Annotated in this window: 52 protein-coding genes, 1 pseudogene and 1 riboswitch (2 of these 54 running past the window's edge); of the genes and pseudogenes, 27 read left to right on the top strand and 26 right to left on the bottom strand. The window is 66.4% G+C overall.

Annotation, left to right across the window (positions count from 1 at the left end):
* A protein-coding gene (gene tam, locus LQK81_RS02415) for a trans-aconitate 2-methyltransferase (protein ID WP_230803072.1) crosses the window boundary here: on the top strand, positions 1-76 show its final stretch. It extends 695 nt beyond the left edge of the window; only the last 76 of its 771 coding nucleotides appear in the window; its start codon lies off the left edge, out of view; it ends in the stop codon at positions 74-76.
* 46 nt (positions 77-122) lie between these two features.
* Here tam and LQK81_RS02410 read toward each other — a convergent pair whose 3' ends face one another.
* Entirely contained in the window at positions 123-872 is a 750-nt protein-coding gene (locus LQK81_RS02410; RefSeq protein ID WP_230803071.1) for a pentapeptide repeat-containing protein, read from the bottom strand.
* Positions 873-1,060: 188 nt separating this feature from the next.
* A complete protein-coding gene (locus LQK81_RS02405) occupies positions 1,061-2,158 on the bottom strand; it encodes a helix-turn-helix transcriptional regulator (RefSeq protein WP_230803070.1) in 1,098 nt (365 codons plus the stop codon).
* A 264-nt stretch (positions 2,159-2,422) separates the two neighbouring features.
* Between LQK81_RS02405 and LQK81_RS02400 the strand changes: the two genes are divergently transcribed.
* Entirely contained in the window at positions 2,423-3,235 is an 813-nt protein-coding gene (locus tag LQK81_RS02400) for a DUF1194 domain-containing protein (protein ID WP_230803069.1), read from the top strand.
* 13 nt (positions 3,236-3,248) lie between these two features.
* On the opposite strand, the gene LQK81_RS02395 is transcribed toward LQK81_RS02400, so the two are convergent.
* Positions 3,249-4,148 carry a LysR family transcriptional regulator gene (locus LQK81_RS02395; RefSeq protein WP_230803068.1) on the bottom strand — a complete coding sequence of 300 codons (900 nt, stop codon included), beginning with the start codon at positions 4,146-4,148 and terminating at the stop codon, positions 3,249-3,251.
* Between the two features lie 159 nt (positions 4,149-4,307).
* Here LQK81_RS02395 and LQK81_RS02390 point away from each other — a divergent pair, with 159 nt between their 5' ends.
* Both LQK81_RS02390 and LQK81_RS02385 read left to right on the top strand, forming a co-directional pair.
* On the top strand, positions 4,308-5,510 hold the full coding sequence (locus LQK81_RS02390; RefSeq protein ID WP_230803067.1) for an MFS transporter: 1,203 nt from the start codon (positions 4,308-4,310) through the stop codon (positions 5,508-5,510).
* Between the two features lie 599 nt (positions 5,511-6,109).
* Complete coding sequence (locus LQK81_RS02385) at positions 6,110-7,276, top strand: MFS transporter (RefSeq protein ID WP_230803066.1); 1,167 nt, start codon at positions 6,110-6,112, stop codon at positions 7,274-7,276.
* A gap of 175 nt (positions 7,277-7,451) precedes the next feature.
* On the opposite strand, the gene LQK81_RS02380 is transcribed toward LQK81_RS02385, so the two are convergent.
* A complete protein-coding gene (locus LQK81_RS02380) occupies positions 7,452-7,844 on the bottom strand; it encodes a hypothetical protein (RefSeq protein WP_230803065.1) in 393 nt (130 codons plus the stop codon).
* A 244-nt stretch (positions 7,845-8,088) separates the two neighbouring features.
* Between LQK81_RS02380 and LQK81_RS02375 the strand changes: the two genes are divergently transcribed.
* The 3 genes from LQK81_RS02375 to LQK81_RS02365 all read left to right on the top strand — a co-directional run bounded on the left by LQK81_RS02375 (position 8,089) and on the right by LQK81_RS02365 (position 13,089).
* Positions 8,089-9,648 carry a helicase HerA-like C-terminal domain-containing protein gene (locus tag LQK81_RS02375; RefSeq protein ID WP_230804386.1) on the top strand — a complete coding sequence of 520 codons (1,560 nt, stop codon included), beginning with the start codon at positions 8,089-8,091 and terminating at the stop codon, positions 9,646-9,648.
* 655 nt (positions 9,649-10,303) lie between these two features.
* Positions 10,304-10,978, top strand: a complete 675-nt coding sequence (locus LQK81_RS02370) for a YoaK family protein (RefSeq protein ID WP_230803064.1) — start codon at positions 10,304-10,306, stop codon at positions 10,976-10,978.
* Between the two features lie 593 nt (positions 10,979-11,571).
* Positions 11,572-13,089 (top strand): ABC-F family ATP-binding cassette domain-containing protein, encoded by a 1,518-nt coding sequence (locus LQK81_RS02365; RefSeq protein ID WP_230803063.1) that lies wholly within the window; start codon positions 11,572-11,574, stop codon positions 13,087-13,089.
* Between the two features lie 207 nt (positions 13,090-13,296).
* Here the strand turns inward: LQK81_RS02365 and LQK81_RS02360 are convergent, their stop codons facing one another.
* Positions 13,297-13,791 carry a MarR family winged helix-turn-helix transcriptional regulator gene (locus LQK81_RS02360; protein WP_230803062.1) on the bottom strand — a complete coding sequence of 165 codons (495 nt, stop codon included), beginning with the start codon at positions 13,789-13,791 and terminating at the stop codon, positions 13,297-13,299.
* A gap of 142 nt (positions 13,792-13,933) precedes the next feature.
* On the opposite strand from LQK81_RS02360, the gene LQK81_RS02355 reads away from it, so the two are divergent.
* Positions 13,934-14,329 carry an Ohr family peroxiredoxin gene (locus LQK81_RS02355; protein WP_230803061.1) on the top strand — a complete coding sequence of 132 codons (396 nt, stop codon included), beginning with the start codon at positions 13,934-13,936 and terminating at the stop codon, positions 14,327-14,329.
* Positions 14,330-14,384: 55 nt separating this feature from the next.
* Complete coding sequence (locus LQK81_RS02350; RefSeq protein WP_230803060.1) at positions 14,385-14,603, top strand: hypothetical protein; 219 nt, start codon at positions 14,385-14,387, stop codon at positions 14,601-14,603.
* Positions 14,604-14,663: 60 nt separating this feature from the next.
* On the opposite strand, the gene LQK81_RS02345 is transcribed toward LQK81_RS02350, so the two are convergent.
* Positions 14,664-15,086, bottom strand: a complete 423-nt coding sequence (locus tag LQK81_RS02345; RefSeq protein ID WP_230803059.1) for an organic hydroperoxide resistance protein — start codon at positions 15,084-15,086, stop codon at positions 14,664-14,666.
* A gap of 152 nt (positions 15,087-15,238) precedes the next feature.
* Between LQK81_RS02345 and LQK81_RS02340 the strand changes: the two genes are divergently transcribed.
* The 3 genes from LQK81_RS02340 to LQK81_RS02330 are packed head-to-tail and all read left to right on the top strand — an operon-like array spanning position 15,239 to position 18,111.
* A complete protein-coding gene (locus LQK81_RS02340) occupies positions 15,239-15,757 on the top strand; it encodes a MarR family winged helix-turn-helix transcriptional regulator (protein ID WP_230804383.1) in 519 nt (172 codons plus the stop codon).
* Positions 15,758-15,815: 58 nt separating this feature from the next.
* Positions 15,816-17,765 carry a sensor histidine kinase gene (locus tag LQK81_RS02335; protein ID WP_230803058.1) on the top strand — a complete coding sequence of 650 codons (1,950 nt, stop codon included), beginning with the start codon at positions 15,816-15,818 and terminating at the stop codon, positions 17,763-17,765.
* Complete coding sequence (locus LQK81_RS02330) at positions 17,734-18,111, top strand: response regulator (protein ID WP_230803057.1); 378 nt, start codon at positions 17,734-17,736, stop codon at positions 18,109-18,111. Before LQK81_RS02335 ends, LQK81_RS02330 begins: the two co-directional genes overlap by 32 nt.
* A gap of 165 nt (positions 18,112-18,276) precedes the next feature.
* Here LQK81_RS02330 and LQK81_RS02325 read toward each other — a convergent pair whose 3' ends face one another.
* Positions 18,277-19,065 carry a L,D-transpeptidase family protein gene (locus tag LQK81_RS02325; RefSeq protein WP_230803056.1) on the bottom strand — a complete coding sequence of 263 codons (789 nt, stop codon included), beginning with the start codon at positions 19,063-19,065 and terminating at the stop codon, positions 18,277-18,279.
* A 231-nt stretch (positions 19,066-19,296) separates the two neighbouring features.
* On the opposite strand from LQK81_RS02325, the gene LQK81_RS02320 reads away from it, so the two are divergent.
* Positions 19,297-20,136, top strand: coding sequence for a protein-L-isoaspartate O-methyltransferase family protein (locus tag LQK81_RS02320; RefSeq protein WP_230803055.1), 840 nt, complete (start codon positions 19,297-19,299; stop codon positions 20,134-20,136).
* An 82-nt stretch (positions 20,137-20,218) separates the two neighbouring features.
* Here the strand turns inward: LQK81_RS02320 and LQK81_RS02315 are convergent, their stop codons facing one another.
* The 7 genes from LQK81_RS02315 to LQK81_RS02285 form a co-directional block, all read right to left on the bottom strand.
* Complete coding sequence (locus LQK81_RS02315) at positions 20,219-21,658, bottom strand: metal-dependent hydrolase family protein (protein ID WP_230803054.1); 1,440 nt, start codon at positions 21,656-21,658, stop codon at positions 20,219-20,221.
* Between the two features lie 130 nt (positions 21,659-21,788).
* Positions 21,789-22,601, bottom strand: coding sequence for a nickel-binding protein (locus tag LQK81_RS02310; RefSeq protein ID WP_230803053.1), 813 nt, complete (start codon positions 22,599-22,601; stop codon positions 21,789-21,791).
* Between the two features lie 146 nt (positions 22,602-22,747).
* Positions 22,748-24,331: an alkyl/aryl-sulfatase gene (locus LQK81_RS02305; protein WP_230803052.1), complete on the bottom strand. Its 1,584-nt coding sequence runs from the start codon at positions 24,329-24,331 to the stop codon at positions 22,748-22,750.
* Positions 24,332-24,399: 68 nt separating this feature from the next.
* Positions 24,400-24,711, bottom strand: a complete 312-nt coding sequence (locus LQK81_RS02300) for a hypothetical protein (protein WP_230803051.1) — start codon at positions 24,709-24,711, stop codon at positions 24,400-24,402.
* Positions 24,712-24,959: 248 nt separating this feature from the next.
* Positions 24,960-26,600, bottom strand: coding sequence for a cisplatin damage response ATP-dependent DNA ligase (locus tag LQK81_RS02295; protein WP_230803050.1), 1,641 nt, complete (start codon positions 26,598-26,600; stop codon positions 24,960-24,962).
* Between the two features lie 328 nt (positions 26,601-26,928).
* The gene (locus tag LQK81_RS02290; RefSeq protein WP_230803049.1) at positions 26,929-27,939 is read right to left on the bottom strand and encodes a ligase-associated DNA damage response exonuclease; all 1,011 of its coding nucleotides are present in this window, start codon (positions 27,937-27,939) and stop codon (positions 26,929-26,931) included.
* 125 nt (positions 27,940-28,064) lie between these two features.
* The gene (locus LQK81_RS02285; RefSeq protein ID WP_230803048.1) at positions 28,065-28,520 is read right to left on the bottom strand and encodes a MarR family winged helix-turn-helix transcriptional regulator; all 456 of its coding nucleotides are present in this window, start codon (positions 28,518-28,520) and stop codon (positions 28,065-28,067) included.
* Positions 28,521-28,648: 128 nt separating this feature from the next.
* Here LQK81_RS02285 and LQK81_RS02280 point away from each other — a divergent pair, with 128 nt between their 5' ends.
* A complete protein-coding gene (locus LQK81_RS02280; protein ID WP_230803047.1) occupies positions 28,649-29,119 on the top strand; it encodes a DUF1579 domain-containing protein in 471 nt (156 codons plus the stop codon).
* A gap of 260 nt (positions 29,120-29,379) precedes the next feature.
* On the top strand, positions 29,380-30,246 hold the full coding sequence (locus LQK81_RS02275; protein ID WP_230803046.1) for an amino acid ABC transporter substrate-binding protein: 867 nt from the start codon (positions 29,380-29,382) through the stop codon (positions 30,244-30,246).
* Positions 30,247-30,918: 672 nt separating this feature from the next.
* Here the strand turns inward: LQK81_RS02275 and LQK81_RS02270 are convergent.
* Both LQK81_RS02270 and LQK81_RS02265 read right to left on the bottom strand, forming a co-directional pair.
* Positions 30,919-32,463, bottom strand: coding sequence for a DUF1254 domain-containing protein (locus LQK81_RS02270; RefSeq protein ID WP_230803045.1), 1,545 nt, complete (start codon positions 32,461-32,463; stop codon positions 30,919-30,921).
* Positions 32,464-32,736: 273 nt separating this feature from the next.
* The gene (locus LQK81_RS02265) at positions 32,737-35,037 is read right to left on the bottom strand and encodes a sensor domain-containing protein (RefSeq protein WP_230803044.1); all 2,301 of its coding nucleotides are present in this window, start codon (positions 35,035-35,037) and stop codon (positions 32,737-32,739) included.
* 294 nt (positions 35,038-35,331) lie between these two features.
* Between LQK81_RS02265 and LQK81_RS02260 the strand changes: the two genes are divergently transcribed.
* The 3 genes from LQK81_RS02260 (at position 35,332) to LQK81_RS02250 (ending at position 38,356) form a co-directional block, all read left to right on the top strand.
* Positions 35,332-36,699, top strand: coding sequence for a TIGR03808 family TAT-translocated repetitive protein (locus LQK81_RS02260; RefSeq protein ID WP_230803043.1), 1,368 nt, complete (start codon positions 35,332-35,334; stop codon positions 36,697-36,699).
* A 303-nt stretch (positions 36,700-37,002) separates the two neighbouring features.
* Positions 37,003-37,305 (top strand): ArsR/SmtB family transcription factor, encoded by a 303-nt coding sequence (locus LQK81_RS02255; RefSeq protein WP_230803042.1) that lies wholly within the window; start codon positions 37,003-37,005, stop codon positions 37,303-37,305.
* Between the two features lie 61 nt (positions 37,306-37,366).
* Positions 37,367-38,356, top strand: coding sequence for a zinc-dependent alcohol dehydrogenase family protein (locus tag LQK81_RS02250; RefSeq protein WP_230804381.1), 990 nt, complete (start codon positions 37,367-37,369; stop codon positions 38,354-38,356).
* Between the two features lie 120 nt (positions 38,357-38,476).
* On the opposite strand, the gene LQK81_RS02245 is transcribed toward LQK81_RS02250, so the two are convergent.
* Positions 38,477-38,980, bottom strand: a complete 504-nt coding sequence (locus tag LQK81_RS02245) for a copper chaperone PCu(A)C (RefSeq protein WP_230803041.1) — start codon at positions 38,978-38,980, stop codon at positions 38,477-38,479.
* A 268-nt stretch (positions 38,981-39,248) separates the two neighbouring features.
* Between LQK81_RS02245 and LQK81_RS02240 the strand changes: the two genes are divergently transcribed.
* A complete protein-coding gene (locus LQK81_RS02240; protein WP_230803040.1) occupies positions 39,249-39,908 on the top strand; it encodes a glutathione S-transferase family protein in 660 nt (219 codons plus the stop codon).
* On the opposite strand, the gene LQK81_RS02235 is transcribed toward LQK81_RS02240, so the two are convergent.
* Entirely contained in the window at positions 39,868-40,812 is a 945-nt protein-coding gene (locus LQK81_RS02235; RefSeq protein ID WP_230803039.1) for a LysR substrate-binding domain-containing protein, read from the bottom strand. The genes LQK81_RS02240 and LQK81_RS02235 overlap by 41 nt on opposite strands.
* Before the next feature lie 137 nt (positions 40,813-40,949).
* Between LQK81_RS02235 and LQK81_RS02230 the strand changes: the two genes are divergently transcribed.
* Positions 40,950-41,150: a hypothetical protein gene (locus tag LQK81_RS02230; protein ID WP_230803038.1), complete on the top strand. Its 201-nt coding sequence runs from the start codon at positions 40,950-40,952 to the stop codon at positions 41,148-41,150.
* A 67-nt stretch (positions 41,151-41,217) separates the two neighbouring features.
* Positions 41,218-41,577: an MmcQ/YjbR family DNA-binding protein gene (locus LQK81_RS02225; protein ID WP_230803037.1), complete on the top strand. Its 360-nt coding sequence runs from the start codon at positions 41,218-41,220 to the stop codon at positions 41,575-41,577.
* Positions 41,578-41,682: 105 nt separating this feature from the next.
* Here the strand turns inward: LQK81_RS02225 and LQK81_RS02220 are convergent, their stop codons facing one another.
* Complete coding sequence (locus LQK81_RS02220; protein ID WP_230803036.1) at positions 41,683-42,303, bottom strand: glutathione S-transferase family protein; 621 nt, start codon at positions 42,301-42,303, stop codon at positions 41,683-41,685.
* A gap of 216 nt (positions 42,304-42,519) precedes the next feature.
* Entirely contained in the window at positions 42,520-42,909 is a 390-nt protein-coding gene (locus LQK81_RS02215) for a VOC family protein (protein WP_230803035.1), read from the bottom strand.
* Positions 42,910-43,410: 501 nt separating this feature from the next.
* Between LQK81_RS02215 and LQK81_RS02210 the strand changes: the two are divergent.
* A pseudogene (locus tag LQK81_RS02210) lies at positions 43,411-44,576 on the top strand (IS481 family transposase); the annotation flags it as partial.
* A gap of 186 nt (positions 44,577-44,762) precedes the next feature.
* On the opposite strand, the gene LQK81_RS02205 reads toward LQK81_RS02210, so the two are convergent.
* Positions 44,763-45,770, bottom strand: coding sequence for an asparaginase (locus LQK81_RS02205; RefSeq protein ID WP_230803034.1), 1,008 nt, complete (start codon positions 45,768-45,770; stop codon positions 44,763-44,765).
* 85 nt (positions 45,771-45,855) lie between these two features.
* Between LQK81_RS02205 and LQK81_RS02200 the strand changes: the two genes are divergently transcribed.
* Together LQK81_RS02200 and LQK81_RS02195 are read left to right on the top strand one after the other, a co-directional pair.
* A complete protein-coding gene (locus LQK81_RS02200) occupies positions 45,856-46,593 on the top strand; it encodes a DUF3750 domain-containing protein (RefSeq protein ID WP_230803033.1) in 738 nt (245 codons plus the stop codon).
* Between the two features lie 271 nt (positions 46,594-46,864).
* On the top strand, positions 46,865-48,283 hold the full coding sequence (locus tag LQK81_RS02195; protein ID WP_442967052.1) for an MFS transporter: 1,419 nt from the start codon (positions 46,865-46,867) through the stop codon (positions 48,281-48,283).
* A 14-nt stretch (positions 48,284-48,297) separates the two neighbouring features.
* Here LQK81_RS02195 and LQK81_RS02190 read toward each other — a convergent pair whose 3' ends face one another.
* A complete protein-coding gene (locus tag LQK81_RS02190; RefSeq protein WP_230803032.1) occupies positions 48,298-49,314 on the bottom strand; it encodes an NAD(P)H-quinone oxidoreductase in 1,017 nt (338 codons plus the stop codon).
* 340 nt (positions 49,315-49,654) lie between these two features.
* Here LQK81_RS02190 and LQK81_RS02185 point away from each other — a divergent pair, with 340 nt between their 5' ends.
* Positions 49,655-49,912: a DUF1344 domain-containing protein gene (locus LQK81_RS02185; RefSeq protein WP_230803031.1), complete on the top strand. Its 258-nt coding sequence runs from the start codon at positions 49,655-49,657 to the stop codon at positions 49,910-49,912.
* Between the two features lie 191 nt (positions 49,913-50,103).
* Here LQK81_RS02185 and LQK81_RS02180 read toward each other — a convergent pair whose 3' ends face one another.
* From LQK81_RS02180 to LQK81_RS02165, 4 genes are all read right to left on the bottom strand, one after another.
* Positions 50,104-51,897, bottom strand: a complete 1,794-nt coding sequence (locus LQK81_RS02180) for a GGDEF domain-containing protein (RefSeq protein ID WP_230803030.1) — start codon at positions 51,895-51,897, stop codon at positions 50,104-50,106.
* A gap of 126 nt (positions 51,898-52,023) precedes the next feature.
* Positions 52,024-52,461 (bottom strand): EamA family transporter, encoded by a 438-nt coding sequence (locus tag LQK81_RS02175; RefSeq protein ID WP_230803029.1) that lies wholly within the window; start codon positions 52,459-52,461, stop codon positions 52,024-52,026.
* A complete protein-coding gene (crcB, locus tag LQK81_RS02170; protein ID WP_230803028.1) occupies positions 52,458-52,844 on the bottom strand; it encodes a fluoride efflux transporter CrcB in 387 nt (128 codons plus the stop codon). Before crcB ends, LQK81_RS02175 begins: the two co-directional genes overlap by 4 nt.
* 89 nt (positions 52,845-52,933) lie before the next feature.
* Positions 52,934-52,995, bottom strand: a riboswitch (Fluoride riboswitch).
* A gap of 55 nt (positions 52,996-53,050) precedes the next feature.
* On the bottom strand, positions 53,051-53,602 hold the full coding sequence (locus tag LQK81_RS02165) for an HdeD family acid-resistance protein (protein WP_230803027.1): 552 nt from the start codon (positions 53,600-53,602) through the stop codon (positions 53,051-53,053).
* A gap of 150 nt (positions 53,603-53,752) precedes the next feature.
* On the opposite strand from LQK81_RS02165, the gene betI reads away from it, so the two are divergent.
* Positions 53,753-54,460, top strand: coding sequence for a transcriptional regulator BetI (gene betI / locus LQK81_RS02160; RefSeq protein ID WP_230803026.1), 708 nt, complete (start codon positions 53,753-53,755; stop codon positions 54,458-54,460).
* Positions 54,461-54,517: 57 nt separating this feature from the next.
* Positions 54,518-55,206: the 5' end (the start) of a choline-sulfatase gene (betC, locus tag LQK81_RS02155; RefSeq protein ID WP_230803025.1), read on the top strand. Its footprint extends 841 nt past the window's final position; only the first 689 of its 1,530 coding nucleotides appear in the window; it begins with the start codon at positions 54,518-54,520; the stop codon falls past the right edge of the window.

Genomic DNA, 55,206 nt, shown 5'->3' with positions numbered 1-55,206 from the left:
GGATTATCCCAGGGCGGCCGACGGGCGCGTGCTGCTGCGCTTTCCGCGCCTGTTCCTGGTGGCGGTCAGGGCCTGAGCAGTCAGGGATTGGGTCCGTCAGGATCGAGGCGGGCGCTCTCCCCTCAGTCGAAGGGGCAGGGCCAGCTCGACGGGACGGTGAAGCCGGGCGGCAGCTTGGTTCCGGCGTCGCCGCAGGCGAGATCGACCTGTTCCTGCTCCAGCCCGGTCGAGGACGAAAGATCGAGGCCCTCGATCCGGGTCAGGAACAGGAAGGCATGGGAGAAATCGAGGCCGCCCTCGAATTTCGCCTTGCTCAGATCGGCGCGGGACAGATTGGTGTAGCGGAAGCGGGTGCCGGTGAGCTCGGCGCCGGAGAAATCGGCACGGCCGAGTTCGGCCTTGTCGAACACCGCATTGGTCAGCACCGCTTCCTTGAAGCTCGCCCGCTGCAATTCGGCGGCGGCAAAGGTGGCCCCGGTGGCGTTGACCCTGTCGAAGCCGGTGCGGTAGCCCTCGACGCGGTTGAAATTGGTCTTTTCGGCGCTCGCCCCCGTCAGCCAGGCGCGGGCCATGACGGCTTCCTCGAGATTGGCGCCGTCGAGATTGGTCTTGCTGAGGTCGGTCAGGGTGAAGTCGGCCTCGACGAGGACGGCGCCGCTGAAGTCGTTGCCCTGCAGCATGATCATCTTCTTGGCGCAGTTGCTCCAGTCGACGCCCGGTGCGGGTGCGTTCGAACACTCGGCGGCCGCGGCAGGCCGGGCCGGACCGAAGGCGAGCGAGACGAGGACGGCGCCTGCAGCCAGCAGGCAGAGACCCGGGCGGTGGCCGGCCGTTGCGGCCGGACGATCACGAAGCGCGGCAAGAACGCTCATTCCAGACTTCATTTCGATGCACGCTCCTGCAATCCCTGTCGAGCCTCATTTCTCGCATATGGTGGCGGAAATGGGAAGGACAAGTCGCGCGCCGGCAAGGCCCGGCAGATCAGGGCATCGGGGCTGTCCGTCCAGGTGCGATTGCCCTGCCTGCAAAGGAGATGCGTGGGGGCTGCCTGCGGAGGACGTCACCGCCTCCCCAGCGAGGCCAAAAGCGCCACCAGAGCGGCCTGTCGATGGGTGTCGGTCTTCTGAAAGATGGCCTTGATCCTGCTGCGGGCGGTCTCCTTGGTGACACCGAGCGCGTCCGCCGCATTTTCGAGGGTCTCGCCGGTCGCCAGAAGGGCTGCGAGACGCGCTTCCGCCGGCGTGAGCCTGAATGCGCGGCTGAACGCCTGCCAGTCGGACCTGGCCGGCCGGACGACCTCTTCGAGAAGCAGCAATGCCCGCGCGCACAGAAACGGGGACTTCGCCGCGCCATCGACGGGCAACGTCCTGATCACCAGCGGGGCGGCGTTCTCCCGCCGGACGACGATCGGAGGCGCCAGCAGGGTCTTGCCCTCGCGCAGTCCCCGCAGCCGGTCGACGACTTTGCCGTATTCGGCCGCCGCGTGACGGTCGCGGAACATCAGCCGTTCGCCGACGACAAGGATGGACGCCCGCATCAGTTGCCGTGCGGCGGCATTGGCATGGATGAACCTGCCGGTCTCGTCGATCGCCACCACCGCCTTTCCAATCTGGTCGAACGAATCGGCCACGGACGACAAGGCGACGCGGCCGGCGAGATGGGCAAGACTGCCGACTTCGTTCAGCCGCAGGGAGAATTGCCGGAAGACGGCCCTGTCGCTCTGTTCGAATGCGCCCTGGCGCAGGGACCGATGCAGTGTCAGGGACCAGAAATCGGGGCCGCCCCGAACGCCGATGCCCGCCCACCACCTGCCGTCGAAGCGGGGCATGAACTCCTCGAAGAACGGCGCGCGCCGGTCGTCGGCGCCGACCAGGTCACGATCGAAGGCAACCTCGCCTCGCATGTTCAGAACCCGGGCGCGCCGGTGGCTGTCTGCGTCCTGCTCGGGCCAGCTCTCGCGGACATAGGTTTCCAGGCATTCCACGAGGTGCGCGGTCGCCAGCGCCCCTGTCGATCCCGTCTGCGGGATCAGGGCAGCCCCCATGGCGCCGGTGGCCACCGCCACCTCCGCCAGGAGCTCCGTCCAGCGCGAGGGATCGGCAACGATGTCCGACACATGCATGGACGCGTGCTGCAACCGCTCGATGTCGATGGACATCCCTCTCCCCCGTCTTCTCCCCTGCGTGCTCTCCCCTGTGTGATCGCCAGACACAAACGGCGCGCACAACCTGAAGCAGAACCTAGTGCAATATGGGCCGGCTGACTACAGGACGGCTCGGCGCCCCCATTTGCACAGTTTTGCGCGATCTGCCCGAGTGCCGATCAACCCCCAAAAGGGGGTCGAATGTCTTCCCCGCCAATGCTTCCGTCCCCGCCCGGGGATCATGCCCCGCAGGACGAGCGGCAAGAGGGGCTGACGAGTATGGACACTTCCTGGAAACTGGCGGCGGCGTTTGCAGCCGCGCTGACGTTTTCGGCGCCGGCACGCGCCGCCGACGGCGACGGAGCGCACACATTCGACGTCGATGTCGCCATCGTCTTCGCGGTCGATTTCTCGTCCTCGATCGATCCGGACATCGCCGATCTGCAGAGGAACGGGCATGTTGCAGCCCTCACCTCGCCGGAGATCATCAAGGTCATTTCCGGCAAGCCCCGCGGCTGCATCGGCGTGACCTATTTCGAATGGGCGAGCCCGGCGCACATCAGGATCGTCCTGCCGTGGACGCGGATCTGCGGAGCGGCAGACGCCGAAAAGGCTGCCGGGGTGATCAGCCGGAAAGGCGATACCGGCTTCAGCCGGCGGAGCAGAGGCGGGACATCCATCTCGTCGGCGATCGAAGCCGGAAGACTGCTTCTCGACGAGTTTCCGGGACACGCCGACAGAAAGGTCATCGACATCTCCGGCAATGGCGAAAACAACGACGGCCTGCCTGTTCAGCACTCCAGGACGAAGGCCGTCGAGAAAGGGTACACGATCAACGCGATCGCCATCCCGGGTGGAAGGGACGAGAGCCCCGGCCGTTCGCTGGCGTCCTATTTTGCCGACAACGTCATCGGCGGCTTCGAAGCCTTCGTCATGGTGCCGCGGGCGACGGGCGACTACACTCTGGCCCTGCGCCGGAAGCTGGCAAGGGAGATTGCCCTCGACATCGACCTGCCCGTGGATCCGCATATGCAGAGTGCGGAGGCCCGCATCGGCTGGCCGCCCGCCGTCACCATAGCGGACGCGCGATAGGCCGGCCCATCGCTCAGCCGCCAATCCGCGCCGACAGGAAATCGACGAAGGCGCGGATGCGGGCGGCGAGGTGTTCGTGGCCGGCGAAAACGGCGTAGACAGCCTCGATCTCGCCGGAATGGAACTCCTCCAGCAGCGGCACCAGCCGGCCGGCTGCGATATCCAGCTCGACGTGGAAGCGGCCGACGCGACCGATGCCGACGCCGTCGAGGCAGAGCTGGCGGACGATGGAGCCGCTCGAGGCCATGACGTTGCCGGACACCGTATGGAGGACCGGCGAGGATCGGTCCGGCAGCCGGAACGACCACTCATCGACGCTGCGGCGGAAGTTGAAGCGGATGCAGTTGTGGGTCGCGAGATCGTCGGGCGTCCCCGGTATACCGTGGCGCTCGAGATAGGCAGGTGCCGCCATGACGACCGGCGTGCTCTCCATCAGCTTGCGCGCCAGCAGCGACGAATCGCGCAAGGGGCCCGTGCGGATCGCCACGTCGGTGCGCTCGCCGACCACGTCGATGACGCTGTCGGTCAGGGTCAGGTCGATCCGGATCTCGGGATAGAGCGCCAGGAAATCGGGAAGCAGTGGCAGGATGATGCTTTCGCCGATGGCGACGGCGGCATTGACGCGGATCGAGCCGCGCGGCGAGGCGCGGGCGCCGTCGGCGACCGCCTGCTCGGTCTCCTCGATCTCCGAGAGGATCCGGCGCGCCCGCTCCAGATAGACCTCGCCTTCCGGGGTCGGCTCCAGCCTGCGGGTGGTGCGCACCAGAAGCCTTGTCGACAGCCTGTCCTCCAGCCGGCTGACGAGCTTGCTGACAGCGGACGGAGACAGGCCCAGCCTGCGGCCGGCGGCCGAAAAGCTCTTCATGTCCACGGCCGTCACGAAGACTTCCATTTCGCCTGCGCGGTTGTCCATTGCGGTGGTCACCTGTGAATTGGCTTCAAAGATACTTATCCCATCACACGGATTATCGAACAAGGGCGCGCGGGCCATATTGGCGGCGACCAAACCGTTCACCCGTTTTGCCGCCCGGCCCGGGCCCTGCCCCGGCGCCTGCTGCGGAAGGAGAAGTCCATGCCCCTTGCGCTCTTTGCCCTGACGATCGCGGCCTATGCGATCGGCACCACCGAATTCGTCATCGTCGGGCTCTTGCCGACCGTCGCCTCCGACCTCGGCATCACCCTGCCGCTCGCCGGCCTCATCGTTTCCATCTATGCGCTGGGGGTCACCTTCGGCGCGCCGGTGCTGACGGCCCTGACCGGCCGGGCGGCCCGCAAGCCGCTGCTGCTCGGCCTGATGGCCCTGTTCGTCGCCGGCAACACGCTGGCGGCGCTGTCGCCCTCCTACGAGATCCTGCTCGTCGCCCGCGTGCTGTCGGCGTTTGCCCATGGCGTTTTCTTCTCCGTCGGCGCGACGATCGCGGCCGAACTCGTTCCCGAGGACCGGCGGGCGTCGGCGATCGCGATGATGTTCATGGGGCTGACGGTCGCGATCGTCACCGGTGTGCCGCTCGGCACGGTGATCGGCCAGACCTTCGGCTGGCGCGCCACCTTCTGGGCGGTCGCAGCCCTCGGCGTCATCGCCTTTGCCGGCATCGCCGCACTGCTGCCGAACAACCTGCAGCGCCAGAAGGCGGCGAAGCTTTCCGAGCAGGTGCGCGTGCTCGGTTCCGGCCGGCTGCTGCTCGTCTTCGCGATGACGGCGCTCGGCTATGGCGGCACCTTCGTCACCTTCACCTATCTCGCTCCCGTCTTGCAGGAGATCACCGGCTTCTCGGCCTCCTCGGTCAGCCTGGTGCTGGTGCTCTACGGGCTTGCGATCGCCGCGGGCAACATCGCCGGCGGACGGATCGCCGACCGCGACCCGGTCAAGGCGCTGACGGTGCTGTTCGCAGCGCAGGCTGCCGTGCTCGTGCTCTTCACCTTCACGGCACCGTCACCGGTGCTGGCGCTCGTCACGCTGACGGCGCTGGGCTTCCTGTCGTTCGCCAACGTGCCGGGCCTGCAGCTCTACGTGGTGCAACTCGCCAAGCGTCACCGCCCCGCCGCCGTCGACGTCGCCTCGGCACTGAACATCGCCGCCTTCAACCTCGGCATCGCGGCCGGCGCCTGGATCGGCGGGCTGGTCGTCGCCTCCCCGCTCGGCCTCGGCGCCACACCCTGGGTCGGCGCCATCCTGGTCGCCGCCGCCCTCGGCTTCACGCTCGTCAGCGGCGCGCTGGACCGGCGCAGCCATGCGGGCTCCGTCGAGGCCGGCGCCGATCCGGCCCGGGCCTAGGTGCCGGCCGGCGCTGAGGGGCTGCGGGCTTTCCTTTGCGCCGGGCCTCGCCTGCCCCTCATCCGCCTGCCGGCACCTTCTCCCCGCGAGCGGGGAGAAGGACATATGCCGCACCGGTTCCCGCCCCCTCTCCCCGCCCGCGGGGAGAGCATTGGGGCGAGGGGCGGCCCCTCGCACAATTCGCCCAAGTCGACGTTGCGGCGCCCCCCTCATCCGGCGCTTCGCGCCACCTTCTCCCCGGCGGGGAGAAGAGGGGAGCTTGCGGCACTCCCGAACGTCCCTGTCGAGACGCCGCCTCCTGTGCGCCTTCCGAGGCGATCCGGCCCCCCATCCGCCTATCGGCCCTTCTCCTCGCAGTCCGGGGGAAGAGCGCCCGCCACGCCCTCCCTCTTCTCCCCGCCGGGGAGAAGTGCCGAGCATAGCGAGGCGATGAGGGGGCTGCCGCGAACTCAGCGGGTGCCGCTCCCCTCATCCGGCGCTCCGCGCCACCTTCTCCCCGGCGGGGAGAAGACGGGAGGTTCCTGCGCCCCATTTCCTTCCGTCGCGGCCTCGGCTATGACGGTTGCGGGCCGTCACGGTGCCGCCCGGGGAACATTTCCATGCAGACCAACGAGAACCTTTCGGCACAGGCGATGCCGGACTGGCCGGCGATTGCCGCCGTCGTGCTCGGCGTCACCGCCTTTTCGGTGGCGCAGGGCGTCACCTATCCGCTGATCTCGCTGGTGCTGGAGGCGCGCGGTGTGTCGCCGACGCTGATCGGCGTCAACGCCTTCGGCTTCGCGCTCGGGCTCGCCGCGGCGACGCTGATGATCGGGCGGCTGACGCAGCGCTTCCGTGCCCAGCACCTGATCGTCGCGGGCCTCGTCGGCTGCTCGGTCTGCCTCGCCACCTTCGCCGCCTTCTCGTCGATGCCGGTGTGGTTTCTCGCCCGCTTCGTGCTCGGCTTCTGCGCCAGCCTGATCTTCATGCTGAGCGAGGCCTGGCTGAACGTCGCCTGCCCCGACCGGCTGCGCGGGCGCGTCTCGGGGATCTATGGTGCGGCCGTCTGCGCCGGCTTTGCCGCCGGGCCGCTGGCGATCCCGCTGTTCGGCACCGCCGGCGGCTTCGGCTTCGCGCTGACAGCGGTCTATCTCGCGCTCGTCGCGTTCGCCACCGGGCTTTTGATGGTCCAGACCCGCACCGTGCCGGAACCGTCGTCGACGAAGGACGTGTTTTCCTTCTTCCGCCATGCGCCGATGCTGGTGCTGATGGTGTTCGCCTTCGGCTTTGCCGACATCGCGGCGATCTCGGCGATGCCGGTCTATTTCGTCAAGAGCGGGCACTCGGAAGCCTTCGCGGCGCTGAGCGTCACCGTGCTGGCGCTGCCGACGGCGCTGGCGCAGCCCTTCATCGGCTATGCGCTGGACCGGCTCTCCCGGCACGCGGTCGCGGTCGGGACGGCGGCGGTCGCGGCGGCCGGCTATGTCGCGCTCCCCTTCCTCGACCGGCCGGCGCTGATCCTCGTCGCCTTCGGCCTGATCGGGGCGGCCAGCTTCTCGCTCTATACCTGCGCGCTGACCATGCTCGGCGAGCGCTTCCGCGGCAGCATGCTGGTGGCGGGAAGTGCGGCCTACGCCTTGACCTACGCGGTCGGCAGCGGCGCCGGCTCCAGCCTCACCGGGCTGGTGATGGGCGTGGTCGGGCTCGATGCCGGCCCGCTGATGGTGGGAGCGGCCCTTGCCGTCTTCACGGGATACTTTGCCCTTTCGGGACGGCGGCAGACCTGATTTCAGGGTTGATTTCGGGGCTAGCGGGCGCGTCCCGGCGCGGCGGTCGCCGTCACCGGCGGCATTTCGGCGACGGCGATCTCCAGGAAGAAACAGGCGCCGCCCCGGAGCAGCGCCGGAAGGCCGAAAAGAGCGACCGGACCCTGCGCGGGCGCGCCTTCCGCCGTCTTCGTGCTCAGACGAACTGGCCAAGGCCGGGGACGGAGCCTACGACCGCGTCGACAACGTCGTCACCGGCATGTTCGCGGGCGACGGCGATCGTCTCCTTGGCAAGCCCGGTGATCTCGCCCATGCCGAGACCCTCGCTCATCAGCTGCTGGCCGAGCGCCATGACGCCGCCACCGCCCACGGCGTTCATCAGCCCGCCGAGCAGGCCGCCGCCGCCGGCGCCCTCGCCGTTGTAGCGGGCGACCAGATCGGAGGCGCCGGGAATGGCCTCGATCATCTGCGCCACCGGCCCTTCCGCCGCCTCGCGCTGCAGGAAGCCCAGCATCATGCCGATCGCCTTTTCGGCCGTGGCCGGGTCGATGCCGACGCTTTCCGCCACGCGGTTGACGAGATCGTTCATGGAAATCCTCCGATGTTTTCTTTGACGTTAACGTCAACGTTATTGGAATCGTGCAGCAAACTCAAGCGCCGTCCAACGGCAATCCGCAACGGCGCTGCGGCTTACGAGAGGTGTTGAAGTTCCGCATCCACCTTATAAAGTCGCAAATACGATTCAATGATGAATTCGGGATGAAATCGGGGACGCGGCGGAACACGCCCTGCCCCGCCCGGCACGACAAGGGAGTGACACGGTGAGCGAGACGATACTTCAGGACGGCAAGCTCTACATCGGCACCAGCCGCAAGCCGGACAATGCGATCAACAAGCCCGAATACCTCGAACTGAAATTCGGCAACCGCCACGGGCTCGTCACCGGCGCCACCGGCACCGGCAAGACGATCACCCTGCAGATCCTCGCCGAAGGCTTTTCCAATGCCGGCGTGCCGGTGTTCTGCGCCGACGTGAAGGGCGACCTCTCCGGCATCGGCGCGATGGGCGAGGCCAAGGACTTCCTGCTCAAGCGCGCCGAGGAGATCGGGCTCGAGCCCTACGACTTCCAGGAGTTCCCGGTGATCTTCTGGGACCTCTACGGCGAGAAGGGCCATCGCGTCCGCACCACCATGACGGAGATGGGGCCGCTTTTGCTGTCGCGGCTGATGAACGCCACGGATGCGCAGGAAGGCGTGCTCAACATCGCCTTCAAGATCGCCGACCAGGGCGGCCTGCCGCTGCTCGACCTGAAGGACCTGCAGGCGCTCCTGAACTATATGGGCGAGAATGCCACCGAGCTTTCCAACAAGTTCGGCTTCATCTCCAAGGCCTCGGTCGGCTCGATCCAGCGCGAACTCCTGATCCTCGAACAGCAGGGCGCCGAGCACTTCTTCGGCGAACCGGCGCTGAAGATCTCCGACATCATGCGCACCACCAATGACGGGCGCGGCGCGATCTCGGTGCTGGCCGCCGACAAGCTGATGATGAACCCGCGCCTCTACGGCACCTTCCTGCTGTGGCTGCTCTCCGAACTGTTCGAGGAACTGCCGGAAGTGGGCGACCCGGACAAGCCGAAGCTCGTCTTCTTCTTCGACGAGGCGCACCTTCTGTTCAAGGACGCTCCGAAGGTGCTGATCGAGCGCGTCGAGCAGGTGGTCCGCCTGATCCGCTCCAAGGGCGTGGGCGTCTATTTCGTCACGCAGAACCCGCTGGACGTGCCCGAGACCGTGCTCGCCCAGCTCGGCAACCGCGTGCAGCACGCGCTGCGCGCCTATACGCCGCGCGAGCAGAAGGCGGTGAAGACGGCGGCCGACACCTTCCGCCCCAATCCCGATTTCGACTGCGCCACCGTGATCACCGAACTCGGCACCGGCGAGGCGCTGATCTCGACGCTGGAGGGCAAGGGCATCCCCTCGATGGTGGAGCGCACGCTGGTTCGCCCGCCGGCCTCGCGCGTCGGCCCGCTCACCGATGCCGAGCGGGCAAATGTGATGAAAGTCAGCCCCGTCGCCGGCCTCTACGACGAGGATTTCGACCGGGAATCGGCCTACGAGATGCTGGCAGGACGGGCGAAGAAGCTGGAGGAGGCGCAGCAGGCCGAGCAACAGGCCGAGCAGGCGCCGGAACCGGAAGGGGAGAACGGCGGCCGCTGGACGCTGCCGGGATTCGGCGACGAGCCGACCCAGGCCTCGACGACCGGAAAGACCAAGGCGCGCTCCGGCTACCAGCGCGAGACGGTGGTGGAAGCGGCGATGAAATCCGCAGCCCGCAGCGTCGCCAATTCTCTCGGGCGCGCGATCGTGCGGGGGATCCTGGGAAGCCTGCGGCGGTAGGCCGATCCGGCCTCCCCGCATCCTGCGACCGCGGCTCCAGCGCGAAATCGCGGGGCACAGCGCCAGACACGCCGTCGCAGGATCACCCCCACCCGCCGCTGCGCGGCGACCTCCCCCCTCAAGGGGGAGGTGGGCGGATGACGTGACGCCGGGGCCTCTACCCTCCCCTTGAGGGGGAGGGTCGGAGCGAAGCTCCGGGGTGGGGTGATGCGATGCCGGCGAACGGGTTCGGCGGCGGCGATTGGCGAACGGCGATCGGGCGCGACATATTGCCGACGACGGGGCCAGCCGCACCGCCGGCAAATGGTGACTGTCGCGAAACCGCAGATCACAGTGCCAGCCGCACCGCCCCAGGGGTCACCCCCACCCGCCGCTGCGCGGCGACCTCCCCCCTCAAGGGGGAGGTGGGTGGATGACGCGACGCCTGGGCCTTTACCCTCCCCTTGAGGGGGAGGGTCGGAACGAAGCTCCGGGGTGGGGTGATGCGACGCCGGTGAACGGGTTCGGCGGTGCGGGTGACGATCGGGTTCCCCCAGTACGCGTGACGATCGGCACGCCGCCGGAGCCTGCAAATCACCGGACGACCGCGCCCGTCTTGCCAGGCCGCGCAACCTCTGATTAGCTCGGTCCGTCGCAATCTGGAATCACGTCTCCCATGTCGGTCGCAAGGCGGCGGCGCCTGATCAGGCGCCAGCGAAGTTCTGTCGGGCTCGCGCTCGTCGCGGCCATCTCCTTCCTCGCCGGCATGACCGATGCGATCGGGCTGATGGCGGTCGGCGAGTTCGTCTCCTTCATGAGCGGCAACACCACGCGCGCGGCGGTGGCGCTCGCCGAAAGCGACGTGGAGCGGGCGATCCTGCTTCTGACCGGGCTTGTGGCCTTCGTGCTCGGCAACACCTGCGGGGTGGTCGTCGCCGCCCGCTCGCGGCCCTCCGGCGTCCTCCTCTGCGTCACCGCCCTTCTCGCCGCCTCGGCCCTGGTGCCGGAACCGCGGGAGGTGCGCTTCCTGCTTCTGATCTTCGCCATGGGCACGATCAATGCCGCCGTCGAGCAGATCGAGGGCCTGCCGATCGGGCTGACCTATGTCACCGGCGCGCTCTCCCGCTTCGGCCGGGGGCTCGGGCGCTTCATTCTGGGCGTGCGTGACCGGAAATGGCTGGTCCAGATCGTGCCGTGGACCGGCATGCTGGCCGGTGCGATCGCGGGCGCGAGCCTGCAGCGCAATGCGGCCGGCGCGGCCGTCTGGGCGCCCTTCATCGTCGCCGCCCTGGTCACCGCCGCCTCGATCCTCATTCCCCGCCGCTGGTCGGTCCGCTTCCTGCAGCGGTGACGGAAGGCGTATCCTGAGTACCCGGCGCTTCGGCTGCCCAATGCAATGTGGAGAACGCAGTGGCCTTGAGACCAATAAGCATCGATGAATTGGACGGCTTTCAAATAGACGACCACGGTCAATTGTACTGGCGAGAGAAGACCGTAATTCTAGAAAAGCGACTAAAACTGGAATTCTACCAGATCCTGTTGGCAACTCTTGCGACGGCTGGTGCCGTTGCATCCGGTCTGCATCCATTTGGCGTCTCGCTCGGCTGGTGGTAGCGCTAGCGCCCCATGCGTGGAGTTGAAAATTCCCGCGATCGGTGCTATCCAGCCGGCCTCAACTGATGCTGCGAAAGGAGGGCGGACGTGAGATTCGATTTCCTGCCCAATCTCTCGCATGGTCCCGATCGTGCCCTGCAGATGCGTTTGCAGGGCTGACCAGAGACCGTTTCTCGACGAACCCCTTCTGGTCTGCCCCTGGTGGCAGCGCGCATCCTTGCGAGATGCTGCGCCAATTCCAACGCTTCCGAGCCTGAACGCGCTTGCATTCGACGATGGCTGATGCCCGCGATGCCGCGACTGCCCGGAAAATTCGACCAGGGACCGACAATGTCGCTCATCACGCTTCGCAATCTCGGCGTCACGCTGGGCATGCCGCTCTTTTCCGGCCTGAACCTCTCCGTCAACGCCTCCGACCGGATCGGCCTCGTCGCCGCCAACGGCCGGGGCAAATCCACCCTGCTGCGGCTGATCGCCGGCAGCCTCGAACCCGGAGAGGGCGAGGTCACCCGCGCGCGCGGGCTGACTGTTGGCCATGTCGAGCAGGGCGTGCCCCCTGCCCTCATGGAGGCGAGCCTGCAGGACGCCGTGCTCGCAGCACTTTCGCCGGAGCAGGCGGAGGACGAGCGCTGGCGCGTCGACGTCGTCATGGAGATGCTGGCGGTGCCGGAGGCGCTGCGCACGCGGCCGCTGTCGCAGCTCAGCGGCGGCTGGCAGCGGCTCGCCCTTCTCGCCCGCACATGGATCCGCGAACCGGACGTGCTGCTTCTCGACGAGCCGACCAACCATCTCGACCTCTCCCGCATCCTGCAACTGGAGGGCTTCGTGAACGGGCTGCCGCGCGGCACGGCGGTGATCGTCGCCAGCCACGACCGCGCCTTCCTCGACGCCACGACGAGCCGCACGCTGTTCCTGCGGCCGGAGAATTCGGCCGCCTTCGCCCTGCCCTATGGCCGGGCGCGGGCGGCGCTGGACGAGGCGGATGCGGCGGACGCCCGGCGCTACCAGCGCGACATGAAGCAGGCGGCGCAGTTGCGCCAGCAGGCGGAGAAGCTGAACAATATCGGCATCAATTCCGGTTCCGACCTGCTGGTGGTCAAGACGAAGCAGCTGAAGCAGCGGGCGGAGAAGCTGGAGGACGCGGCAAAGCCCGCCCATCTCGAGCGCTCCGCCGGGGCGATCCGGCTTTCCAGCCGGGGCACCCATGCCAGGGTGCTGGTGACGCTGGAGGATGCGACGATCGCCACGCCCGACGGCACGGCCCTCTTTCGCACCGGCCGGCAGTTCATCTGCCAGGGCGACCGGATCGTGCTTCTGGGCCTCAACGGCGCCGGCAAGACGCGGCTCGTTATGGCGCTGAAGGCCGCGATCGAGGGGGCCGCCGTCTCCGGCATCAAGGCGACGCCGTCGCTGGTGCTGGGCCATGCCGACCAGGCGCTCGCCGACCTTGCCGATACGGACACGCCGCTTGCAGCGCTCACCCGCCGCTTCGCCCTTGGCGAGCCGAGGGCGCGTTCGCTGCTGGCCGGCGCCGGCATCGCCATCGAGAAGCAGGGCCAGCCGCTCGGCCGCCTTTCCGGCGGGCAGAAGGCGCGGCTCGGCATGCTGGTGCTGCGGCTGACCGAGCCCAACTTCTACCTGCTCGACGAGCCGACCAACCATCTCGACATCGAGGGGCAGGAGGCGCTGGAGCAGGAACTGATGGCGCTCCAGGCGACCTGCCTGTTCGTCTCGCACGACCGAAGCTTCGTCCGCACGGTCGCCAACCGCTTCTGGCTGATCGAGAAGCGGAAACTGGTCGAGGTGGAGGATGCGGAACGCTTCTTTGCAGAGGCCAGGGCGAACTGATCGATGGCGGAGGTGAGCGGACCAGGCCGCTTACCTTCTTGCCGCTGCATGGCTTGGATGTGGCCGCTTGCGCCTAGAGCATAGTCGGCGATTATTGAATCGCCGACTATGCTCTATCTTCTTGGTTCTACGCAATTCCAGACGCAAAACCTGTTCCCACTTTTGCTGGAATTGCTTTGGGGTGATGACCTGCCTTCAGGTGGCGGTTCATTTCTCTGCATCATCGGCATGCGTCGCGCGCAACAGGTTGTCCCGCAACTTCACAACAGATTCCTGCACCACTGGAAACTCGTCGCCCAGCCCGGTGGCCTCCATCAGCACTGAACCCGGTTCCAGTTCTACAAGGTCACGCCCGGCAGGGGTAAGGCTCACCCGCACCTGCCTCTCGTCGGCGGGATCGCGCCTGCGATGCAGGTAGCCTTCGGCCTCAAGCTTCTTGAGGATCGGCGTCAGGGTGTTCGACTCCAGGAACAACTTCTCGCCGAGCGCACGAACGGTCTGCTCGTCCGCCTCGGAGAGCGCCACGAGAGTAATATATTGCGTGTACGTCAGGCCAAGCCTGTCCAGGATCGGCTTGTACGCCCGCCCGAAGGCGAGATTGGCCGAGTAGATGGCGAAGCACATGAAATTCGCGAGCTTTCTTCCGCTGCTGCCCGTCTGCGCGGGCGCATCCTCTATGGTCCTGGTCTGAACAATGGGCATGAACATCTCCATCCGGTTTCTGGTACCCATATTAATCGTATCCGATTAAATCGCAATATGGTTGACAAGGGCATTAAATGAATCTATACACATCGCATCCGATTAGATCGGACACGATCAACACCATCAAGGGATATGAAACATGACTGAGAAGCTCGTATTCAGCGGCAAGACCCACAACACCGGCGGCCGTGACGGCGGCACCCGAAGCAGCGACGGAATGCTGGACCTTCGCCTGTCGCAGCCTCACCCGGCCGCCGAAAACCTCTTCGGCGCTGCATGGTCGGCCTGCTACATCGGCGCAATCGAACTTGCCGCCGCCCAGCGCAAGGTCAAGCTCCCGAACGGCCCCGCCGTCGACGCCGAGATAGACCTGAACGTCAATGAGGGTTCCTACTTCCTCCGGGCACGCTTCAACGTCAGTTTGCCGGGCATCGACCGAGACATCGCACATGAACTGATCCATGCTGCCCACGAAATCTGCCCCTATTCCAAGGCAACCCGCGGCAACATCGACGTGGAAACCACCCTTGCCTGAATCGGGACCGGCAGGCCCGCCCCACGCGGTGCCAAACGAGCGGAGGACATTCGCCATGACGGAAGAAACACGCAGCGCAGAGAACTACCCCGGCAGGCGCTTGCCCCGCACCACTGCAGCAGCCAACTGGACAGCCGGCTGGCGCCTGGCGTTCCGCAGCAACAAGCCGAACGAGTTCGTGACCGGCGAGCTTCGGGCCGCCCTTGGCGAAGGCTTGCCGGTGCCAACCGGCTTTGGCATCCCGATGAGCCGGCGCAATCTATCCGAAGCCTGATGAAAAAGGCCCGGCGAAGCAGTTCGCCGGGCCGCATCGACCAAGTTATGTCGACCGCTATCAGACGACCGTCGTCTTGACGTCGAGGTTGCCGCGGGTGGCGTGGCTGTAGGGGCAGACGACGTGGGCCTTGCTGACCAGGTCCTCGACCACGGCCTTGTCGACGCCGGGGACGGAGACCTGCAGGGCGGCCTCGATGCCGAAGCCGCCGCCGTCTTCGCGCGGGCCGATGCCGACGGTGGCCGTCACCCTGGCTTCATCGGGGATCTTTACCTTCTCCTTGCCGGCGACGAACTTCAGCGCGCCGAGGAAGCAGGCGGAATAGCCGGTGGCGAAGAGCTGTTCGGGATTGGTGCCGCGGGCGCCGTCGCCGCCGAGTTCCTTCGGCACGGTCAGCGTCACGTCGAGCACGCCGTCTTCGGTGGCGCCGTGGCCCGCACGGCCGCCGGTGGCAGATGCCTTGGTGGTGTAGAGAATGGGCATGTCGGGTCTCCTTTGGTTGTCGATGACTATTGTATAGCGCAAAATCAAATTGCGCGCAATATAATTTTGCGCATTGCATTTCAGGGAGACACCTGCGACAATACGGCATGGCCAAGGAACACGCGATCGCGGACATTCAGAGCAATAAGGCGATGCCGGGCGACGGCGCAATGCGGATCGACGACGCCATGCTGGCGCTCGACCGCCAGCTCTGTTTCGCCATCTACTCGGCGGCGCATGCGTTCAACCGCACCTACAAGCCGCTGCTCGAGCCGCACGGCCTGACCTATCCGCAGTATCTGGTGCTGCTGTCGCTCTGGCAAGACGACGCGAAGACCGTCAAGGCGCTGGGCGAAGCGCTTCACCTCGATTCCGGCACGCTCTCGCCGCTCCTGAAGCGGCTGGAGGCGAGCGGTTACGTCGCCCGCAAGCGCGACCGCGCCGACGAGCGGCAGGTGCTGATCACGCTGACCGGCAAGGGCCGGCAGATGAAGGAGGCGGCCCGCGGGATCCTGATGGAGATCGGCAAGGCCTCCGGCTGCACGGCGGAAGAGCTGGGCGCCCTCGGCGCCGGGCTGCAGGCGCTGGCCGACAATCTGCGCGCCGGCCACGACCCCGATCCGGCCGGCGGCCCGGCGGAAGGCATGCCGGAAGGCTCGCCGGGAAAATAGGCTGGCTCCGGCTGGCGCCCGCCCTATATTGCCGTTCGTCACCGACGATGGAGGCCGAATGCAGCACGATGACCAGCAATGGCGTCTGACCGGCCTGTCGGCGGGGCTGTGGTGCATCGTCGTCGGCCTCGGCATGATCGTCTTCTGGCTGGCGGAGCCTGCGGAACTCGCCGCCCGCCATCCCGAGATCTTCGGCATGAAGTTCAATGCGGCGCTGGCGTTCACGGTGCTCGGCGCGGCCTTTCTCCTGGCGCTTTCCGGCCATCGCGCGCTGCCGGCCATCGGCGCGCTCGCGGTGCTCGGCTACGGCGTGGTCGCGCTGGCGCAGCACGTCTTCGCCGTCGACCTCGGCATCGACCAGGCGCTCTACAGGCCGTTCACCGACATCGGCACGAGCCTGCCCGGGCGGATCGCGCCGAACACCGCGCTCTGCTTCATCCTCATCAGCCTCGCCGTCATCCGCCGCGCGCTGCGCGGCGAAAGCGACATCGTGCAGATCGCCTGCAGCTATGCGGCCGTGGCGATCGCCGCCACCGCGCTGATCGGCTACCTGATCGATTTCGACGCCGCCCACGACTGGGTCGCCTATACGCGGATGTCGGTGCAGAGCGCCACCTGCTTCCTGGCGCTGGGGGTCGGCATCCTCTTCATCGGCGCGCGGACGGCCGGCTATCACCGGCTGGCGATCGCCGCCTCGCTCGGGGTCGCGACCTACCTGATCCTTTTGACGCTCGCCTATCTGAAGGTCAGCGAACAGGCGAAAAGGCTGCCGTTTGCGATCGATCGCGACGGGATTTCCTCGACGGCGGCCACGCTGCTCGACCTCATCCTCCTGTCCGGGCTGATCTATGCGGGGCTGCTGGCCTATTCCTACTGGAGTTCGCGCCGCTACCGCCGCAGCGCCACCCATCTCAGCGAGAGCCAGGGGCGGCTTGCGGCGATCATCAACGCGGCCGTCGACGGCATCCTGACCGTCGACGCGAACGGCACCATCCTTTCGGCAAATCCCGCCTGCGAGCGCATCTTCGGCCATGCGCCGGAAGACGTCGTCGGCAAGCCGGTCAGGATGCTCCTGCCCGGGCCGCCCGGCGACGGGGCAGAGATGACCGGAGGCGGCCATAGCGGGGCCGGATACGTGGTCGCCAGCGGCGAGACGGACGCACGGCGCAAGGACGGGCGCATCGTCCCCGTCGAGCTCTCCGTGGCCAGGGTCGAGCTTGCCGAGGGAACCGTCCACACCGCCATCATCCGCGACATCTCCGAGCGCAAGCACTTCGAACGGCAGCTTCTGGCGGCCAATGCGGAGCTGGAGGAATTCGCCTACCGCACCTCGCATGACCTGCGCTCGCCGATCGCCTCCTCGATCGGCCTGCTCAACATTTCGCGCGAGCTTCTGGAAAACGGTGACCACGACGCACTGTCGGGCACGCTGGAGCGGATGGAGCGCAACTTCACCCGGCTCGACCACCTGATCCAGAACATCATCGTGCTGACGCGCGACCGGCTGCTGGAGGAGGAGGACCGCCGGATCTCCCCCTTCGACGTGGTGCAGAGCCAGGCCGACACCCTGTCGACGCTGGAAGAGGACGGGCGCGTGCGGATCGCCAACCATATCCCGCCGCAATTGACAATCTCGACCAAGCCATCGAAATTCGAGGTCATCGTCGGCAACCTCCTGTCCAACGCGATCAAGTACCATGATCCCGGGGAGACGGATCCACGGGTCGACGTGCATATCGAGGAGCATGACGGGAGGATCCGTCTCGTGGTGGAGGACAACGGGCTCGGCGTGCCGGAGGAGAAGCGCCCGCTTCTGTTCCGCATGTTCAAGCGCCTGCACCCGAGCCGGTCCTTCGGCAGCGGGCTCGGCCTCTACATTCTGAAGAAGAGCGCCGAATCGCTCGGCGGATCGGTCACCTTCGAGGCCAGGGACAAGGGCAGCCGCTTCATCGTCGAGCTGCCAAACGGGGGCGAGCATGAAGCTGAACACCATACTGGTGGTCGATGACGACGAGAACGACCAGTTCATCTGCGAATACACGATCCGCAAGTTCGATCCCGCCATCGCCATCCTGAAGGCGCAGGACGGCACCGAGGCGCTGGCGATCCTCAAGACCGAGACCCCGGACGCGATCATCCTCGACATCAACATGCCGATCATGAACGGCTTCGAGTTCCTGGAACACTATGCCAGCACATTCGCCCACCATGCCCCCGTCGTCGCCATGCTGACGAGTTCGCAACTCGGCTCCGACCGCGAGCGGGCGCTGCGCTATCCCTTCGTCAGGAGCTACCTGGAAAAACCGCTGACCATCGAGCACCTGCGGCAGATGCAGGCGCTTCTGGAGGCCTGACGGGGGCGCGCCTCCGGCAAACGCCCCTCATCCGCCCTGCCGGGCACCTTCTCCCCGCGGGCGGGGAGAAGGACGATGGCCGCGGCGTCTCCGTCCCCCTCTCCCCGCTTGCGGGGAGAGGGCCGGGGTGAGGGGCAGGTCTTTCCGGCGGGCGAACCGCCGGCGTTACAGCACCACGATCGGGGAGCCGTTCGGGACGCGGCTGTAGAGGTCGATGACGTCTTGGTTGAGCAGGCGCACGCAGCCCGAGGAGGCGGCGCGGCCGATCGACTTCCATTCCGGGGTGCCGTGCAGGCGATAGAGCGTGTCCTGGCCGTTCTGGAAGATGTAGAGCGCGCGGGCGCCGAGCGGATTGGACAGGCCGGGCGCCATGCCGCCGTTGCGGGCGGAGTAGCGTTCCAGGTCCGGCTGGCGGGCGATCATGCTGTCGGGCGGGGTCCAGCGCGGCCAGGCCTGCTTCCACTGGATGACGCCGCGGCCGTCCCAGGCAAAGCCCTCGCGGCCGATGCCGACGCCGTAGCGCATGGCGCGGCCGCCGGATAGCGTCAGGTAGAGATAGCGGTTGTCGGTATCGACGATGATCGTGCCCGGCGCCTCGCCGAACGGGTCCTGCACCTCGTGGCGCAGGAAGCGGGCGTCGATCTGCCGGTAGGGAACCTGCGGGATGGTGAAGCCGCCGTCGATGCGGACGTCGTACATGCCGGCATAGGCCGGGTCGAGATCCGGGATGCCGGTCGGCAGCACCGGCTGCTCGTAGGGTCCCTGGTCGGGATCGCGCCCCTCCAGCCACGGCCCCGGGACCCCTTCCAGCGCCGGATTGCGATAGACCGCGTCGGTCTGCCAGCGGAACCGGTCGGTGTTCATCGACGACGTGCAGCCGGCAAGGCCCGTGGCCGCGGCAAGCCCGGAGAGCCGAAGGAACCGGCGGCGGGAGAGAGTGAGTTCTGAGGCCATGATCAGCGACGCATTCCATGAAGTCCGAGAGACGCAGGCAGGAAGATAGGGGACGATTCCTTGCCGGCGAGATAACGTCGTTACCGTGCCGCAATTGTGGCAGACCCGGCTGGCGCGTGGCTTGCGGCCACCGCGCCACCGTCCCCTGCCCTTGCGGAGGCAAGATGTGGCCATTGCCCGCACGCGCGGTTTGCCTAATCTGTGCTCCGACGCCCTTTCCGGAGCCTGCCCGTGACCGCCATCCGCCGTGCCAGCCTCGACGAGATCCGCCTCTTCCATGCGAAGATGATGGCCGCCGCCGGCAATGCCACCGACGACCGGCTCGCGCGCATCATCGAGGCCGTGCCGCGGGAAGCCTTTCTCGGGCCCGGACCGTGGCAGATCAGGGCCGGCCGGAGCTATCTGGAGACGCCCTGCGCCGATCCGGCCTTCCTCTACCAGAACGTGCTCGTCGCCCTCGATACGGAAAAGGGCATCAACAACGGCGAGCCCTTCCTGCATGCGGCCTGGCTCTGCGCCGCGGCCCCCGCCGCCGGCGAGACGGTCATCCATGTCGGCGCCGGCACCGGCTATTATACCGCCCTGCTCTCGATGCTGGTGCTGCCAAACGGACGTGTCCATGCCTACGAGATCGAGGCGGCGCTTGCGGGGCGGGCGCGCGAGAACCTCCGACCTTTCGAGGGCGTGGAGGTGATCCACGGCGACGCCACGGCCCTGCCGCTGCCGCCGGCCGACCTGATCTACGTGAACGCCGGCGTGGTGGCCCCGCCGGTTCGCTGGCTCGATGCGCTGCGGAGCGGCGGACGGCTGATCTTTCCCTGGCAGCCGACCGACCGGGTGGGGCTCGTGCTGCTGGTGACGCGGACCGATGCCGGCCATCGTGTCCGCCCGCTGATGCGGGCCACCTTCATCCCCTGCATCGGCGCATCGGACCGTTCCGGCTGCCGCAAGGCGCCGAGCGTTGCCGACGCGGCCGCCGTCCGCTCGATCCGCCTGACGCGCGACGGGCCGCCGGACGAGACGGCCGTGGCGATCCATGACGACGTCTGGTTCTCGCGGGCCGACATCTGAAGCACGTCGCGATCTTTCAGCTTCGCTTCCGCGCTTCAGCCCTCTGATTGCAAGACCGCCGCGCAGTCTTGCACGACAGGGTTCAGAGCGTGTTCTTGTGGATCCTGCCGTCCTTCATGATGACGGCGAGGTTCTTCTGCGGGTCGCCGAGGAGGGCGATGTCCTCCAGCGGGTTACCGTCGACGAGGAGGAGATCGGCGAAGGCGCCGGGCTCGACGACGCCGAGCTTGGCCGGATAGGGGTTGCGCGGGCCGGAGAGGCCGAGGAGCTCGGCATTGGTCGAGGTCACCATCTTCAGGATCTCGGCGCCGGAATACCATTTCGACAGATGCGTCAGCATGGTGTTCTGGCGCATCGTGATCGTCGGCGAGAACAGCATGTCAGAGCCCCAGGCAACCTTGAGCCCGTGCTTGCGCGCCAGTTCGTAGACGACGGGCGTGCCGGCGATCACCTGGTTCAGGCGTTCGGCGGACGGCCCGGTCAGGGGCACGGCATCCTCGGTCGACAGGAACGGCTGGGTGCTGAGCCAGGCGCCCTTTTCCGCCATCAGCGCTGCGGTCGCCTCATCCATCAGGTGCGCGTGCTCGATACAGGCGGCACCGGCATTGACGGCGCGCTGCACCGTCTGCGGCGCATAGGCGTGCACGGCCACATAGGTGTTCCAGTCGCGCGCCACGGCGACGGCTGCGCGCAGGTCCTCCTCGCTGAAGGTGGTCATGTCGAGCGGGCTGCGCGGCGAGGACACGCCGCCGCCGCCCATCACCTTGATCTGCGAGGCGCCCTGCAGCAATTGCTCGCGCACGCGCATCTGCACTTCGCCCAGGCTGTCGGCGAGCATCGCGCCGCCCACCTGCTCCATGATGCTGAGCCGGGCGGGATCGCGGGGAATCTCCGTGGGCATCCGCAGATCGCCGTGCCCGCCGGAGGTGGTGATGAAGGCGCCGGAGGGATAGATGCGCGGGCCGGGAATCGTACCAGTGTCGATCGCCTGCTTGAAGGTGAAGACCGGGCCGCCAAGGTCCCGCACGGTCGTGAAGCCGCGCAGCAGCGTGCGTTCGGCCTCGGCCGTGGACGCCGTGTAGATCAGCCCCGGATCGCCCGTCGTCGCAACCCCCACCGGCACGGCGGCGAAGAGCGTGTGCCAGTGCGCGTCGATCATGCCGGGCATCAGGAACCGGTCGCCGCAGTCGATGACCGTCGCCCCCGCCGGCGGCGGGTTGTTGCTCCGGTCGACGGCCGCGATCCGGTTGCCCTCGACCAGGACCTGCACGCCGGCCTCGCTGCCGGCCGAGGTGCCGTCGAACAGCCTCGCCTGCCGGAACAGGGTCTGTGGCGGCTTGTCGGACGCCTGCGCAAGGACGGGCTTCGGCACGCCGACAATGAGCGCCGCACCGGCGCCGGCGAGCAGCGCGCGACGGGTCAGCCGCTCCAGGCGCAACGATGCCTGCTGGACCTCGAGCGACTGGCAGGCGCAACCGACGCCATGGACCAGATGACGGTATTTCTCCCCGAGACGCAGCATTCACATTCCTCCAGCAGGTCGAGATCGACAGAGACGCAAGGCATGCAACTTCCGCGGCACCTTGGCCGACCATGGCGGCATTGTCCAGCGTTAGCGGAAGCCGGCCGAGCCGCATGCGGACCGGTCGCGGCTATCCGCTCCAGGCGCACTGATAGGCGAGCACCCGCTTGGAGAAGCCCTTCAGCCGGAAGCGGCCGGCGCGAGCGAAGCGGTCGGCTGTGCCGCATTCCTGGAAGACCTTCTCGGAGGCGAGGATCTGGTCGGCGCCGGCGGCGGCGCAGAGCCGCGCGGCCGTCTGGACCGTCGTGCCGAAGAGGTCGTTGCTGTCCTCGACCGGCTCTCCGGAATCGAGCCCGATGCGGATGTGAAGCTCTTCGGGGTTGTCGGCATTGAAGCGCTGGAACTCGCGCTGGATCTTCACGGCGCAGTCGACGGCGGCCGCGGATGACGGGAAGGCGGCCATGATGCCGTCGCCGGTGTGCTTGACCTCGCGGCCGGCGGAACGCGACAGGCAGCGGCGGACGACCGAATCATGCGCCCGGACGAGCTCGGTGGCCCTGCGGTCGCCTAGGCGCGAGGTCATTTCCGTCGAGCCGACGATGTCGGTGAACAGCACCGCCCGGTGGCCGGCATCCCGGCTTTCGGCACCGGAGCCCCGGCCTTCCAGATCGTCAATCCGGCCGAGGAAAGCCTCCACGGCCGAGAGCGCCACCTCGACGACCTCGCTTGCGACGAAGCCGTGCGCCTCGCGATGGACGCACTGGGCGGTTTCCATGTCGGGTGCATCGATCAGGCAGAAGGTCCTGCCGTTGCGGTGGTCGAACCAGTAGGTCAGGAACTTGACCCCGTACTGGTCCTGAATGCCGAGATCCTTCAGATGCGCTTCGGCCACCTCCTCCGAGGTCGCGCCCGTCAGGTCGTGCCTGTCCATGAATATCGGCATCGCCCGCTCCCCTCGCCGGGATCGTGTCGCATGCCGGAATTTTACGTCAGCCACGGCGCGGCGTCCATCGCACCAGGCGCTCTCGCCTGCTGCAGGCTGCCCCTCCCGCAGCCCTTTCGCCGGACGCCGGCCTGCCGCCGCTCACCTTAAGGTGTCACGATGTTGAACCAGAACTCGAAGTTGTCGAGCATGGACACGAGCTGGCCGAGCTTGGCATTGTCGCCCGTCACCTTGACGCTGCCGTCTGCGGTTGCCTTGTCCAGCGTCGTTTCCCCCAGCACGATGCCGTTCAGGCTGTCGCGGGTCAGCGTGATCGTGGCGTCGGCATTGTCGGCCTGCCGGCCAGCCGTGTTGTTCAGAACGCCATTTTCCAGCTGAAGCAGGTACTTGCCGTCCTTTTCGCCGAAGTCGAAGTTGAAGGTCAGCTTCGTATCGCCGGCCTTCTGGCTGTTCAGACGCACGCCGAGATAGTCGAAGAACAGGTCGAGCGACATAGCCCGCACCGTATCCGGGCTTGCGGTGTTCGGTGTCGGCAGTTGGGTGACGCCTTCGCGCAACTCCTTTGCCCCGGTCAGGTAGAAGTTGCGCCGCGGCCCGGATTCGGCCTGGTAACCCTGCTGCTCCAGCGCATCGGCGACGAGGTTCTTTGCCGCCTGATTGTCCGGATCGGCAAAGACGACATGGTTCACGACCTCGGCGACCCAGCGGTAGTCGCCGTCCTCATAGGACTTCCGCGCCTTCTCCATGACGGCATCGGCCCCGCCCATGAACTCGACATATCTCTTGCTGGCCTCGACCGGGGGCAGTTCGTGCAGCGTCGAAGGATTGCCGTCGAACCAGCCGAGATAGAGCACATAGGTCGCCGCCACATCGTGGTAGACGGAGCCGTAATAGCCCCGGTTGGCCCAGAACGTGGCCAGGCTGTCTGGCAGTTTGAACGCCTCGGCGATCTCGCGCATGGTCATGCCCTGGTTCACCATGTGCAGGGTCTGATCGTTGATGAACCGGTAGAGGTCACGCTGCTTGGAAAGCAGTTCCCTGACGTTGTCGTTGCCCCAGGTCGGCCAATGATGCTGGGCGAAGATGATCTCCGCCTCGTCGCCCCACATGATCAGCGCTTCGTTGAGATACTTCGACCACGGCAGCGGCTCGCGAATCTTGGCGCCGCGCAGCGAATAGGTGTTGTGCAGCGTATGCGTCGCATCCTCGGAGGTCTGGATCGCCTTCTTCTCCTCGATGTACCAGAGCATTTCGGAGGGCGCCTCCGACCCCGGCGCCATCAGGAACTCGTAGGTCAGGCCGTCGATCGTTTCCTTCTGACCCGTCTCCGTGATGATGTTGGTCGGCGGGATCAGCGTCACCGTTCCGGCGGAGGTCGTGGTGCCGAGACCGGCGCCGACCTGCCCCTTGGGATCGGCGTTCAATAGGTTGCCGTACATGTAGCTGGCACGGCGGCTCATCGCGGTGCCCGCCATGACGTTCTCGGCGACCGCGGCTTCGAGGAACCCCTCAGGGGCATAGATCTTCACGGCGCCGGAGGCCACGTCGGCCTCTTCGACGATGCCGCGAACGCCGCCATAGTGGTCGACGTGGCTGTGCGTGTAGATCACTGCCTTCACGGGCTTGTCGCCGCGATGCTGGCGATAGAGGTCGAGGGCGGCCTTTGCCGTTTCGGCGGATACGAGCGGATCGACAATGGTGATGCCCTCGGTGCCCTCGATGATCGTCATGTTCGACAGGTCGTAGTTGCGGACCTGGTAGAGCCCCTCGGTGACCTCGAACAGGCCGCTGATATTGATCAGTTGCGACTGCCGCCACAGGCTGGGATTGACGGTCGCGGGCGCCTCTGCACCTTCGGTGATGAAGCGTATTGCTGCGGGTTCCAGATCGGATTGCCGCCGGCGCCCCGGATCACATCGGCCGGCAGCGGTGCGATCAGGCCCCGCTTGGCGTCGTCGAAGTCCGATGTGTCGTCGAAGGGCAGTTGGGTCAGCAGGGCATCGTTTGCGGCCCGCGTTGCCGCCGTGGCATCCTTCTGTGCTGCCGCGTCCTGCGAATGGGCGGGAGCCCCGCTGCCTGCGATGAGCGCGATAATGGAAAGACCGGTCAAAAATCTGGCTGTACGCATTCTCAAAACTCCATCCAAAAATGGTTTCTGGCACTGGGGTGTCGCTGCTATTTGAGATGCCTGCTCGTCAGAGCGTCAGTTCCTCGCCTCGGCGGCCTTCAACTTGCGGGGGCGGCCTTTTCTTTGCGCGATAGACAAGTTGTAGGGCGGGGAGGTCGTATTTCAAAGGGAAACACCCTGAAAGAACTCAGATTCTTGCGCCGCGGCGGCATTCGGGTTGCCTCCGCCCCCTACCCCGCCTCCTTCGCCTCCACCAGCGCCATCAGCGTCTCCAGCCGGTCGGCATCGCGGGGGAGCTTGTCGTCGCGCAGGCGGGCGATGCGGGGGAAGCGCATGGCGACGCCGGACTTGTGGCGGGTGGAGCGGTTGATGCCCTCGAAGGCGACCTCGACGACGAAGCCGAAGCCGGGCTCGGCGCGCACCGCGCGCACCGGGCCGAAGCGCTCGACGGTGTTGTTGCGCACGAAGCGGTCGAGCACCTCGAGCTCGGCGTCGGTGAAGCCGAAATAGGCCTTGCCGACCGGCACCAGCATCTCGCCTTCCGCCCCACCTTCCGGACCCCTGGCCCAGACGCCGAAGGTGAAGTCGGAATAGTAGCTGGAGCGCTTGCCGTGGCCGCGCTGGGCATACATCAGCACGGCGTCGACACTGTAGGGATCGCGCTTCCACTTGAACCACGGACCCTTCAGCCGGCCGGCCTGATAGGCGCTGTCGAGACGCTTGATCATCACGCCCTCGATGACCGGATCGGGCGGATCGGCGCGCAGGCGTTCCAGCTCGTCCCAGCTTGAGAACGGCACCAGCGGCGAGAGGTCGAAGCGGTCGTGCGGGGCCTTTTCGACCAGCCCGGCAAGGCGGGACCTGCGCGCGTGGAAGGTTTCCGGGCGCACGTCCGCCTCGGCATCGAACAGGATGTCGTAGGCGCGCACGAAGGCGGGGTAGTCCTCCAGCATGCGGGCGTTGACCGTCTTGCGGTTCAGCCGCTGCTGCAGGTCGGAGAAGCTGCGCGTCGCGCTGTTGGAGCGGGCGGTGCCGCCGACCAAAAGCTCGCCGTCGATCACGCCCTGAAAGGTCATGGCTTCGACGATGTCCGGGAAAGCGGCCGAGATGTCGTCGCCGGAGCGGGAATAGAGCCTGCGGGTGCTGCCCGCGGCCGAGAGCTGGACGCGGATGCCGTCCCATTTCCATTCGGCGGCGAAATCGGCCGGATCGAGCCCGTCGAGATCGCCCTCGCCCACGGGATTTGCCAGCATGACCGAATGGAAGATCGCCGGCGTCGCCAGCACCGGGCGCTCCGCCCTGCCCTCCAGCCAGGCAAACAGCGCCTCGTAGGGCGGCTCGAGCCCGTGCCACAGGGTCTCGATCTCGGTGATGTCGCGGCCGGAGAAATCGGCGAGCGCCTGCTTGGCGAGCCTTGCCGAGACGCCGATGCGCAAGGCGCCGGTGGCGAGCTTGATGAAGGCGAAGCGGGCGGACGGATCGAGCCGGTCGAGCAGGTCGCGCACGGCTCCCCGCACCTCGGTGCGGCCGAGCGCGTTCATGCGGGTGACGACGGCGGACAGGCGCGGCTGGCCGGCATCGTCGATCCGCTCCTTGCGCTCCTGGTCCCAGACGAGCGCGATGGTCTCGGCGAGGTCACCCACGTAATCGTAGGAATAGCGGAACAGCACCTCGTCCATCCGCTCCAGCACCAGATCGCGCAGCAGCGCCGGCTTGACGCTCTTCAGGTCCAGCGTGCCGGCGATCGCCGCAAGGCCATAGCCGCGATCGGGGTCGGGCGTATCGCGGAAATAGTCGGCCAGAAGCTTCAGCTTGCCGTTGCGCGACGGGGTGAGGACGAGGCGGTCGAGGAGGCTGGCGAAGGCTTTCATGGGGGTGCCGCCGTGCAGTAAGTCCCCTCCCCAACCCGTCCCCACAAGGGAGAGGGGCTCGGCCGGCGCCGGCCGACGCTGTCGGCCATCCGGTGCACCGCGGCAAAGCCCCCCTCATCCGGCCCTTCGGGCCACCTTCTCCCCGACGGGGAGAAGAGGGAGTGCGCGGGTGGCGCAACGTTACCAAACATTCCTTTGGCGAGGGCGTGGCCGTCCGGGCTCCTCTCCCCATCGGGGAGAAGGTGCCGGCAGGCGGATGAGGGGGGCGGCGGGGATGGCACGGCCGCAATGAGGGTGTCAGTCCGATTGCGATGAAGCACCATCACCATCAATCCCCCTCGTCCTCATACCCCACGAGGTGCAGCGGGCGGGCGGGGATGTTGGCGAGCTCGCACCAGCGCACCAGCGCCTCCTCGCGGCCATGAGTGACCCAGACCTCGGCGGGAGCGAGGTCGCGGATGGTTTCGGTCAGTTCGGGCCAGTCGCAATGGTCGGAGATGACGAGCGGCAGCTCGACGCCGCCCTGCCGGGCGCGCTGGCGCACCATCATCCAGCCGGAGGCAAAGGCGACCAGCGGCTCGGGGAAGCGGCGCGCCCAGCGCTCGCCGAAGGCCGACGGCGGGCCGACGATCACGGCGCCGGAGAAATCGGTCGGATCCCCCTTCTCAAGCGTCGCCGGGCGCAGCTCGCCGAGATCGATGCCGCGCGAGACGTAGTAGTCGCAGAGCCTTGCCAGCGAACCGTGGATGTAGATCGGCCGGTCATAGCCGCAGTCGCGCAGGAGCCGGATGACGCGCTGCGCCTTGCCGAGCGAATAGGCGCCGACGAGGTGGCTGCGCCCGGGAAACTGCTGCAGCGAGGTCAGAAGCTTGCCGATCTCGCCCTTCGGGTCGGGGTGGTGGAACACCGGCAGGCCAAAGGTCGCCTCGGTGATGAAGACGTCGCAGGCGACCGGCTCGTAGGGCGCGCAGGTCGGGTCGGGGCTGCGCTTGTAGTCGCCGGAGACGCAGAAGCGGATGCCGCCGGCCGAAATCGCGATCTGCGCCGAGCCGAGCACGTGGCCGGCCGGATGGAAGGAGACCTGCGTGCCCGAGAGGTCGATCGTCTCGCCAAAGGCGACGGCCTGCGCGGTGCCGCAGAAATCCGCGCCGTGGCGGATCGCCATGATGTCGAGCGTTTCGCGGGTGGCCAGCACCGCGCCGTGGCCGGCGCGGGCATGGTCGGAATGGCCGTGGGTGATCAGCGCGCGGGCGACCGGCCGCATCGGATCGACGTAGAAATCGCCGGAGGGGCAATAGAGGCCGGCGGGCGCCGGATAGAGCAGCTGATCTGGCTTCATCCCCGGAAAGATAGGCGAATTTGCGCGGGCCGCCAGAGCGGGCGGCGACTTTGCGGCGGCATGCCCCGGCGAACCCGGCCACTCCGCCATCGCGCCGCATGACGGGCGCTCGAGATGGCTGCCGCTCAGGACAGCATCTTCAATCCCTGCCGCAGCGCATCGACGTCGATGCCCGCGAGGCCGGCTTCGACCGCGGCATGGGTTTCGACCCAGATCGGCAGGGCGCGGGCCAGAAGGTCCCTGCCCGCTTCGGTCAGCGCCAGCCTGCGGCCGCGGCGGTCGCGCGGATCGGGCAGGACGGCGACGAGGCCGCGGCGCGACAGCGGCTTGACGGCCGCCGTCAGCGTCGTCCGGTCCATGGCGAGCAGGGCCGCGATAGGCCCCATCGGCGGCGGCTCGGGACGATTGAGCGCCATCAGCAGCGAGAACTGGCCGTTGGTCAGGCCCACCGGGCGAAGCGCCTCGTCGAAGCGGCGCCCGAGCGCGCGGGCGGCCCTCTGGGCATGCAGGCAGAGGCAATGGTCACGCACATGCAGCGTGGTATCGTGGGAAACGGCGGCGGGGGCGGCATGCTCGGTCATTTGCACTACTGTTGATATCAACGTAGTCTTGTCAAGAGCCACCATGTCGCAGGTCCCAAGCTGGTCTTGGCGGCTGGCGGATGGCTCCGGGTTTCTATCGCGGACAACACGCACGGGAGGTAGCGGCAATGGCAGAGATCACGACACAGCACCGGTGGCTGGAGCGGCTGGTGGGCACCTGGGACGTCTCCGACGAGGCGACAGCCGGACCGCCGGCGGAAACCACCTGGACGGAGACCGTCCGCCGCGTCGGCGGGCTGTGGGTGCTGTGCGAGGGCCGCGGGCTGATGCCGGACGGCGAGCCGGGCGAATCGGTGATGACGATCGGCTACGATCCCGCCCGCGACCGCTATACCGGCACCTGGATCGGCTCGATGATGACGCATCTGTGGCACTATGACGGGATCCTGGAGCCGACCGGCAACGTGCTGGCGCTGCACAGCGAGGGCCCGGATTTCGAGAACGAGGGCAAGCGCCTGCCCTATCAGGACGTGATCACCTTCATCGACGACGACCACCGCACGCTGACCGCGATCGTCAACAAGCCGGGCAAGGGCTGGGAGAAGATGATGGAAGTCCACTACTGGCGGCGGCGATAGGCGCTCGTCCTTCCCCGCCTGCTGGGAAGGGACGCAGGAGGCGCAGCGGGCGCGGTGCGGCAGGCGCGGAGGCATCCTTGCGGCATATGCCGGCATGGGCGGATCGACCTTGCGAAGATGACGAGACAGCCGGACGACGCCGGGCGTCCTCGGTTGACATATGGGGGGCAGCCCATAAGCTGCGCGCACGCCTTCGGCATCGACACCGTTTTGGGAGACAGGATCATGCAGGTGCCCCGCAGACACGTATGGCCAGGCGCATGAGACGGCTTCTGCTGGCGAGCCTCGCCCTTTGCCTTTCCGCCCTGGCGACCGCGGCCGCGACGCTCGACACGATTGCGAAGCGTGGAACCGTGCGTATCGGCTACATCGCCGACCAGGCGCCCTTTTCCTCCAGCCAGGCGGGGGCGGAACCGGCGGGATATGCCATCGACCTGTGCGGCAGGATCGTCGACGAGATCGAACATCAGTTTCCGCAGTTGAAACGCGAATATGTCGAGATGACGCTCGCCAACGGCTTCGATGAGGTCAGGAACGAAGAGATCGACCTGCTTTGCGGTTCCATCACCGTGACCTTGCAGAGGCGGGAGACCGTCGATTTCTCGCAACCGATCTTTCTCACCGGCGCGAGCGCGCTCTTGCGCAAGGATTCGCCCGACTACCTGCAGACGCTCTTTCTCGACGGACCCGCCGTTCACGCCGTCAGCGAGCGCCCGGCCACGAACGTCATCGGCATGCGCGCGAACACGACGACGACGGCGACCCTTCACGAGGCGCTTGCGATCCAGGAATCCAAGACCCGGCTTGCCGATTTCAACACGCACGAGGACGGGCTCAAGGCGCTGGAGGATCGCAAGATCGATGCCTACATCGCCGATCAGGCGCTGCTCGTCAGCCTGGCCAAGCGGGCGCGCGATCCCTCCGCGCTCAAGGTCGGCGACCGCCTGATCACGCATGAACCCTATGCGATCGCACTGCGCCGCGGCGACGCCGACTTCCGCCTGCTGGCAGACCGTGCGCTGACGGAATTCTACCTGTCCGACGATTTCCTGCCGCTGCTGGAGACCTATTTCGGCGCCGAAGCACCGATGCTGCACACGCAGATCATCATGCAGCACGTGCCGTAGGTCGAGCGGGCGGGCGGAAGCCGGTTTGCCTGCGCGGTCTTCGGAGAATGTCTGCGGAAGGGCCGGCAACGGCAAACCATGATATCGCGGACGGCCCATCGCGGGCGATGGGCCGTCCAGACTTTGCCCGATCACACCAAGCTCGAAAGCACTGCCCGATACCTCCGGGCAAGCCCACTCATGCCGTGTGCGTGGGAATGTCATGATCTCTGCGTCAACATGGCTGATGTCGTATGCAGCAGTTCTGAGGTAGTGCTCCGTCACGACAGATAGCGTCAAGCAACAGCCTGGAAATATCCGAAATGTGGGATTGGTTCCCTATAGTCTTCTTTCCGCTCAAGATTCTCGTGTTAGGCACGGGTATGTTCTTCGCCATCAAGTGGCATCACGATCAAGCGAAGAAGAAATAGCGAAACCAGCGGACCGCAAGCGCCCGCCGATTGGAGAAGCGCCGCCGTTTGGTCCGTTTAGGGGCCAGTTTAAGACCTTGGCATCGGGCGGCGATGTGTCCGCTTGTCGTGTCGCATTTCTCTGCAGCGGACGGTCCGCTGCCGGCCCCCAAGCTGCCATCTGATAACTACGGCGCGATTGACCGTTTTGCGCCTACACCGGACATCGGAGCACCATTTGCGATGCCCGTTCCAACTTGAAGACATGAACTCTGATCTGATGCTAGAGCGCCTCGATCTTCGGAGGCTGCCATGAACCATCCAGGATCGGCTCCTTGCCCCAATAGGCCCGTATATAGAGCGAGAAGCGCCCGTCTGGTGCGGGAACCCAGTTGCTCTCCTTGTCCCCTCCGGGGTTCTTCGCGCCGGCATGGAGCGTCAATGATCCGTCTGTATTCCGCTTCAGGTTCTTGTTTTTGGTTCCGAGCGAATAGCGCTTGAGATCGTTGGCATGGAACAGGTGCTTGTCGTTGTACAGTGTGAGCGACCAGAAGCCGTTCACCGGCGGTTCCTGCCCCGCTGCGAAAGTGATCGCATAGTTGCCGCTGCCCGTCAGTTCTTTTCCGGACGCGTCGTAGTCGGTGTAGAAGTATTGGGTTTCGTTCGGCCTGTTGTCGAACATGTTCGATTTCGACGTTCCGGTCCGGTTGAAATAGTCAACGCCGAATTGTGCATTGTTGGTTGAACGGTTCCAACCGTTGCCTGCCGGGCGGCCGTTGTGCTTCCACTCGAAGAACGGGTGGATGACGTTTTCCTCCGTTTCCTTGGCAATCTCGACCAGCAATTTCTTCAGTTCGGGGTCCTTCGCTGCCGCATCTTGCAACAAGCGGAACTGGCCATACATGGCCTCTTCGCCTGGCAAGGGATCGGCAGCAGCGATCGCGTCGCCGAACTGATCGAAGAATTTCTCCGGGATAACCCATTTTGTTTCGCCGCCGCCGTCAGCATCGGATGATGGCGGGACCGGAATGTCTTTGACGTTCGCCCACTCGATTGTCTTCATCTCGCCGTTGAAATCCTTGAGTGGATAGAAGACGACCTGATTGATCGCTGACTGGATGGCTTTCTTGTCTTCCGGGGTGTCGTCCTGGAAAATACGCGGAATGGCATTGGCGAGGGAGGTCGAACTACGGATGACGTCGGTAATCCCGTCGGGCTTCAGGCCATTCCACCTTGGACCGACGAGAAGGTAGAAACCGGGCTTTGTCCCGTATGGCTTGCCCAGTTGGCCGAATTGGTCGGTACGAGCATCATAAAGGGCATAGACCCAGAACCGGTCGCCGAAATCGGGAACCTGCGCCACAACCGGTTCTTCATCGAGCGAGAAGAAGCCCAGTCCATAGACGACATCCTGATTGGGGCATGTGACGAACGTTTCCGAGGGTTCGATATAGTCATGCAACATGCCGACCTGACCGCGAGGCGCGGCGGGCAGAATGCCGCCGAGCAAACCCGGATATGGTGCTTGGGTGATTTTGGCCTTGCGATTCAGCATGTTGACAATTGGCCATCCCCAGACATAGGCCATTTGTGCAATCGTCTTCGCATAGCCCGGATGCATGAGAATGCCTGTGGCAGGCATTGTGATTTCGGATGCAGACGCAGGGGTTTGGGCCTGTGCCGCGCCTGCCATGGCAACCATCGGCGCCGCGACCAATGCGGGTGTGGCTGCGCTTGCGCCAAAGGCTGCGAACGCCGCTGTCCCCAAGCTTCCCTTCATTACATCTCGGCGGCTGACCTTCATATTTTCATCCGTTGCATTGGCCATAATCCACACCCTCATTGCTCGACGATGAAAAATAGCGGAGGCCCGCCCCCGTGTTGTCGCCTTTGACGAGAGCGACATGTCCTAGTTGTAGGGCGGACGCGCAGTTTTCAAAGTGCGGTGAAACAAAAACACTTGCACGGAGTTGAGCTTGGTTTTGCGGATGGCCGCTTCGGGCCGAAGGCGGCCATGACGGCGTCTGCTGCCGAGTAGCATAGATTTCCGGCAGGGGCACGGCAGCGGACTGTCGGGTATCGCCGCACACGCCGAGACAGCTCAGATATTGGGAATGCGGAGCAGGGTCTCGATGCCTTCGGCGCGCACGGGCTTGCTCAGATAGTAGCCCTGGATCTCGTCGCAGCCGGCGCCGCGCAGGAATTCCAGTTGCTCGCGGGTCTCCACACCCTCGGCGATCACCCTCAGTTGCAGCGTATGGGCGAGCGAGATGATGGCGCGGGCGATCGCCGCGTCGTCGGGATCGTCGGGCAGGTCCTGGACGAAGGAGCGGTCGATCTTCAGGCGATCGACCGGGAAGCGCTTGAGCGCGCTGAGGCTGGAATAGCCGGTGCCGAAATCGTCGATCGCCAGATGCACGCCCAGTTCCTCCAGCCGGTGCATGAGGGCGACGGCCTGCTGCACGTCCGCCATGATCACGCTTTCGGTCAGTTCGAGCTCGAGATAGCGCGCCTCCAGCCCGCTTCTCTTCAGGGCAGACGCCACCCGCTCGACCCATTCCGGCTCCTGGAACTGGCGGGCGGAGACGTTGACGCTGACGACGACCGGCGGCAGGCCGGCGTCCTGCCAGGCCTTGTTCTGCCGGCAGGCGGCCCGGAGCGTCCAGTCGCCGATCTGGCCGATCAGGCCGGCCTCCTCGGCGAAGGGAATGAAGTCGCCGGGCATCAGCAGCCCGCGCTCGGGGTGGTTCCAGCGGATCAGCGCCTCGACGGCGAAGATGTGCCCGGTCTTCAGGTCCATCTGCGGCTGGTAGTGGAGCACGAATTCCTGGCGCGCGATCGCCCGGCGCAGTTCCTCCTGGTAGCGCAGCTTCTCGTGCGCGCTCGACGCCATCTCGGCGGTGAAGAACTGCAGGGCGTCGCGGCCGATCTCCTTGGAGCGGTACATGGCGAGGTCGGCATTGGCGAGCAGTTCCGTGGCGTTGCGGCCGTGGCCGGGATAGAGCGCGACGCCCATGCTGCAGGTGACCTGCACGCTGTGGCCCTCGAGCAGGACGGGATCGGCGACCGCCCTGCGGATCGATTCCAGCCGGACCGACAGTTGCTCGTTCCTGCGGCGCGGACCGGTGAGCAGGACGACGAACTCGTCGCCGCCGAGGCGCACCAGCGAATCCTCCGGGCGCAGCTTGTCCAGCATCCGCCGCGACACCGTCTTGAGCAGTTCGTCGCCGGCGTGATGGCCGAGGCTGTCGTTGACCAGCTTGAAGTTGTCGAGATCGATGAAGGCGACGGCGATCGTGCCGTTGGCGTCGTCGGCGGCCTCGATCGCGCTCGAGATGCGCTCGTCGAGCATGCTGCGGTTGGGCAGGCCGGTGAGCACGTCATGATGGGCGACAAACTGGATGCGGTCCTCGGCCTGCTTGCGCTCGATCGCGATGCCGGCGATGTGCGTGGCCATGCCGAGCAGCTTCTGGCAGGCGGCGGACGGCAGGCCGGGCGTGCGCCCGTAGAGCCCGAGCGAACCGAGCACCTGGCCCTGATAGGAGAGGATCGGCGCCGACCAGCAGGAACGGAAGCCGAAAGGCAAAGCGAGGTCGCGGTAGCCTTCCCAGAGCGGATCGGCCGCGATGTCGGCGACGAACACCGGCTCGCCGCGCCACATGGCGGTGCCGCAGGAGCCGACCGCCGGGCCGATCGGGATGCCATCGATGCGGGTGAAGCAGTCCGGGTCGAGATTGGGGGCAGCGACGTGCCGCAGGCAGTTTTCCGCCGGGTCGAGCAGCAGGATCGAGCCCGCGACATCGGCGACCTGCCCCTCGATCAGGTGGATGAGCGCGGTGAAGACATCCTTCAGCGGCGCGCCGACCGCGATCATCTTCAGAAGCTCCGCCTGGCCGAGATGCAGTTGCTCCTGGCGCATGCGCTCGGTGATATCGCGGGCAATGCCGATGATGCCGACGATCTCGCCCTGCTCGTTGCGCATCGGCAGCTTGGAGGTGAGCAAGCACTTCAGCCCGCCCCGGCCGTCCGGGATCTTCTCCTCCATGTCCAGCATCGGCTCGCCCGAGCGCATGATCTCCTGCTCGATCTCGAAGAACTGCTGCGCGAGTTCGGGCGGAAAGAGGTCGAAATCGGTCCTGCCGGTCAGGTCCGTCTCCCTATAGAGATCGGAGATGACGGAGTGGTTGGCCAGCAGAAAGCGGCTGTCGCGGTCCTTGAAGAAGAAATAGTCCGGCGCCTGGTTGATCATCGCCTCCATCCAGTAGGCGCGACTGTGCGGATCGCCGGCGATGGGAAAACGGCGCGCAGCCTCCGCCATCAGCCGCTCGCTCGCCGCGAGCAGGCGCGATGTCGGATCTATCGTCTCGCCTTCCGGCGGCGACAAATGCTCTGACAACTGCATCCGCAATTCCCCAACCTGCCTGCCTTGTGTGCGGCAGAACCTCGTCATTGCAACCCAAGGCTACACTCCAGACCATTATCCAAAGCTGAATCCATTCGTTCCAATGCCGGATATCCGGCGACTTCCGCACGGAAACGGCACGGCGGCCGGGCCGGTCGGTGCCCCGTTTTCGCAAGCCGTCCCGCGATGGACACGCCCTCCGGCGGCGGCGGGGCGCGATCACGCGGAATCCGTGTCATTTCGGCACAAAACAACCTGGCACGGTTCCTGCTCCCCGTAGGCCAAGGAGCAGAAATGGTTACCAGACGCCTAATCATCTCTTCGATCGGCCTCGGGGTGCTCGGCGCAGCCGCGCCGGCGCGCGCCGCCGGCATGCCGGCCGCAATCGAGGTCGACCTGCGCGGCGCCATCGACGCCTCGGCGCATGGCGTGCGGCCAGGCGGCGGCGACCGCAAGAGCAAGGCCTTTTCCAGGCTCCTGGAGGAGGCTGCGGCGAAGCAGATGCCGGTCTTCCTGCCGCCCGGCGACTATGTCGTCTCCAACATCGACCTGCCCGACAACACGCGGCTGACCGGCGTTGCCGGCGCCACCCGGATCCTCTACGGCGGCGACGGCTACCTGTTCGCCTGCCAGGGCGCCGGCAGCATCGTGCTCGAAGACCTGGTGATCGACGGCAACAACCGCTGGCTCGACGACACGGTGGAAGGCCTCGTCCATCTTGCCGCCGCCAGCGACGTCAGGATCGAGAACTGCGAGATCAAGGGCTCGTCGAAATCCGCGCTCCACCTGGAGCGTTGCGGCGGCCGCATCGAGAAGAACCGCATTTCAGGCGCGGCGGCGCATGCGATCCATGCGATCGAGAGCACCGGGCTTTCGATCGCCGCCAACACCGTGCTCGACTGCGCCGGCGGCGGCATCCTCGTGCACCGCTGGACCAAGGGGCCGGACGGCACGATGGTGACCGGAAACCGGGTCTCGGGCATCGGCGCGCGCAGCGGCGGCACCGGCGAATACGGCAACGGCATCAACATCTTCCGCGCCGACAACGTGATGGTGACGAACAATCACCTCTCCGACTGCGCGTTTTCCGCGATCCGCTCCAATGCCGGCTCCAACGTCCAGATATCCGCGAACACCTGCCTCGCCTCGGGGGAGACGGCGATCTACTCCGAATTCGGCTTTGAAGGCGCGATCGTCAGCGGCAACCTGATCGACGGGGCGGCCAACGGCATCCTGATCGTCAATTTCAACGAGGGCGGCCGGCTGGCGACGGTCACCGGCAACGTCGTGCGCAACCTCAGGCTGGAAGGCCCCTATGTGCACGACGGGGCGGGCTTCGGCTTCGGCATCGCCGTGGAGGCCGACACGGTCGTCAGCGGCAACACCATCGAGAACGCGCCGAGATACGGCCTGATGCTCGGCTGGGGCCCCTACATGCGCGGCCTCGTCGTCAACGGCAATCTCGTGCGCGCCGCCCCCATCGGCTGCGCCGTGACCGTGGTCGAGGGCGCCGGCACGGCGCTCATCTCGGGCAATGTCTTTTCGGAAACGCCGCAGGGCGCCATCGCCGGCTACCGCTGGAACGAGCGGACGACGGGCGAGCTTGCGGACGGGGCGGAGCCCTTCGCCCATCTCACGATCGAGCGCAACCGGACGGGATAAGCCGGGCAGGCGCTCCCGCGGTGCGCGTCTGGCCGACGCGCCCGCGGTCAACTCGAACACCGGCCGCTGGGCGACCCGCCTCGCGGCCTCTGGAACTCGCCCCTTCCGGTTTCCCGAACGCCGGAGGGGGCGATGGGGCGGGATGGGGAAGGTTACTCTGCGTACCTTTCCCATCTCCGTCCGCCCCGATCGGCCCGCCCCGGTCTGCCGTTGCGCTGCCATCCGGTGTCCCGTCAGCCAAGCCGCAGACATGGCCGCCGCTCTGGGTATTGACATATCGGTAAATCCCGATATTATCAGTGCATGGAATTGCTCGAAATATTCAAAGCCCTCTCAAACCGGACACGTCTTGATATCGTGAAAGGTCTGAAGGATCCCGCGAAGAACTTCCCTCCACAGGATGAAGGCGACGTTCATACAGTAGGGGTCTGCGTCAGCAGTATTCAAGAAGGCGTCGGGCTGTCGCAGTCGACGGTGTCCGACTATCTGGCAACGCTGCAGCGCGCAGGCCTGGTCGAAGTCCGGCGCATAGGTCAGTGGACCTACTACAAGCGGAACGAAGCAACCATCCGTGCTCTGGCCGAGATCATCGGCAAGGACCTGTAATTTTTGCCACATAATATCGAGATTTCTCGATATTCCTTTTTAACGAAGTGAGAATATGGAAATGAAAGCGATGACACTCAATTCCTTTGGCGGCCCGGACGCGTTCGAGCTTCGCGACATGCCAAAGCCCGTTCCGCAGGCCGGACAGGTCCTGGTGCGGGTCCATGCCACGTCGATCAACCCCCTGGATTATCAGGTTCGGCGCGGCGACTATCGCGACCTTGTTCCCTTGCCGGCCATCACCGGTCATGACGTTTCCGGCGTTGTCGAAGCCGTCGGTCCGGGCGTGACGGCGTTCTCGCCGGGAGACGAGGTCTGGTACACCCCGCAGATATTCGACGGTCCGGGAAGCTACGCCGAATACCACGTTGCGAACGAGGACATCATCGCAAGGAAGCCCGCCTCGCTCAGCCATCTCGAAGCGGCCAGCCTGAGCCTGGTCGGCGGGACGGTGTGGGAAGCGCTGGTCGGGCGCGTGGCGCTCCGGGTGGGCGAGAGCATCCTGATCCATGGCGGCGCCGGAGGGGTCGGTCATGTGGCGATCCAGGTGGCGAAAGCCATCGGCGCGAAGGTGTTCACGACGGTGCGCGAGGACAACTTCGCGTTCGCCCGCAGTGTCGGGGCCGATGTCGTCATCGACTACACGAAAGAAGACTATGTCGACGCCGTCTTGCGGGAAACGGATGGCCGCGGGGTCGATGTCGTGTTCGACACGATTGGCGGCGACGCGTTGTCCCGCAGCCCGGACGCGCTCGCGCAACTGGGCCGCGTTGTCTCGATCGTGGATATCGCACAGCCGCAGAACCTCATCGAAGCCTGGGGCAAGAACGCCAGTTTTCACTTCGTGTTCACCCGGCAGAACCGCGGCAAGCTCGACGAGTTGAGCACCTTGGTGGAACGTGGCCAGCTGCGGCCGCATGTGGGTGCCGTCTATCCGCTTGCCGACATTGCGCTCGCCCATGCCCGGCTGGAGACCCCGAACAACGGTCTTCGAGGAAAGATCGCGATTGCAGTCGATCCGTCAGCCCGTCTCGCAGGTGCGGACTCCTGACCGTCGAACGCACTGAAAGGAACGCCATGATTGATGAGATCGCTCCGGCTAGAGCAATTCCAGCAAAAGTGGCGTAAAAACCGGAGCATTGTCGGCGGTTCGATGATCGCCGGCAATGCTCTAATGTGCCTTGTGGCCCGCGCCCGCCGCGCCGCCGGACCTGAACGCCTCCACCTCGAACTCGACCTCGACCGCGCCCGCCTTCTCGAAAGTCAGGGTGGCGGGGAAGCTCTCGCCTTCCCTGAAGGGGGCGGCGATCCTCATGAACATCACGTGCATCCCGCCGGTCTCGAGCCTGACGGTCGCGCCGGGCGGGACCGGGATGCCGTCGGGGAGCTTGCGCATCTGCATGACGTCGTCCTGCAGGCTCATCTCGTGCATCTGCACCTCGCCGGAGACCGGCGAGGTGATGGAGACGAGGCGATCGGGCTCGGCGCCGTGATTGACGAGGGTGAAGAAGCCGCCGCCGACCGGCTGGCCGGGCATCGTCGCCTTGGCAACCGGCTGGAGGACCTCGATGCTGCCGGCCTTGTAGTCCCGCGCCGCCGCGCCGAAGGCCGGGGCCAGAAGCAGCGGGGCCAGAAGCAGCAGCCCCGCCGAAAGGATGTTGAAAAGCCGATTCATCCCGGGTCCCCCTGTTGATCCCGACCCTTCGCGGGCGCGCCCGCCTGTGCTGCCCGTGCGGCAATCACGCGGAAGCGGCACGGAACCCCGGCAGGAACCCCGTGGACGAGAAAGGTCAAGCGCGATCATACCGCATCGCGCCTGACCTTTCGCCCCCTGCCCGACCGCGGCACATCCGATCACCACAATTCATCGTTCGATCACTGGCACGCGCTGTCATCCTGGCCGCCGCTTGCCTATGGTGCGGCACCGAAACGGAGGACCGCACATGCTCACGATCTACGGCGTCTATCGCTCGCGCGCGTCGCGAAACTACTGGATGGCAGGCGAACTCGGCCTTGCCTTCGCCTCCGTGCCGGTGATCCAGGCGCGGCGGCTCGACGATCCGGCTGCGGCCGATGCGCCGCTGAACACGCAGTCGCCGGACTTCCTCGCCGTCAACCCGACCGGCCTCATCCCCTGCATCGACGACGACGGCTTCGTGATGAGCGAATCGCTGGCGATCAACCTCTACCTCGCGCGCAAGCATGGCGGCCCGCTGTCCGGCCTGACGCTTAACGAAGAGGCGGAGATGCTGCAATGGACGACATGGGCTGCGACGGAGGTGGAGCCGCATGCGGTCAAGATCATCCTGGCGCTCGATACCCATGCGGCTGAGAGCGAGCAGGGACGGCTGACGATCCGCGCCGCCACCAAGGCATTGAAGAAGGCATTCGCGTTGCTCGACCGGCGGCTCGCCGCAACCGGCCATGTCGTCTCTGACCGCTTCACCGTCGCCGACCTGAACCTCGCCGAGGTGTTCCGCTACACGATGAGCGAGACGGAACTCTTCGATGCCGCGCCGAACGTCAGGGCATGGCTTGCCGCCTGCCAGGCGCGGCCGGCCTTCAAGGCGATGATGGCGGCGCGGCAGCAGGAGCTGGAATAGGCCCGCCGCCGCCATCGTCGCCGATGCTTTCGGCGATCGCGCGGCGCATCCATGTCTTGAAGAGCGTGACCTTGCGCGGCTCGCGCACGTCCGGTGCAGTGATGAAGTAATAGCCCATGCCGGTCTTCACCCGGATGCCGAAGGGGGCGACCAGCCGGCCTTCCGCCAGCGCCCAGGAGGCGAGGATCGGCCAGGCCAGCAGCACCCCCTGGCCGGCGAGCGCGGCGTCGAGGCAGAGCGAGGCGTCGCTGAACACATGGCGGGTGCGCGGCGGCGGCTGGTCCAGCCCCGCCGCCGCAAGCCAGCGGTCCCAGGTGAATTCGTCGTTCGCATCGATCACCGCCGGCATGTCGACGAGGTCGGCCGGTGTCTTCAGCCGCTTCGCCAGGTCCGGCGTGCAGACCGGAAACATCTCCTGCGGCAGCACGAATTCCGCTTGCACGCCCGGCCAGGTGCCCGGGCCGATGCGGATGCCGAGATCGACGTCCGAGCCCGACAGGTCGGCAAGCGCGGTCGTCGATTCGATCCGCAGGCTGATCTCGGGGTGGGCGGCGCTGAACTGGTGGATGCGGTGGATCAGCCAGCGCGAGGCGAAGATCGGCGCAACCGAGATCACGAGGATCGTGTCGTCGCGATGGCGGGCGTTGCCGACCGCCTCGGCCAGCTCGCGAAAGCCCGCCGAAAGCTTGCGCAGGAACGGGGCGCCGAAGGGCGTTGGCCGCATGCCGCGAGCGGTGCGCTCGAACACCGTGCGCCCCAGTTGCGCCTCGGCCTTGATCACCTGCTGGCTGACGGCGCCGACGGTGACGCCCAGTTCGTCCGCCGCCGCCTGCAGCGAGCCGAGCCGCCCGACCGCCTCGATCGCCCGCAGGCCGTTCAGATGGATGCTGTTCAATGGGTTCATATAGTTTTTCTATAGTATACGCCTGAACTGCTCAATTGAATTCATGGCCGGGCTGAGCCAGTATCCAGTCATACTCCTTTGATCCCAACGCCCACTCGCAAGACACGAGCGGCCAATCCCTTGAACGGGAGAGGACGATGCTGAAGCTTTTCTTGAACCTTTTCACCCCGGTCGACACATTGGTGCGTAAGCCGGACGACCGGGACTGCATCTGGATCCGCGATCCGCTGGCGCATCCCGACATCGAGGCGATGGACGAGCGCCAGCGCGCCGACCTGCCCTTCCATAGCCTTCAGAGGGTCCCCGACCTTTCCGCACCGGCGGCGTGCCGGCCCTGAGCCGTCGTGGGCCACCTTCAGGCAAGGTCGCCGATGCGCTAGTGTCTGTCCGGAGGGAGACGGCACCATGACGGAAACGGAGACGGCAGCGCTCGTGGCGCGCCTGGAGCGGCTGGCGGCGGGGCTGCCCGGCGTCGAGACCGGCACCTCCTATGGTGCCGCCGCGCTGAAGGTCGCAGGCAGGATGATCGCCACGGCGAGGGACGCCGGGACCGTCGTGCTGTCGATGCCGCTCGACGAGAAGGAGCATTTCCTCGAGCTGGCGCCGGAGATCTACTACGAGACGCCGCATTATCACGGCTGGCCGGCCGTGCTGGTGCGCGCCGGCGCGATCGGCGACGACGAACTGCGCCAGCGCCTCGGCGAGGCCTGGCTCAGGCGGGCGCCGGCGAAACTGCGCAAGTTGCGGCCGGCCGGCGACGGATAGCGACGGACCGGGACGGCAGCGGGCGAAGCACCCACCTCGCTTGTTCTTCTGCAATCCAAAATCTGACGGCGAACGGGTGGAGACCCGCAGGTGCCCCTGCGCGGCTCAGCCCGCCGCCCGCTCCAGCGCCCGGGCGACGGCGGGGCGTTCCAGCATGCGGGCACGGTGCGCGGCGACCCGCGGAAAACCGTCGATATCGACGCCGTCCGATTTCAGCCAGCCGCTGATGGTGAAGAGATAGGGATCGGCGACGCTATAGGCCTCGCCCATCGCCCAGGGGCCGGCAGGCATCGTCGCCTCGATCAGGCCGAAGCACTCGGCCATGTTCTGCGGCACCTTCGCCCGCATCGTCTCCTGCGCGGCCGGATCGTCCGACCACCGCGCGCCGCGGCGGAAATGGGCGTGGGCCACGTGGACCGTCGAGCACAGATAGGCGGTGAAGGCCTGCAACTGCGCGAAGGCGAAGGGATCGTCCAGCGGCGCGAGGCGCCTTTCCGGCGTCACCTGCGCGATATAGGCGAGGATCGCCGGCGTCTCGGTCAGGACGCCGCGATCGGTGGCCAGCGCCGGCACGCGGCCCTTGGGGTTGATCTCGAGATAGGCCGGCGAGCGCTGCTCGGAAACGGCGAAATCCACCGTCTTCACCTCGAAGGCCAGCCCGCTCTCCTCCAGCGCGATCAGCGATGCCAGCGCGCAGGTGTTCGGGGCGAAGTGAAGCGTCAGCATGGCGAAATCCTCCGGGCCGTTCGTCGCCGCCGCAACAGAGCGCATATGCCGGCGAATGGCAAGCCGGGAAGCGCGACACCGTCCGGCCGCGTTTTCCGCCGCGGCGGCCAAGACGGACTGCCGGTGCCCCTTCCCCACCCTCATCCCCGGCGCAAGGGCCGAGGATGAGGTCGGGCCTCCTGCGGGGCAGGCAGCCCGTGCGGACGCGGCTGGCGGCTATTCCTGCGCCATGTGCATCATTTCCCAGACGTGGCCGTTGATGTCCTGGAAGCTGCAGCCGTACATCGGGCCGAACTCGATATTGGGCTTCCATTCGCGGGCGCCGGCAGCGAGCGCCTTGGCCTTGAACTCGTCGACCTCGGCGCGGCTTGCGGCGGAGAGGCAGGTCAGCACCTGCGTCTCCTTCTCCGGGTCGCCGACCTTGCCGTTGACGAACTCCTGGAAGCGGGCCTCCACCATCAGCATGACGAAGATCGCGTCGGAGACGACCATGCAGGCGGCCTGCTCGTCGCTGAACTGTTCGTTGAAGGTGAAGCCGAGGGCGCCGAAGAAGCGGCGGGTGGCGGGCATGTCCTTGACGGGCAGGTTGACGAAAATCATGCGCATGCGATCAGTCCTCCGTTTGGTCGCGGCCCGCCTCTCACGGCCGCCGATGCCTCAAGGACGCGCATATAGGGCGCAGACCGACAGCTCCCGCAGATTTTTTTCCACCGGCACGGGAAAGAGGCCTGCCGAGAGGCCGCCGCGGACGGCTCCGGGTGGCGAAGCAGAAAGGGGATGGCGCCAAGGCGGATGCAGTGCCCTCCCCGGCATATCGGCCTTGCGCTGGTACCCCCACGCAGTCCTTGTGCGAAAAAGTGCATTCCCCGCGCCGCGGACGCGACGCTGCTAGATCCCGGCTCGTGGGCCGGGATGACGAAGGTGAGCGGCATACGAAGGCGGATGCGGCCGGCACCGGCTGGAGAAAGGGAACGGCGGTGCCAACGGATGGTTTGTCGGGCCAGTTCTTCCCCGTCATACCGGCCTTGATGTACGGCCTTGATACATAGCTGACAGATGTTCGGAGACATGCCTGACACTTTCCGGAGGTTTTCCGGGAGGTTGTCGATGGTGTGGCAAGCGAGGTCTGTTGTGGATGAGCGGCTGGAATTCTTGCGGTTGGCGGGACTGGAGGGAGCGAATGTCTCCATGCTCTGTCAGCGGTTCGGCATCAGCCGGCAGACCGGTCATCTTTGGCTGAGGCGTCTGCGGGCAGGCGAGCCTGTCGAAGACCGCTGCCGCCGGCCGCATGCCAGCCCGAAACGCACCGATGCAGCTCTCGAGCAAGCTGTCCTTGCGATCCGTGACGACCATCCCGCCTGGGGTGCTCGTAAGATCGCCCGGCGGCTGAAGGATATCGGCATCGCCCCGCCGGCAGCCTCTACCGTCCATGCCATCCTCGCGCGTCACGACCGCATCCGACCGATGCCGGGCGGGGCACCACCCGCGTGCCGCTTCGAGCGCGAGGCCCCTAACCTGCTCTGGCAGATGGACTTCAAGGGATATGTCAGGCTCACCTCGGGCCAATGCTGCCATCCGCTCACCATCATCGACGACCACTCCCGCTTCGCCATCGGCATCGAGGCCTGTGAAAACGAGCAGATGCTGACGGTGCGCGACCGGATGGAGATCATCCTGCGGCGATACGGCCTGCCGATGGCGATCTATACCGACAACGGCAACCCGTGGGGCACGGGCATTCCCAACCAGTGGACGCGATTGCGCGTCTGGCTGCTCAAGCTCGGCATCGATCTGATCCATGCACGGCCCTATCATCCGCAAGGGCGCGGCAAGAACGAACGTTTCCACCGCAGCCTCAAGGCCGAGGTCCTGGCCTTCGCCCCGCTCGCCGACATGGCACAGGCGCAAAAGGCCTTCGACCGCTGGCGCGATCTCTACAACCATCACCGACCCCACCAGGGCATCGGCATGAGCGTGCCGGCCAGCCGCTATCGCGCCTCGCAACGTGCCTTTCCCAAGCGTCTGCCGGAACCCGAATACGACAGCGGCGAGACCGTGCGGAAGGTTCCCTCGACGCGCGCCAACGTCAACTTCAGAGGCAGGACATGGTATGTGCCGAAGGCCTTCTGCGGCGAGCACCTCGCCATCCGACCGCTCGATCGCGACGGTCTCTACGGTGTGTTCTTCGGTGCAAAACAGGTCGCTAAAATCGACTTCGACACAAAACAATGACTGTCAGGCATGTCTCCGAACACCTGTCAGGCATGTCTCCGGACTTTGCACTTGAGCCGGTATCCAGCCGGCGCAAGTCCTTGCGCGAAAAGAGCGTTTCCCGCGTCGCAGACGCGACGCCGCTGGATCCCGGCTCGGGGGCCGGGATGACGGAGGGGAGCGGGGCCGGCCGGGTGGATGCGGCCGGCTCGGCTTGCGAAATGGGGAAGCAGCGATTCCGGCAGGCCCTATCCCCGCAGCGCTTCGCTCACCCGAACGTCGCCGACGGGGAGGCCGTTCCAGTTCTTCATGGCGTGGTCGGCCTGGCGCATCAGGGCGGCGGCGACGGCGGGGTCGTCGTCGAAGAAGCGGGCGAGCGTGGCGGCGACCATGGCTTCGGCGGCGCGGGTGGCGCCGTCCTCGCATTTCAGCGCGATCGCGATGCCCTTTTCGGGGACCGCGGCGCAGAAGACGCCCTCCGCTCCGGTCTTGGCGAAGATGCGGCCCGGCGCCGTCTCCATCAGCCGGCTGCAGGCGCGGCGGGTGCCGGCGACGTAGAAGGGCTCGGCCATGCAGGCGTCGATCAGCCGGCGCGCGGCCATTGCTCGGGCGGGCGGCAGGCCGGCGCCCGTCACCATCCTGGCAAAGCCGTGTGCCAGCGCCTTCAGCGGCACGGCATAGGTGGGGATGGAGCAGCCGTCGATGCCGCAATCGTCGCGGCCGAGCGGCGTGCCCGTCAAGTCCTGCATGACGGCGCGGATCTCCGCCTGGACGGGATGGTCGTAGCCGACATAGCCCTTCAGATCGAGACCGCCGTGGCAGGCTGCGCAGACGAAGCCGGCATGCTTGCCCGAGCAATTGTTGTGCAGGGCCGTCGGGCGCTCGAGCGTGCGCGCCTGGCCGATCAGCACGGGCTGGTCGAAGGACCAGTGCGCGCCGCATTCCAAAACGCCCGCCTCCTGCCCGGCTGCGGCCAGCATGCCGGCCGCCAGCGCCACGTGCTTCGGCTCGCCGCTGTGCGAGGCGCAGGCGAGCGCCAGTTCCCTGTCGCCGAAGCCATAGGCATCGGCCGCGCCGCCTTCGACCAGCGGCAGCGCCTGCATCGCCTTGCAGGCCGAGCGCGGGAAGATCGCAGCCTCGATGTCGCCGCGGGCAAACGCCACCTTGCCGTCGCCGTCGACCGCCACCACCATGCCGCGATGGCGGCTTTCGACGCGATTTCCGCGCGTTACCTCGACGAGAACGGGATTTTCCATTGCCGGTGCCTTCAAAATTCCGATATCGGCTGTGGTATTAGCGGAATTCTCGCCCCGGCGCAGCAGTGGAAACGGAGAAGGCTGCATGAAAATCGGCAGGAAATTCCTGGTCCTGTTCCTGGCCATCTACCTGGTGCCGGCGCTCGCCAGCGCCGGCTACTGGTACCTGCTCGACCGGCCGGGCTCGTGGCGCGAGGCGAACTGGTCCTCGGCCGGCATCCTGCCGCATCCGGGCGACGAGCCGCGGGCGACGATCCACGTCTTCTCGGCTGCGACCGGCGGCATGAAGGGCGCCTTTGCCAGCCACGCCTGGATCGTCACCAAGAAGGAGGGCGCGGAACACTACGACCGCTACGACAAGGTCGGCTGGGGAAGCCCGATCCGGAAGAACGGTTATCCCGCCGATGCCTACTGGTATTCCAACCGGCCGCGCGCCGTCGTCAGCCTCGCCGGCGAGGAGGCGGCAAGGCTCATTGCGAAAGTCGAGGCGGCGATCGCCTCCTACCCTTATGCCCAGGCCGGCGGCTACCGGATGTGGCCGGGACCGAACTCCAACACCTTCGTCGCCCATGTGCTGCGGAATGTCCCCGAACTCGGCGCGGTGCTGCCGCCGGACGCGGTCGGGCGCGACTTCCTGCCCTTCGGCACCTTCGTCGACATCGCCCCGGACGGGCGCGACGTGCATGCGAGCCTGTTCGGGCTGATCGGCTTCTCCGCCGGCCTGCGCAGCGGGCTGGAGATCCACCTCGCCGGCCTCGTCGCCGGCATCGACATCATGCGGCCGGGCGTGAAGATCCCGGCGCTGGGGCGCATCGGGATGTAGGGGGCGCTGCGGGATCAGAACGCAAGGCCCCTCCCAACCCTCCCCACAAGGGGGAGGGCCTTAACCTGGACGCGCCCGCCGAGGCTCGCTTCGGGCAAACGGGTGCCGCGGGTTTTCTCCCCCCTTGTGGGGGAGATGGCCGGCAGGCCAGAGGGGGTTTTAACATGGCGACAGCCCCATCATGCCCCTTCCCTCCGCGGACATTGCGGCGGGCGTGAAAATGTGGTCGGGTGCAACCCCGTCCCGACACACCGGCTCCCGTCAGATCCCCATGGCAGACATGACCCCGCAAGCAGACACGGCGCGCCTTTCGGCGCTCTTTCGACCCGAGAACCTGCTGGCGACGATGATGCTTGGCGGCGGCATCGCGCTGCATGCGGTCGAGACGTATATCACTGCCACGCTGATGCCCTCGATCGTGCGCGACATCGGCGGGCTGCCGCTGTTTGCCTGGGCGACGACGATCTACGTGATCGCCTCGGTGGTCGGCTCGATCTATGTCGCCGTGCGGCCGGCCGGCGTGTCGCTGAACCGCTGCTATGTCTGGGGTGCCGTGCTTTTCGGCGCCGGAAGCCTGATCTGCGCGCTCGCACCGGTCATGGAGATCGTGCTCGCCGGCCGCGCCGTGCAGGGGCTGGGGGCCGGGCTGCTGGTGACGCTCGGCTATGCCTTCATCCGCTTCGTCTATTCCGAGGCGCTGTGGAGCCGGGCCTCGACGCTCTATGCCGCGGTCTGGGGGATCGCCACCTTCGTCGGCCCGAGCATCGGCGGCATCTTCGCCAGCGGCAGCGCCTGGCGCGAAGCCTTCCTCATCCTCGTGCCGATCGCGCTTCTCATGGCCTGGCTCGCGCCGCGCCGGCTGCCATCCGGCGAGGACCGCCATGCCGCAACCCCCGCCCCGTTCGTCCAGATCGCGCTGATCCTGGCCTCGGCCATGCTCGTCTCCTTCGCCGGCTCGGTGACGGCGATATGGCTGCGGGGGGCGCTGGCCGTGGCTGCAGTCGTGGCAGTGACGGCGATGGTGCTTGCCGAACGGCGGGCGAGCGCGCGGCTGCTGCCGGCCGGCGCCGTCGCGCTTTCATCCGCGCTTGCCCGCATCTACCTCATCATGCTGCTGATGCTGGTGGCGCTCGCCTCGGACATCTACATCCCCTATTTCCTGCAGGAACTGCACGGGGTGGCGCCGCTCGCATCGGGCTATCTGGTGGCGCTTCTGGCGCTCGGCTGGACGGCCGCGGCCTTCCTGACGGCCGGCCTGACGGGACGGCGCGCAATCGCCTCGATTGCCGGCGGCACGCTGCTCGAGGCCGTCTCGACCGGGCTGCTGGTGCTGCTTTTGGCGCGCCACAATCCGCAAGGCGACATCGCCGTGCTGGCGGCCGCGACGGTTGCGATCTTCGGCATGGGCTTCGGCGTCGGCATGGGCTGGGCCCACCTCGTCACCCTGGTGCTCAGGCTTGCGCCCGACGACGAGAAGGACAAGGCCTCGGCGGCGATCGTGACGATGCAGGCGCTCGGCACCGCCTTCGGGGCGGCACTTGCCGGCGTGGTCGCCAACAGCACCGGCCTCCTCGATCCCGGCGGCATTGCCGGCAACGTCTCGGCCGCTGCCTGGCTCTATGGCCTGTTCGCGCTCCCGGGCCTTGCCGCCTTCGGCCTCGCCGTCTCGCTGCTCCGCGAGCGCGACTGACGACTGATCAGTCATCAATCGAAGGCGATCACCACCTTGCCGATATGGTCGCCGTGCTCAAGCATGCGGTGGGCATTGGCGACCTCGGCGAACGGCAGCACGGCCTGGATCACCGGCGCCAGCCGCCCGGCGTCGAGCAGCGGCCAGACCTTTTCCCGGAGGTCGTCGCGGATCGCCTGCTTCTCCTCGGCTGTCCGCGGGCGCATGGCCGATCCCATGATCCGCAGCCGCCTCAGGAGGATCGGGCCGAGGTTGACCTTCTCGGCGAAGGTGCCGCCGAGGAAGGCGATGATCGACAGCCGTCCGTCAAGCCCGAGCGACTTGAGGTTGCGGTCGAAATAGGTGGCGCCGACCAGGTCGAGGATGACGTCGACGCCGCGCCTGCCGGTCTCCTCGGCGATGACGGCGGCGAAGTCCTCGGTGCGGTAGTTGATCGCCCGGTGCGCGCCGAGGCCGACGCAGGCCTCGCATTTCTCCGTCGTTCCCGCGGTCGCATAGACCCTTGCGCCGAAGGCCCGGGCAAGCTGGATCGCCGTGGTGCCGATGCCGCTCGTGCCGCCGTGGACGAGCACGGTCTCGCCGGCCTTCAGCTCCGCCATCATGAAGAGATTGGCCCAGACGGTGAAGAAGGTCTCGGGAAGGGCCGCTGCCCTCGCGGCGTCGTAGCCTTTCGGAAACCGCAGCGCCTGGGAGGCCGGGACGGCGCAATATTCCGCATAGCCGCCGCCGTTCGCCAGCGCGCAGACCTTGTCGCCGACCGAAAACGCCGTCACCCCGGGGCCGAGCGCGACCACTTCGCCGGCGACCTCGAGACCGAGGATCGGGCTTGCGCCGGGCGGCGGGGGATAGTCGCCCTTGCGCTGCATGATGTCGGGGCGATTGATGCCGGCGGCTGCGACCCGCACCAGGATCTCGCCCGTGCGAAGCAGCGGAAGGGGGCCGCTGGCGATGACGAGATGCTCCGGCCCGCCCGGCTCCCGGACTTCGACATGGGACATGGTCTCGGGCAACATGGCTTCGGGCGACGGCATGGGCTTTCCTCCGGCTGCGATACGGCAATGCAATTCCTGCGCGACGGGTTCCGACCATAACCGAAAGCGGGCGGCCAAGACAGCCGCAGAGGCGGGCCGGCGCCCCCGGAACATTAAATTTCGGTCATCTGGAATGCCGCCACAATTTGCCACAAACCATTGAAATAGCGACATTTCATGGGCTTGCCGGATTAATTATCTTTAATTTGAAGTGCCCTTCCGCCGGGCATAACGTTCTGCTCGAAGCCGGGAAGCGCCGGCGGTTTTCGCCGCGACGCGACGCCTTCCGGACGGCTTCATCCAATGCCCTCTCCCAGGGCATATACCAGGGACAAGTCTCATGCGTGTTCTTCTTTCCAACCTCGCGATCGTGACCGTTCTCACCGCACCGGCCGTTGCTCTGGCAGCCCAGACGACGACCGGGACAGTCAAGGCCTTCAGCCCGGCAGCGCAGACGCTGACGCTGTCGGACGGCACGAGCTACATGCTGCCGAAGGGCTTCAAGGACCCCGGCATCAAGGCCGGCGAGAAGGTATCGATCGCCTACGACATGGTCGGGAAAAAGCATGAAGCCAAGACTGTGAAGATCCTGCAGTAATTTCCGCAGGAATGATCCTGCAGTGACTTTCGCAGGAATGATCCTGCCGTGACTTCCACAGGCTTGAGCGGTCTGCCCCGACCCTACATGGACCGCTCAGGATAGGCCGCACCAGCGCTGTGTGTGTACCGCTGGCCGGCCGAAAGAGGGCGGGTCCGTGGCCGGGCCCGCCCTTCCTTCGTGTCATAGACTCATCCGGCGACGTGCGGGCCGGCGCCGAAGAGGACGATGCCGTCCTTGCTCGTCTTCGCCTGTCCCTTGAGCGTGGCGATGCGGGCGCTGATCTGCTGCGGGTCTGCGACCAGTTCCTCCTCGGGAACGACCAGCACCACCGCCGAACAGCGCATCAGCGGAAAGTTTCGCTCGTTTCCGTCGCGGTCGTGGCCGCGGATCACGCCGGCGAGCAGGTCCGCCGGCGCATAGAGCTGCCGGGCCTCGTGGGCGAAATCGCCGAGCAGGCGCTCGATCAGTTCGCGCACGGCGCCGACGTCGCGACCGGAGACGCCGGCAAAGAAATCGTCGCCGCCGAGATGGCCGATGAACACGTCCTCGCCGATGAAGTGACGGCGCAGCAGCGAGGCGAACTGCAGGATGGCGCGGTCGCCCATCTGGAAGCCGTAATGGTCGTTGAACGGCTTGAAGTTGTCGAAGTCGAAATAGCAGAAGCAGCGCAGCTGGTCGCCGTCGAGCGTCCGGTCCTGCAGGTAGTCGTGGATCGAGCGATTGCCGGGAAGCCCGCTCAGCGGGTTCTGGTCCTCGGCATTCTTCAATTGCTTCTCGCTGATGATCTTCAGGAGCGAGGAGGCGCTGAGGATGCCGGCGTAGCGCATGTTCTCCGTCAGGATCACGCATTCGCTGCCGCCCATGTCGGCGAAGATGGAGAGCAGTTGCTCGGCCGGGGTCTCGAGGTCAGCGACGGGCGCCATGGTGGAGAAATGCGACAGGCTCTTCTGGTAGATCTTGTTCTTCAGGAGATCACGGCCGAACGGATGGTAGCTGAGTTCGCGGACATGGTATTCGTGCAGGATGCCGCGCGGCTCGTCATTGGCGTTGAGCACCGGGAAGAAAGTGCGCCGCGGATCCCGGCGGAAGAGCTCGAAGACGGATTCCAGGCTGTCGCCCTCGTGGACGGCCGGCAGGTGCTCGATCTGGCGGCGGATGAGGATGCTGTCGAGCGAGGCCGAGCTGCGCCGGCCGGTTGCCGCGCGCGCCACCGGCGCATAGACCGACTGCAGGGCGGACATGTCGGTCTGCGGGCGGGCGATGTACCAGCCCTGCACCAGATCGCAGCCGCAATCGCGGCAGGCGACGAATTCCGCTTCCGTCTCCACGCCCTCGGCGATCACCCGGATGCCCAGCACATGGGCAAGGTTGACCGTGCTCTTGACCAGATGGCGCTTGCGGGCATCGGCGTCGAGGCCGGACATGAAGTGCCGGTCGATATCGAACGGGTGGTCGCACAGCGCCTTCATGCCGCTGTGGCCGGCGCCGAAATCGTCGATGGCGAGCTTGAAGCCTTCCTGGCGCAGGCGCGCGATCAGGGTGCCGAACGCGGGCATGCTGCCATTGTCGAAGCGCTCCGAGATCTCGAAGCAGATGGAGGAGGCCGGGATGCCGGCCCGTTTCAGGTGGCCCGACAGGCGGTCGACGACGTCGGAGGCGTCGGTGACGAGGCGGGAATCGAGGTTGACGAACAGGGTGCGGCTGGCGAAGTCCGGCAGGGCGGCGAAGGCGGCGAGCGCCCGGCTGTTGACCATGTGCTCCAGCGCCAGCAACTGCCCGGCCTCGTGCGCCCGGTCGAGAAGATCGAGCGGCGAGGCAAAGCCGAGCCGGTCGTGGCCGCGCATGAGGGATTCATAGCCGAACACAGCGCCCGAGGCCGTCTCCACGATCGGCTGGAACGCCGTCTCGATCACGAGCTTGGCAAGCGTGACAATCTGATCGTCGCCGAAGCGGCGCAGGGAGATCATTTCGGCGGCGGACATGGATCGGAAGCTCCGGGTCATCACATTGCGGCCCGACTCTTCTGTATCGAATCTGAACATTCCCTTTATGCAACGTGACAGTTTGATGAAACTTCAATGACTGCAAAGGGTTAAGTAAAGTTTCCTTCAAATGCGAAGCGTCAGCATGATGGCGCCGGCGGCGATCATGCAGACCGCCAGCCAATGCGCCAGCGAGAGGCGTTCGCCGAGGAAGATCGCCGCGAACGCCGCCACCAGAACCACGCTCAGCTTGTCGACGGGGGCGACCCGGGAGGCGTCTGCGAGCTTGAGTGCGCGGAAATAGCAGAGCCACGACGCGCCGGTCGCAAGGCCGGAGAGGACGAGGAACAGCCAGCTTTTCGGCGATACGGTCGAGGGCGCCTGCCAGCCGCCCGTCACCTGCAGGATGAAGGCGATCGAGACGAGGATGACGAGCGTGCGGATGAAGGTGGCGAAATCGGACCCGACGCCCTCGATGCCGACCTTGGCGAAGATCGCCGTCAGCGCCGCGAAGACCGCCGAGCCGATGGCCCAGAATTGCCAGGAAAGCAGGAGCGGCTTCACGTCAGGCTCACCGGGACGAGGCGTGCGAGAAACAGGCCGGCCGCGACGGCTGCGAGCGAAAGCACCACGCTCGACAGCACGTAGACGAGCGCGTGGCCGATATTGCCGCGCTCCCACAGCACGGCGGAATCGAGGGCGAAGGCGGAGAACGTGGTGAAGCCGCCGAGGATGCCGGTGGTCAAAAACAGCCGGGCTTCCTGCGGCAGGTGGCCACGAAAGGCGAAATAGCCGGCGAGCAGGCCCATCGCCATGCAGCCGAGGATGTTGACGATCAGCGTTCCCAGCGGAACGCCGCTGCCGAACAGGCGCGCGGCCAGCACATTGACGCCATGGCGGCCGGCGCCGCCGACCCCTGCCCCGAGAAACACGATGAGATAGTTCATGTCGTCACCTTTCCACGATGTGGCGGCAACGGAAACCACCCAAGAGCGGCTGCTGGTCGCAGGCCTGCACCGGGCGACCTTCCGGTCTGCCGCTGGCAGGAGCTATCAGCCGTTATGGCGGTTGTCGGGGAGCTCCATCCCCATCACACGCAAAATTCCTATCGCGGATCCGGCGGCGCTGTCAAACCGCAGCGCCGCCGGAATTCCTATGCCTTGCGCAGCGCCAGGCCGAAGCCGATCAGCGCCCAGCCCTGCATGGCGAGATCGAAGGCGAGAAACAGGCCGAGCAGCCACAGGCTGTTCACCGGCCAGCCGATCAGGAAGACGAGACCGGCGAGCGCGGTCACGATGCCGCCTGCCAGCAGCCAGCCCCAGCCGCCCTCCTGGCGGGCCCGCATCGCCACCCAGATGCGGAACAGGCCGGAGATGATCAGCGCCCAGGCCATGAGCAGCGTCAGCACCTTGGCGGTGAGCAGGGGATTGCTGAAGGCGAGCACGCCGGCGGCCAGATAGAGCAGCGCGCTCAGCACCCAGTAGATCGTGTCCTTCCAAGCCTTCACCTGGAAGGCATGGGCGAGATAGACGGCACCGCCGACGATCATCAGCATGCCGACATAATAGACGGTGACGGCGGTGGCCCAGAGAAGGTTGCCCGCGGCGATGAAGCCGAAGACGAGGAGCGCGAAGCCGAGGGCGACGAACCAGCCCCACTTGCCGCGCACTTCCGAAAGACGCGGTATTGACGAATGCACAGCCATGACGACCCCCCGATAGCTGAAACAAAACAATTCGATAGTATCACGAAATCGGCGGTTGTCATCGCCTGCGGGATACGCGCCGGTATCGATCAGATTTTTATTGATTGGCCAGTCAATTAAAAATAACATCACGGCAAAGGGAGACAGGCCTTGCCGAAAGTCGGAATGGAACCGGTGCGCCGCAGGGCGCTGATGGATGCGACGTTGAAGGCGGTCGGCGACCACGGCTCGCTGGCCGTCACCATGTCGGAGATCGCCCGCCATGCCGGCGTCTCGCCGGCGCTGGCGCACCACTATTTCGGCTCCAAGGAACAGTTGCTGCTCGCCACGATCCGGAACCTTCTCCAGCAATTGCGCGACGATGCGGTGAAAGCCGTCCAGGCCGTTCACACGCCGCGCGAGAAGCTGTCGGCGATCATCCGCGTCAGTTTCCACGCCGACCAGTTCGCGCCCGAGACGATCGCCGCCTGGCTCGCCTTCTATGCCGAGGCGCAGCGATCGGAGGAGACCCGGCGCCTGCTCGTGCTCTATGCCCGGCGCCTGCGCTCGAACCTCGTCGCCCGGCTTGCCACGCTCTGCCCGCGCGAGGACGCCGTCCGCATCGCCGAAGGGGCCGCCGCGATGATCGACGGGCTCTACATCCGCCAGGGCCTCAGGGCCGCCCCGATCAGTGCGGCCGCATCGATCGCGCTGACCGAGGACTACCTGGAGGCGCAGTTGCGGGTGGTCGGGGGCACGGCCTCCGGTGCTGCCCCTCATCCGCCTGCCGGCACCTTCTCCCCGCAAGCGGGGAGAAGGACGGATACGGCACCCTCGCCTTCTGCAGTCCCCTCTCCCCGCTTGCGGGGAGAGGGTTAGGGTGAGGGGCAATCTCTCATCCACCACGCTCTCCCTCACCCCAAGGAACCGCACGCCGTGACCGCCAGAAAGCCCAATATCCTGATCATCATGGTCGACCAGTTGAACGGAAAGCTGTTTCCGGACGGGCCGGCGGCGTTTCTGCATGCCCCGCATATCAAGGCGCTGGCGAAGCGCTCGGCGCGGTTTGCCAACAACTACACTTCCTCGCCGCTCTGTGCGCCTGCGCGTGCCTCGTTCATGGCCGGGCAACTGCCGAGCCGTACGCGCGTCTATGACAACGCCGCCGAATACGTCTCCTCGATCCCCACCTTTGCCCATCACCTGCGCCGGGCCGGCTACTACACGGCGCTGTCGGGCAAGATGCACTTCGTCGGCCCCGATCAGTTGCACGGCTTCGAGGAGCGGCTGACGACCGACATCTACCCGGCCGATTTCGGCTGGACGCCGGACTACCGCAAGCCCGGCGAGCGGATCGACTGGTGGTACCACAACATGGGCTCGGTGACCGGCGCGGGCGTCGCCGAGATCACCAACCAGATGGAGTATGACGACGAGGTTGCCTTCCTCGCCAACCAGAAGCTCTATCACCTCGCCCGTGAGAGCGACGACGAGGCCCGCCGCCCCTGGTGCCTCACCGTTTCCTTCACCCATCCGCACGACCCCTATGTGGCGCGGAAGAAATACTGGGACCTCTACGAGGATTGCGAGCATCTGACGCCGGACGTCGGCATGCTGGAGACGCA

This window comes from Rhizobium sp. GN54, assembly GCF_021026345.1.
In the GTDB taxonomy this organism is placed as follows: Bacteria; Pseudomonadota; Alphaproteobacteria; order Rhizobiales; family Rhizobiaceae; genus Mycoplana.
Note: the sequence above shows the minus strand (reverse complement) of the source record. Positions and strands in the feature narration are given on the sequence as shown.

What these genes read in the sequence shown, in the direction of transcription:
- LQK81_RS02410 (WP_230803071.1), bottom strand. Translation starts at nt 872, where the DNA reads ATGAGCGTTCTTGCCGCGCTTCGTGATCGTCCGGCCGCAACGGCCGGC.
- LQK81_RS02405 (WP_230803070.1), bottom strand. Translation starts at nt 2,158, where the DNA reads ATGTCCATCGACATCGAGCGGTTGCAGCACGCGTCCATGCATGTGTCG.
- LQK81_RS02400 (WP_230803069.1), top strand. Translation starts at nt 2,423, where the DNA reads ATGGACACTTCCTGGAAACTGGCGGCGGCGTTTGCAGCCGCGCTGACG.
- LQK81_RS02395 (WP_230803068.1), bottom strand. Translation starts at nt 4,148, where the DNA reads ATGGACAACCGCGCAGGCGAAATGGAAGTCTTCGTGACGGCCGTGGAC.
- LQK81_RS02390 (WP_230803067.1), top strand. Translation starts at nt 4,308, where the DNA reads ATGCCCCTTGCGCTCTTTGCCCTGACGATCGCGGCCTATGCGATCGGC.
- LQK81_RS02385 (WP_230803066.1), top strand. Translation starts at nt 6,110, where the DNA reads ATGCAGACCAACGAGAACCTTTCGGCACAGGCGATGCCGGACTGGCCG.
- LQK81_RS02380 (WP_230803065.1), bottom strand. Translation starts at nt 7,844, where the DNA reads ATGAACGATCTCGTCAACCGCGTGGCGGAAAGCGTCGGCATCGACCCG.
- LQK81_RS02370 (WP_230803064.1), top strand. Translation starts at nt 10,304, where the DNA reads ATGTCGGTCGCAAGGCGGCGGCGCCTGATCAGGCGCCAGCGAAGTTCT.
- LQK81_RS02365 (WP_230803063.1), top strand. Translation starts at nt 11,572, where the DNA reads ATGTCGCTCATCACGCTTCGCAATCTCGGCGTCACGCTGGGCATGCCG.
- LQK81_RS02360 (WP_230803062.1), bottom strand. Translation starts at nt 13,791, where the DNA reads ATGCCCATTGTTCAGACCAGGACCATAGAGGATGCGCCCGCGCAGACG.
- LQK81_RS02355 (WP_230803061.1), top strand. Translation starts at nt 13,934, where the DNA reads ATGACTGAGAAGCTCGTATTCAGCGGCAAGACCCACAACACCGGCGGC.
- LQK81_RS02350 (WP_230803060.1), top strand. Translation starts at nt 14,385, where the DNA reads ATGACGGAAGAAACACGCAGCGCAGAGAACTACCCCGGCAGGCGCTTG.
- LQK81_RS02345 (WP_230803059.1), bottom strand. Translation starts at nt 15,086, where the DNA reads ATGCCCATTCTCTACACCACCAAGGCATCTGCCACCGGCGGCCGTGCG.
- LQK81_RS02340 (WP_230804383.1), top strand. Translation starts at nt 15,239, where the DNA reads ATGCCGGGCGACGGCGCAATGCGGATCGACGACGCCATGCTGGCGCTC.
- LQK81_RS02335 (WP_230803058.1), top strand. Translation starts at nt 15,816, where the DNA reads ATGCAGCACGATGACCAGCAATGGCGTCTGACCGGCCTGTCGGCGGGG.
- LQK81_RS02330 (WP_230803057.1), top strand. Translation starts at nt 17,734, where the DNA reads ATGAAGCTGAACACCATACTGGTGGTCGATGACGACGAGAACGACCAG.
- LQK81_RS02325 (WP_230803056.1), bottom strand. Translation starts at nt 19,065, where the DNA reads ATGGCCTCAGAACTCACTCTCTCCCGCCGCCGGTTCCTTCGGCTCTCC.
- LQK81_RS02315 (WP_230803054.1), bottom strand. Translation starts at nt 21,658, where the DNA reads ATGCTGCGTCTCGGGGAGAAATACCGTCATCTGGTCCATGGCGTCGGT.
- LQK81_RS02310 (WP_230803053.1), bottom strand. Translation starts at nt 22,601, where the DNA reads ATGCCGATATTCATGGACAGGCACGACCTGACGGGCGCGACCTCGGAG.
- LQK81_RS02305 (WP_230803052.1), bottom strand. Translation starts at nt 24,331, where the DNA reads ATGACGATCATCGAGGGCACCGAGGGCATCACCATTGTCGATCCGCTC.
- LQK81_RS02295 (WP_230803050.1), bottom strand. Translation starts at nt 26,600, where the DNA reads ATGAAAGCCTTCGCCAGCCTCCTCGACCGCCTCGTCCTCACCCCGTCG.
- LQK81_RS02290 (WP_230803049.1), bottom strand. Translation starts at nt 27,939, where the DNA reads ATGAAGCCAGATCAGCTGCTCTATCCGGCGCCCGCCGGCCTCTATTGC.
- LQK81_RS02285 (WP_230803048.1), bottom strand. Translation starts at nt 28,520, where the DNA reads ATGACCGAGCATGCCGCCCCCGCCGCCGTTTCCCACGATACCACGCTG.
- LQK81_RS02280 (WP_230803047.1), top strand. Translation starts at nt 28,649, where the DNA reads ATGGCAGAGATCACGACACAGCACCGGTGGCTGGAGCGGCTGGTGGGC.
- LQK81_RS02275 (WP_230803046.1), top strand. Translation starts at nt 29,380, where the DNA reads ATGAGACGGCTTCTGCTGGCGAGCCTCGCCCTTTGCCTTTCCGCCCTG.
- LQK81_RS02270 (WP_230803045.1), bottom strand. Translation starts at nt 32,463, where the DNA reads ATGGCCAATGCAACGGATGAAAATATGAAGGTCAGCCGCCGAGATGTA.
- LQK81_RS02265 (WP_230803044.1), bottom strand. Translation starts at nt 35,037, where the DNA reads ATGCAGTTGTCAGAGCATTTGTCGCCGCCGGAAGGCGAGACGATAGAT.
- LQK81_RS02260 (WP_230803043.1), top strand. Translation starts at nt 35,332, where the DNA reads ATGGTTACCAGACGCCTAATCATCTCTTCGATCGGCCTCGGGGTGCTC.
- LQK81_RS02255 (WP_230803042.1), top strand. Translation starts at nt 37,003, where the DNA reads ATGGAATTGCTCGAAATATTCAAAGCCCTCTCAAACCGGACACGTCTT.
- LQK81_RS02250 (WP_230804381.1), top strand. Translation starts at nt 37,367, where the DNA reads ATGAAAGCGATGACACTCAATTCCTTTGGCGGCCCGGACGCGTTCGAG.
- LQK81_RS02245 (WP_230803041.1), bottom strand. Translation starts at nt 38,980, where the DNA reads ATGAATCGGCTTTTCAACATCCTTTCGGCGGGGCTGCTGCTTCTGGCC.
- LQK81_RS02240 (WP_230803040.1), top strand. Translation starts at nt 39,249, where the DNA reads ATGCTCACGATCTACGGCGTCTATCGCTCGCGCGCGTCGCGAAACTAC.
- LQK81_RS02235 (WP_230803039.1), bottom strand. Translation starts at nt 40,812, where the DNA reads ATGAACCCATTGAACAGCATCCATCTGAACGGCCTGCGGGCGATCGAG.
- LQK81_RS02230 (WP_230803038.1), top strand. Translation starts at nt 40,950, where the DNA reads ATGCTGAAGCTTTTCTTGAACCTTTTCACCCCGGTCGACACATTGGTG.
- LQK81_RS02225 (WP_230803037.1), top strand. Translation starts at nt 41,218, where the DNA reads ATGACGGAAACGGAGACGGCAGCGCTCGTGGCGCGCCTGGAGCGGCTG.
- LQK81_RS02220 (WP_230803036.1), bottom strand. Translation starts at nt 42,303, where the DNA reads ATGCTGACGCTTCACTTCGCCCCGAACACCTGCGCGCTGGCATCGCTG.
- LQK81_RS02215 (WP_230803035.1), bottom strand. Translation starts at nt 42,909, where the DNA reads ATGCGCATGATTTTCGTCAACCTGCCCGTCAAGGACATGCCCGCCACC.
- LQK81_RS02205 (WP_230803034.1), bottom strand. Translation starts at nt 45,770, where the DNA reads ATGGAAAATCCCGTTCTCGTCGAGGTAACGCGCGGAAATCGCGTCGAA.
- LQK81_RS02200 (WP_230803033.1), top strand. Translation starts at nt 45,856, where the DNA reads ATGAAAATCGGCAGGAAATTCCTGGTCCTGTTCCTGGCCATCTACCTG.
- LQK81_RS02195 (WP_442967052.1), top strand. Translation starts at nt 46,865, where the DNA reads ATGGCAGACATGACCCCGCAAGCAGACACGGCGCGCCTTTCGGCGCTC.
- LQK81_RS02190 (WP_230803032.1), bottom strand. Translation starts at nt 49,314, where the DNA reads ATGCCGTCGCCCGAAGCCATGTTGCCCGAGACCATGTCCCATGTCGAA.
- LQK81_RS02185 (WP_230803031.1), top strand. Translation starts at nt 49,655, where the DNA reads ATGCGTGTTCTTCTTTCCAACCTCGCGATCGTGACCGTTCTCACCGCA.
- LQK81_RS02180 (WP_230803030.1), bottom strand. Translation starts at nt 51,897, where the DNA reads ATGTCCGCCGCCGAAATGATCTCCCTGCGCCGCTTCGGCGACGATCAG.
- crcB (WP_230803028.1), bottom strand. Translation starts at nt 52,844, where the DNA reads ATGAACTATCTCATCGTGTTTCTCGGGGCAGGGGTCGGCGGCGCCGGC.
- LQK81_RS02165 (WP_230803027.1), bottom strand. Translation starts at nt 53,602, where the DNA reads ATGGCTGTGCATTCGTCAATACCGCGTCTTTCGGAAGTGCGCGGCAAG.